At 69.4% G+C, this 48,344-nt stretch carries 44 protein-coding genes and 1 pseudogene (1 of these 45 cut by a window edge); 25 read left to right on the top strand and 20 right to left on the bottom strand.

What is annotated here, in order from left to right; genetic code table 11:
- The 5 genes and pseudogenes from AC069H_RS39410 to araD all read right to left on the bottom strand — a co-directional run.
- Positions 1-92: pseudogene (locus AC069H_RS39410) on the bottom strand (IS5/IS1182 family transposase); the annotation flags it as partial.
- Between the two features lie 108 nt (positions 93-200).
- Entirely contained in the window at positions 201-1,415 is a 1,215-nt protein-coding gene (locus AC069H_RS39405) for a GGDEF domain-containing protein (RefSeq protein WP_478235709.1), read from the bottom strand.
- A 140-nt stretch (positions 1,416-1,555) separates the two neighbouring features.
- Complete coding sequence (locus tag AC069H_RS39400; RefSeq protein ID WP_478235708.1) at positions 1,556-2,767, bottom strand: MFS transporter; 1,212 nt, start codon at positions 2,765-2,767, stop codon at positions 1,556-1,558.
- A gap of 134 nt (positions 2,768-2,901) precedes the next feature.
- Positions 2,902-4,704 (bottom strand): VanW family protein, encoded by a 1,803-nt coding sequence (locus tag AC069H_RS39395; RefSeq protein WP_478235707.1) that lies wholly within the window; start codon positions 4,702-4,704, stop codon positions 2,902-2,904.
- A 149-nt stretch (positions 4,705-4,853) separates the two neighbouring features.
- Entirely contained in the window at positions 4,854-6,572 is a 1,719-nt protein-coding gene (gene araD / locus AC069H_RS39390) for an L-arabinonate dehydratase (protein WP_478226492.1), read from the bottom strand.
- Between the two features lie 35 nt (positions 6,573-6,607).
- Between araD and AC069H_RS39385 the strand changes: the two genes are divergently transcribed.
- The 3 genes from AC069H_RS39385 to AC069H_RS39375 are packed head-to-tail and all read left to right on the top strand — an operon-like array spanning position 6,608 to position 8,781.
- Entirely contained in the window at positions 6,608-7,267 is a 660-nt protein-coding gene (locus AC069H_RS39385; RefSeq protein WP_478235706.1) for a GntR family transcriptional regulator, read from the top strand.
- A complete protein-coding gene (locus AC069H_RS39380) occupies positions 7,267-7,770 on the top strand; it encodes a metallophosphoesterase family protein (RefSeq protein WP_478235714.1) in 504 nt (167 codons plus the stop codon). Before AC069H_RS39385 ends, AC069H_RS39380 begins: the two co-directional genes overlap by 1 nt.
- An 18-nt stretch (positions 7,771-7,788) precedes the next feature.
- A complete protein-coding gene (locus AC069H_RS39375; RefSeq protein ID WP_478226490.1) occupies positions 7,789-8,781 on the top strand; it encodes a PHP domain-containing protein in 993 nt (330 codons plus the stop codon).
- A 187-nt stretch (positions 8,782-8,968) separates the two neighbouring features.
- Here AC069H_RS39375 and AC069H_RS39370 read toward each other — a convergent pair whose 3' ends face one another.
- Complete coding sequence (locus AC069H_RS39370; RefSeq protein WP_340684161.1) at positions 8,969-9,610, bottom strand: GOLPH3/VPS74 family protein; 642 nt, start codon at positions 9,608-9,610, stop codon at positions 8,969-8,971.
- 189 nt (positions 9,611-9,799) lie between these two features.
- Between AC069H_RS39370 and AC069H_RS39365 the strand changes: the two genes are divergently transcribed.
- From AC069H_RS39365 to hrpA, 6 genes are all read left to right on the top strand, one after another.
- A complete protein-coding gene (locus AC069H_RS39365; RefSeq protein ID WP_478235705.1) occupies positions 9,800-11,269 on the top strand; it encodes an APC family permease in 1,470 nt (489 codons plus the stop codon).
- A gap of 102 nt (positions 11,270-11,371) precedes the next feature.
- Positions 11,372-11,767, top strand: coding sequence for a GNAT family N-acetyltransferase (locus tag AC069H_RS39360; RefSeq protein WP_478235704.1), 396 nt, complete (start codon positions 11,372-11,374; stop codon positions 11,765-11,767).
- A gap of 49 nt (positions 11,768-11,816) precedes the next feature.
- Positions 11,817-12,128, top strand: a complete 312-nt coding sequence (locus tag AC069H_RS39355) for a hypothetical protein (RefSeq protein ID WP_478235703.1) — start codon at positions 11,817-11,819, stop codon at positions 12,126-12,128.
- Positions 12,129-12,170: 42 nt separating this feature from the next.
- On the top strand, positions 12,171-13,379 hold the full coding sequence (locus AC069H_RS39350) for a cation:proton antiporter (protein ID WP_340684157.1): 1,209 nt from the start codon (positions 12,171-12,173) through the stop codon (positions 13,377-13,379).
- A gap of 13 nt (positions 13,380-13,392) precedes the next feature.
- Positions 13,393-14,556: a lactate 2-monooxygenase gene (locus AC069H_RS39345; protein WP_478226485.1), complete on the top strand. Its 1,164-nt coding sequence runs from the start codon at positions 13,393-13,395 to the stop codon at positions 14,554-14,556.
- Positions 14,557-14,693: 137 nt separating this feature from the next.
- Entirely contained in the window at positions 14,694-18,578 is a 3,885-nt protein-coding gene (hrpA, locus tag AC069H_RS39340; RefSeq protein WP_478235702.1) for an ATP-dependent RNA helicase HrpA, read from the top strand.
- Positions 18,579-18,859: 281 nt separating this feature from the next.
- On the opposite strand, the gene AC069H_RS39335 is transcribed toward hrpA, so the two are convergent.
- Entirely contained in the window at positions 18,860-20,566 is a 1,707-nt protein-coding gene (locus AC069H_RS39335; protein ID WP_478235701.1) for a bifunctional 3'-5' exonuclease/DNA polymerase, read from the bottom strand.
- A 199-nt stretch (positions 20,567-20,765) separates the two neighbouring features.
- Between AC069H_RS39335 and AC069H_RS39330 the strand changes: the two genes are divergently transcribed.
- Positions 20,766-22,403 carry an acyl-CoA synthetase gene (locus AC069H_RS39330; RefSeq protein ID WP_478226482.1) on the top strand — a complete coding sequence of 546 codons (1,638 nt, stop codon included), beginning with the start codon at positions 20,766-20,768 and terminating at the stop codon, positions 22,401-22,403.
- Positions 22,404-22,408: 5 nt separating this feature from the next.
- On the opposite strand, the gene AC069H_RS39325 is transcribed toward AC069H_RS39330, so the two are convergent.
- Positions 22,409-23,359: a hypothetical protein gene (locus tag AC069H_RS39325; RefSeq protein WP_340684153.1), complete on the bottom strand. Its 951-nt coding sequence runs from the start codon at positions 23,357-23,359 to the stop codon at positions 22,409-22,411.
- A 261-nt stretch (positions 23,360-23,620) separates the two neighbouring features.
- Between AC069H_RS39325 and AC069H_RS39320 the strand changes: the two genes are divergently transcribed.
- The 5 genes from AC069H_RS39320 to AC069H_RS39300 all read left to right on the top strand — a co-directional run bounded on the left by AC069H_RS39320 (position 23,621) and on the right by AC069H_RS39300 (position 28,370).
- Positions 23,621-24,871, top strand: a complete 1,251-nt coding sequence (locus AC069H_RS39320) for a S8 family peptidase (protein ID WP_340684152.1) — start codon at positions 23,621-23,623, stop codon at positions 24,869-24,871.
- A 100-nt stretch (positions 24,872-24,971) separates the two neighbouring features.
- The gene (locus AC069H_RS39315) at positions 24,972-25,724 is read left to right on the top strand and encodes an SDR family oxidoreductase (protein WP_478235700.1); all 753 of its coding nucleotides are present in this window, start codon (positions 24,972-24,974) and stop codon (positions 25,722-25,724) included.
- Complete coding sequence (locus AC069H_RS39310; RefSeq protein ID WP_478235699.1) at positions 25,721-26,785, top strand: phosphotransferase family protein; 1,065 nt, start codon at positions 25,721-25,723, stop codon at positions 26,783-26,785. The genes AC069H_RS39315 and AC069H_RS39310 overlap by 4 nt, the downstream gene beginning before the upstream one ends.
- Positions 26,786-27,442 carry a histidine phosphatase family protein gene (locus tag AC069H_RS39305; RefSeq protein ID WP_478235698.1) on the top strand — a complete coding sequence of 219 codons (657 nt, stop codon included), beginning with the start codon at positions 26,786-26,788 and terminating at the stop codon, positions 27,440-27,442.
- A gap of 10 nt (positions 27,443-27,452) precedes the next feature.
- On the top strand, positions 27,453-28,370 hold the full coding sequence (locus AC069H_RS39300) for an SMP-30/gluconolactonase/LRE family protein (RefSeq protein ID WP_478226478.1): 918 nt from the start codon (positions 27,453-27,455) through the stop codon (positions 28,368-28,370).
- Between the two features lies 1 nt (position 28,371).
- Here AC069H_RS39300 and AC069H_RS39295 read toward each other — a convergent pair whose 3' ends face one another.
- On the bottom strand, positions 28,372-28,842 hold the full coding sequence (locus AC069H_RS39295; RefSeq protein ID WP_478226477.1) for a VOC family protein: 471 nt from the start codon (positions 28,840-28,842) through the stop codon (positions 28,372-28,374).
- Positions 28,843-28,904: 62 nt separating this feature from the next.
- Here AC069H_RS39295 and AC069H_RS39290 point away from each other — a divergent pair, with 62 nt between their 5' ends.
- Positions 28,905-29,867: a helix-turn-helix transcriptional regulator gene (locus tag AC069H_RS39290; protein ID WP_478226476.1), complete on the top strand. Its 963-nt coding sequence runs from the start codon at positions 28,905-28,907 to the stop codon at positions 29,865-29,867.
- A gap of 16 nt (positions 29,868-29,883) precedes the next feature.
- On the opposite strand, the gene AC069H_RS39285 is transcribed toward AC069H_RS39290, so the two are convergent.
- The 4 genes from AC069H_RS39285 to AC069H_RS39270 are packed head-to-tail and all read right to left on the bottom strand — an operon-like array spanning position 29,884 to position 33,621.
- Positions 29,884-30,711: an enoyl-CoA hydratase family protein gene (locus tag AC069H_RS39285; protein WP_478235697.1), complete on the bottom strand. Its 828-nt coding sequence runs from the start codon at positions 30,709-30,711 to the stop codon at positions 29,884-29,886.
- The gene (locus AC069H_RS39280) at positions 30,708-31,400 is read right to left on the bottom strand and encodes an SDR family NAD(P)-dependent oxidoreductase (protein ID WP_478235696.1); all 693 of its coding nucleotides are present in this window, start codon (positions 31,398-31,400) and stop codon (positions 30,708-30,710) included. Before AC069H_RS39280 ends, AC069H_RS39285 begins: the two co-directional genes overlap by 4 nt.
- Positions 31,397-32,899, bottom strand: a complete 1,503-nt coding sequence (locus tag AC069H_RS39275) for a benzoate-CoA ligase family protein (RefSeq protein ID WP_478235695.1) — start codon at positions 32,897-32,899, stop codon at positions 31,397-31,399. Before AC069H_RS39275 ends, AC069H_RS39280 begins: the two co-directional genes overlap by 4 nt.
- On the bottom strand, positions 32,896-33,621 hold the full coding sequence (locus AC069H_RS39270; RefSeq protein WP_478235694.1) for a creatininase family protein: 726 nt from the start codon (positions 33,619-33,621) through the stop codon (positions 32,896-32,898). The genes AC069H_RS39275 and AC069H_RS39270 overlap by 4 nt, the downstream gene beginning before the upstream one ends.
- Positions 33,622-33,669: 48 nt before the next feature.
- On the opposite strand from AC069H_RS39270, the gene AC069H_RS39265 reads away from it, so the two are divergent.
- The 4 genes from AC069H_RS39265 (at position 33,670) to AC069H_RS39250 (ending at position 37,782) form a co-directional block, all read left to right on the top strand.
- A complete protein-coding gene (locus AC069H_RS39265) occupies positions 33,670-34,491 on the top strand; it encodes a PaaX family transcriptional regulator (protein WP_478235693.1) in 822 nt (273 codons plus the stop codon).
- An 88-nt stretch (positions 34,492-34,579) separates the two neighbouring features.
- Positions 34,580-35,362: a tryptophan 2,3-dioxygenase gene (locus AC069H_RS39260; protein WP_478226470.1), complete on the top strand. Its 783-nt coding sequence runs from the start codon at positions 34,580-34,582 to the stop codon at positions 35,360-35,362.
- The gene (locus AC069H_RS39255; protein ID WP_478226469.1) at positions 35,359-36,552 is read left to right on the top strand and encodes a kynureninase; all 1,194 of its coding nucleotides are present in this window, start codon (positions 35,359-35,361) and stop codon (positions 36,550-36,552) included. Before AC069H_RS39260 ends, AC069H_RS39255 begins: the two co-directional genes overlap by 4 nt.
- A gap of 159 nt (positions 36,553-36,711) precedes the next feature.
- The gene (locus tag AC069H_RS39250) at positions 36,712-37,782 is read left to right on the top strand and encodes a Glu/Leu/Phe/Val family dehydrogenase (RefSeq protein WP_478235692.1); all 1,071 of its coding nucleotides are present in this window, start codon (positions 36,712-36,714) and stop codon (positions 37,780-37,782) included.
- An 81-nt stretch (positions 37,783-37,863) separates the two neighbouring features.
- Here AC069H_RS39250 and AC069H_RS39245 read toward each other — a convergent pair whose 3' ends face one another.
- Together AC069H_RS39245 and AC069H_RS39240 are read right to left on the bottom strand one after the other, a co-directional pair.
- Complete coding sequence (locus AC069H_RS39245) at positions 37,864-38,052, bottom strand: DUF5302 domain-containing protein (protein WP_005162443.1); 189 nt, start codon at positions 38,050-38,052, stop codon at positions 37,864-37,866.
- 74 nt (positions 38,053-38,126) lie between these two features.
- Positions 38,127-39,092, bottom strand: coding sequence for a winged helix-turn-helix transcriptional regulator (locus tag AC069H_RS39240; protein ID WP_478235691.1), 966 nt, complete (start codon positions 39,090-39,092; stop codon positions 38,127-38,129).
- A gap of 97 nt (positions 39,093-39,189) precedes the next feature.
- Between AC069H_RS39240 and AC069H_RS39235 the strand changes: the two genes are divergently transcribed.
- Positions 39,190-40,680, top strand: a complete 1,491-nt coding sequence (locus AC069H_RS39235) for a carotenoid oxygenase family protein (RefSeq protein ID WP_478235690.1) — start codon at positions 39,190-39,192, stop codon at positions 40,678-40,680.
- On the opposite strand, the gene AC069H_RS39230 is transcribed toward AC069H_RS39235, so the two are convergent.
- Together AC069H_RS39230 and AC069H_RS39225 are read right to left on the bottom strand one after the other, a co-directional pair.
- Positions 40,629-41,108 carry a hypothetical protein gene (locus AC069H_RS39230; RefSeq protein WP_478235689.1) on the bottom strand — a complete coding sequence of 160 codons (480 nt, stop codon included), beginning with the start codon at positions 41,106-41,108 and terminating at the stop codon, positions 40,629-40,631. The two genes, AC069H_RS39235 and AC069H_RS39230, sit on opposite strands and share 52 nt — an antisense overlap.
- Before the next feature lie 90 nt (positions 41,109-41,198).
- Positions 41,199-42,068 (bottom strand): alpha/beta fold hydrolase, encoded by an 870-nt coding sequence (locus AC069H_RS39225; RefSeq protein WP_478235688.1) that lies wholly within the window; start codon positions 42,066-42,068, stop codon positions 41,199-41,201.
- Between the two features lie 61 nt (positions 42,069-42,129).
- Here AC069H_RS39225 and AC069H_RS39220 point away from each other — a divergent pair, with 61 nt between their 5' ends.
- Positions 42,130-42,867: a TetR/AcrR family transcriptional regulator gene (locus AC069H_RS39220; RefSeq protein ID WP_478235687.1), complete on the top strand. Its 738-nt coding sequence runs from the start codon at positions 42,130-42,132 to the stop codon at positions 42,865-42,867.
- A 391-nt stretch (positions 42,868-43,258) separates the two neighbouring features.
- Here the strand turns inward: AC069H_RS39220 and AC069H_RS39215 are convergent, their stop codons facing one another.
- Entirely contained in the window at positions 43,259-43,879 is a 621-nt protein-coding gene (locus AC069H_RS39215; protein WP_478235686.1) for a TetR/AcrR family transcriptional regulator, read from the bottom strand.
- Positions 43,880-44,099: 220 nt separating this feature from the next.
- Entirely contained in the window at positions 44,100-45,464 is a 1,365-nt protein-coding gene (locus AC069H_RS39210; protein ID WP_478226461.1) for a sensor histidine kinase, read from the bottom strand.
- A gap of 77 nt (positions 45,465-45,541) precedes the next feature.
- On the opposite strand from AC069H_RS39210, the gene AC069H_RS39205 reads away from it, so the two are divergent.
- From AC069H_RS39205 to AC069H_RS39195, 3 genes are read left to right on the top strand one after another with little or no spacing between them, the layout of a single operon-like run.
- The gene (locus AC069H_RS39205) at positions 45,542-46,054 is read left to right on the top strand and encodes a P-loop NTPase family protein (protein ID WP_478235685.1); all 513 of its coding nucleotides are present in this window, start codon (positions 45,542-45,544) and stop codon (positions 46,052-46,054) included.
- Positions 46,051-46,710, top strand: coding sequence for an ATP-binding cassette domain-containing protein (locus AC069H_RS39200; protein ID WP_340686502.1), 660 nt, complete (start codon positions 46,051-46,053; stop codon positions 46,708-46,710). Before AC069H_RS39205 ends, AC069H_RS39200 begins: the two co-directional genes overlap by 4 nt.
- A complete protein-coding gene (locus tag AC069H_RS39195) occupies positions 46,707-47,822 on the top strand; it encodes an ABC transporter permease (RefSeq protein ID WP_478226458.1) in 1,116 nt (371 codons plus the stop codon). Before AC069H_RS39200 ends, AC069H_RS39195 begins: the two co-directional genes overlap by 4 nt.
- Positions 47,823-47,983: 161 nt before the next feature.
- On the opposite strand, the gene AC069H_RS39190 is transcribed toward AC069H_RS39195, so the two are convergent.
- Positions 47,984-48,344: the 3' portion of a response regulator transcription factor gene (locus AC069H_RS39190; protein WP_478226457.1), read on the bottom strand. Its footprint extends 341 nt past the window's final position; only the last 361 of its 702 coding nucleotides appear in the window; its start codon lies off the right edge, out of view; the stop codon is at positions 47,984-47,986.

Raw genomic sequence — 48,344 nt, 5'->3', positions numbered from 1 at the left:
GGATGTCGAAACCGACGCTCCACCCGCGGCAACAACGGCTCGATCCGTTCCCACAGACCGTCGTCGACCTCCCACGGACGCCGCTGCCCCACCCAACCCACCTCTCACCGAAGATCAACGAGACACGGCATCAAACCACACCCCAAGGTCATTCTGTTAGGACCCCTTAGGCATTCAGAGGACGAAACGCGCGGGGCGGGTCAGCCGGTCACCTGGTAGCCCGACGTCCGGTTCCGCCCGGTGTTCTTCGCCTCATAGAGTGCCCGGTCCGCGACGGCGAGCACCGCGTCGAGGTCGGTCACGCCCGGCCGGTCGGCGAGGCCGATCGACACGGTGACGTGCTCGGGCAGGTCACCGGCACGCGAAGCCACGCTCGACCGGATCCGTTCCGCGATCGCGTGGGCGTGGACGGCGGGGGTGCCGGGCAGCAGGACGACGAACTCCTCACCGCCGAACCGCCCGACCAGATCCGTGCCGCGCACCTCGGTGCGCAGCGTTTCCGCGATCGCCGCCAGATACCGGTCGCCGACCAGATGCCCGTGCCGGTCGTTGATCAGTTTGAACCGGTCGACGTCGACCATCAGCAGGCTGGTGTGCCGCCCCGCGCGCCGCGCGCGGTCGAGTTCGTCGGCCGCCGCTTCGCGCCACGCCTTGGCGTTGAGCAGTCCGGTCTTGGCGTCGCTGCGCGCCTGCCGTTTCAGTTGCCGCAGCAGGACGCCGCGGTGCAGCACCAGCGTGATCCCGACGACCAGCAGCAGCATCACCGGCCAGTCCCGCAAAGCCCACGCGACGATGACGCCGAGCGCGATCGTCGCCGCTTCGAGCGCGTATTCGAACGGCTTCGCCAGCGCGTCGCGCAGCCGCTCGTGCGGTGTGCCGTAGTGCACCGCGATGGTCATGAGCACGGTGTTGACCAGCAGGAAGACCCCGCCCGCCGCGACGATCGACCCGAATGCGGAGACGTCGCGGGGGAGCATGTCGAACGGGGCCGCGTACCGGGAGAGGAAGGCGGCGGCCGCGAACCCCGAGAGCACGGTCGCCGAGGTGGAGAACATCCGCCGGAACAACGGGTTCGGCTGCCCGCGGAACCAGCGGTAGAAGAACGACACGGCGATGACCAGCGCGGCGAGCGCCGGGTGCACCAGCAGCACGGCCGCGAACGTCCACACGCTGTCGAGCGAGATGTGCGGCGTTCCCGCGAACCGTTCCCGCACCCGCTCGACCGGACGCGACAACTCCGTGTACGCCACGGCACTGACGATCAGGATCGCGAAGGGGAGTGCGTCGCCCCGAGTGAACGGGATCCAGAGAAAAGACCAGGCGGATCCGGCGATCGCCGCGACGTCCACCAGGAGGACGAAGCCGATCAAGCCGCGGTTGGGTAGCCGCCACAGCGCCCAATTCGTTAGCGCCACGGAGACGAACGTAATCGGTTGGATACTAGGTGTCACTACGCTGTATGGGTAGGCGGGGGGTGCACCACGCGTGACCGGATCGGGGAAGTGGAGGGGGTGAGCTCCATGCGCGGGCAGAACTGGTGAATACCCCGTTCCGGTCAAAGGGGGTGAAGCGGGGCCACGTGGCGCCAAGCCCGGGTGGCCGGAACAGCCACTACGAGACCGGCGAGTGCGATGACCGAGACCGTCGTCGCGGGTGAACCGAGCACGCCGACGAGCAGGCCGCCGGCGATCAGCCCGATTCCCTGCACGGCGATGAGTCCCGACCCGGCGAGGCCGAACGCCTGGCCTCGTTCGGTGTCGGGGACCAGCCGCATGAACGTGGTGCTCGCGGTGACCTGGTAGGCCGCGCACATCCCGGACAGCATGAGCAGTCCGGCGGCGTAGGGGAGCGAGGGCCGGAACCAGAACGCCGCGAGCGGCACGATCGCGCCGAGCGCCAGCCCGCCGACCATGCGCAACCGGACTTCGGGCCGCACCAGACGGCCCAAGGCGAACACCCCGAGCACGATCCCCGCGGGATGCGCCGCGAGCAGCAGTCCCGCCGTCGCCGCGCCGCCGCCGATCTCCGCGGCGTAGGGCACGGCGAGCCCTTCCGGCACGATCACGAACCCTGCCAGCCACGCCAGCCCGACCAGCGCGCGCAGCCGTCGATCGTGCCAGATCGTCCTGGCACCGGCCGAAAGCCGCCGCAGGGTCGACGTCGCCGGTCCGCTCGCTCCCGAAGCCGCCCGGGCGCGGACGCCCAGCCGCAGGACGATCGCCGAGACACCGAACGTCACCGCGTCCAGTGCCAGCCCGCGGCCCGGCCCGATCGCGGCGATCATCGCGCCGCCCAAGGCGAATCCGGCGAGCTGGCCGACCTGGTTGGTGATCTTCATGAGGGACTGGCCGAGGACGTAGGAATCCCCGCTGAGCACCGACGGCAGGACCGCGGCCTGCGCGGCGGTGAACGGCGCGTTGGCCAGTTGCACCACCACGAGCACGGCGGCGAGCACGGGCAACGGGATGCCGGGGACGGCGAGCACCGCGACCAGGAGCGCGCGGACGACGTCGGAGCAGACCATCACCGCGCGGCGCGGGAACCGGTCGGCCAGACCGCCGAGCAGCGGCCCGCCGATCAGATCGGGCAGATAGGTGAGCGCGTAGGTCAGCGCGGGCCAGGTCGCCGAACCGGTTCGCTCGAACACCAGCACCGACAGGGCGACCCTGGTCACCTGGTCACCGAGGATCGACTGGAGTTCCGCGAACCAGATCGCCCGCAGTTCGCCGACCGCGAGGATCTGCCGGAAGGTCGCCTTGGACTCCACGAGGTGACCACCCCCGCCAGGTCGGGTGAGTCACCGAGCGTACCGCTCCGGACGCGCGTGGTGAAACCGCGAAGCGCGTGAAGGCCCCCTTCCCTCGGCTCAGCCGAGGGAAGGGGGCCTTCACGCGCTAGGAGCTACTCCGTGCCGCAGGTGATCTTCGGCTGCGGGTTGTAGTGCACGTTCCTGGTGTGACGACGGATCTCGCGGCCGGTCGCGGCATCCTTGATGACCCGGGTGTCCGACGTGGTGAAGCCGGGCGCGCCGTTGCTGGGCTTGCAGTTCTCGGCGGGGCCGGGCTTCGTCGGCGGCTCGGACGAGTTGGTGCGGCCGCCGGGGATCGACTCGACGGTGTACTTCTTGGTGCCCCACAGCCGGATCGTGATGTCCGACGGCGTCCAGATGGTCTGGATCGCGACACCGGTGTCCGTGTCGTTGGTGAACTTCAGGTCGATCACGCTGCCGCCGCTGTGGTTCTGGAACACGGTCGCCTCGCGCGCGGCGGGGTAACGGCTGATGTAGTAGCTGTGTTCCTTGTGCTCGGTGTCCTTCATACCGGCGAAGTACGAGGCGTTGTACAGCGTCGTCGCGAACTGCGAGATCCCGCCGCCGACCTCGCGGCCGGGCGCGCCGTCCTTGATGACACCGGCCTCGACGTAGCCCTGCGCCGTGCCGCGCGGCCCGGTGAACCCGTTGAGGCTGAACGTCTCTCCCGGCTTCACGATGGCGCCGTTGACCTTCTGCGCCACGACCCGGATGTTCGTCCCCGAGTCCGGCGCGAACCCGCCGGTCTTGAACTCGCTGACGACCTCCTTGATGCCGAGCTGGTTCGCCTGCTCGGTGGTCACCTTGGCCGGGGTCTTCTTGTAGGTCACGGGCAGCTCGCGGGGAGCGGCGCGCTTGAGCACGTCGAGCACCGGCTTGAGGCTCGGCTCCCAGTCGACGACGTTGGCGTCCTCGGAGGGCTGCACGGTCGGCTTGCCGCCTTCGAAGACGATCTGCGCGTCCTTGCCCTCCTTCTCGGTGGACTTCAGCTGCGGGCCCGCGGCCTCGATGATCTTGTTGTTGTCCACCTTCGGGTTCAGCACGCCGCCGTCGACGGGCTCGAAGGTCAGCGCGGCCGCGATCTGCTCGGGTTTGACGATCGCGTCCTTGCCCTCGCCCTTGACGACCATCGGCGACGCCACGGCGGGCTTCGCGATCTGCTCGAGAGCGGCGTGGACGGCCTCCGGTGAGACCTTGACCGGGGTCTGGGTGACGGCGAGCGTGAGCGGCTCGCCGCCGGCCCAGCGCTCCAGGATGGTCTTCTTGGCGGCTTCGACGTCGAGCTTCTGCCCGGTCTTCGGCTCGACGGCGACCGGTTTGGCCTCCTCGAAGCGCACGGTGCCCTCGACCGGGTCGCGATCGACCTTGTCGCGCAGGTTCTCCAGCGCGGAGGTGAGCTTGGCGTCGTCGGTCTGCGTGACGACACCGACCTCGGTGGTCGAGAAGAACGACGCGATCCGGGTGAACGGGTTCAGCGGCTGGTCACCGGCCTGGTCGAGGGTGGCGGGCCAGTCGAGGCGCAGCCCCGCGTTGTTCGGCGCCAGCGACTCCTCGGCGTCGCCCGCGACGACCTTCACCGGCCTGGTCAGCCGCGGCTCGATGCCGCCGCGGAGCTCCGTCTCGGCCGCCGCGCGGTCCATCCCGCCGACGTCGACCCCGGCGACGGTGACGCCGCGGGGGACGCTGCCCTGGGAGACCAGCACGTCGAGGGCGTACGCGACGACCAGCAGGCCGAACACGCCGCCGCCGATGAAGGCGGCCTTGCGGTAGCTGCGACGGCGCTTCGGTGGCGCGGGCTCCTCCGGCGTGGCAGACTCCGCGAACCCGGGCGTGACGACCGGGAGAATGTCCGTCTGCTCAGCGTGGGACTCGGGCCAGCGCGGTTCCTGCGGCAACTCTCCACCCTCCACGGTCCGGCGTAGCCGGGCGTCGTGATCCAACGTCCGGGCCTTCCACACGTTCCGGACGTAGGTTCAAGATACGGGGCGCGTTTTGTGGTCGTGCAACTCGCCCGGTTGGGTGAGCGGGTCACTCCGTCGGGTGGTCACTGGGCGTCAGGTTCGGGATTTTCACCCACTCTGGCGAGAAAGTCGAAGTCACAGCCCTCGTCGGCCTGCGTGATGTGTTCGGCGTACAACGCGCCGTAACCCCGTTCGTACCGCGGGGCGGGTGTGGTCCACTCCGCCCGGCGACGTTGCAATTCCGCATCATCGACGTCGAGGCTCAGCCGTCGCGAAGGGACGTCCAAAGTGATCCGATCACCGTCGCGGACCAGCGCGAGCGGCCCGCCGACGTGGGATTCCGGCGCGACGTGGAGCACGCACGCGCCGTAACCGGTGCCGCTCATCCTGGCGTCGGAAACGCGGACCATGTCCCGGACGCCCTTGGCCAGCAGGTGATCCGGCAGCGGCAGCATCCCGTATTCGGGCATCCCCGGGCCGCCGAGCGGGCCGGATCCGCGCAGGACGAGGACCGAATCCTCGGTGATGCCGAGCGAGGGGTCGTTGACGCGGTTCTTCAAGTCCTCGTAGTCGTCGAAGACCACCGCGGGTCCGGTGTGGACGAGCAGCCGGGGATCGGCGGCGATGTGCTTGATCACCGCGCCCGACGGCGCCAGATTGCCGCGAAGCACCGCGACCCCTCCCTCGGCGGCGACCGGGTTGTCACGCGTACGGATGACGTCGTCGTCGTGCACCCGCGCCGAAGCCAGGTTTTCGCCGAGAGTCCGGCCTGTGACGGTGACCCGATCGGTGTGCAGCAGGTCGGTCAGCCGGGAGAGCAGGCCGGGAAGCCCGCCGGCGTAGTAGAAGTCCTCCATCAGCCAGTCACCGCCGGGGCGGATGTTCGCCAGCACGGGGACCCGGCGCGCGATCGCGTCGAAATCGTCGACGGACAAGGGGATCCGCGCGCGCCCGGCCATCGCGATCAGATGGATGACGGCGTTGGTCGAGCCGCCGAGCGCCAGCACGGTGGTGATCGCGTCGGCGTACGCGCGCTCGTCGAGGATCTTCGTGACGGTGAGGTCCTCCCACACCATTTCGACGACGCGCGCGCCGCTCGCCGCGGCCATGCGGTGGTGCGCCGAGTCGACGGCGGGGATCGACGTGGCGCCGGGCAAGGTCAGGCCGAGCACCTCCGCGACCGACATCATGGTGGACGCGGTTCCCATCGTCATACAGGTTCCGGGAGAACGGGCCAGCCCACGCTCCAATTCGGACAGTTCCTCGTCGCCGATCAGCCCGGCCCGCTTGTCGTCCCAGTACTTCCACATGTCGGTGCCGCTGCCGAGCACTTCGTTCCGCCAATGCCCGCGCAACATCGGGCCGGCGGGGACGAAGATCGCGGGCAGTCCCGCGCTCGTCGCGCCCATCAGCAACGCCGGTGTCGTCTTGTCGCAGCCGCCCATGAGGACCGCTCCGTCGACGGGGTAGGACCGCAGGATCTCTTCGGTCTCCAGCGAAAGCAGGTTCCGGTAGAGCATGGGTGTCGGCTTCTGGAAGGTCTCCGACAGGGTCGCGACCGGGAACTCCAGCGGGAAGCCGCCCGCCTGCCACACCCCGCGTTTGACCTGTTCCGCCCGCTCTCGCAGATGCATGTGGCAGGGGTTGATGTCGCTCCAGGAGTTGAGGATCGCGATGACGGGTTTCCCGAGGTGCTCCTCCGGGTTGTAGCCGAGTTGCCTGCTCCGGGCCCGGTGGCTGAAACCGCGCAGTTCGTCGCCGCCGAACCAGCGGTGGCTTCGGAGTTCCTCAGGGTTCCTCATGACCGTGAGTATGGCATCTCATATATGATCGCCCCATGCCTTCGACCTTCAGCCTGCCCGCTTCACGGACCGAAGTGGTGCTCGAAGAGATCCGCCGCGGCATCCTCACCAGGGAGCTGAAGCCCGGCCAGCCACTGGTCGAAGCCGAACTCGCGGCCCGGCTCGGGGTGTCGAAGACGCCGGTCCGTGAGGCGCTCAAGGTGCTGTCGAACACGGGACTGGTGACCTTCAGCCCGTACAAGGGCGCTTCGGTGTGCGTGGTCGACGCGGAGCTGGCGAAGTCCGTCTACGACGTTCGCATGGTGCTGGAGCCCGAGGCCGTGCGCCGGTCGGTCGGACGCCGCTCGCCGGACCTGCTCGAAGACGCCGCGGAGGCGTTGAAGGAAGCGTCGGCGGCGATCTCGGCCAAGGATCAGGCGGCGCTCAGCCTGCTCAACCGCCGGTTCCATCGCGCGCTCTACAGCGGCTGCGGCAATCCGCTGATGGTCTCGATGCTGGACGACCTCAAGGACCGCGCGGCGCTGATCAGCGTGGTCGGCTGGGCGGCGAATCCCAGCTGGCGCAGGGAATGGGCCGAGCACAAGGCGGTGCTGGCGGCGGCGAAGAAAGGTGACGCCGACGGCGCGGCGGGGCTGCTGCGCGCCCACATCGGCGACTTCCTGGACCGGATCCTCGAGACCATCGGCGACGAATGATGCGCTTGTTGCTCATCGCCGACACGCATCTGCCTCAGCGCGCGAAGGTGCTGCCGGCCCAAGTCTGGCGCGAGGTCGAGGCGGCGGACGTCGTCATCCACGCCGGTGACTGGGTCGAGGTCACCCTGCTCGACGAACTCGAGGCCCGGAGCGAGCGGCTCATCGGGGTCTACGGCAACAACGACGGCGAGGACCTTCGGGTGCGGCTCCCCGAGATCGCGCGGGCGGACCTCGACGGCGTCCGCCTGGCGGTCATCCACGAAACCGGCGGTAAGCAGGGGCGTGAGCGCCGCTGTGACGAACAGTTCCCGGACACCGACGTCCTCGTGTTCGGGCACAGCCACATCCCCTGGGACACGGTCACACCGAAGGGGTTGCGCCTGCTGAACCCCGGCTCGCCGACCGACCGGCGGCGTCAGCCGTTCTGCACCTATCAGACCGCCGAGATCCGCGACGGCGAGCTGCACGACGTAGCTCTTCATGAGCTGCCGCCTCGCCGCTGACCGGGTAGACAGGTAGCCATGGAACCGGCGCAGGCGTTGAGGGAGATCGCGTTCCGGCTGGAGCGCGCGGGCGAGCCGACCTACCGGGTGCGGGCGTTCCGGCAGGCGGCTTCGGTGATCGCCAAGGTCAAGCCCGACGACCTGCGCAAACGCGCCGAGGCGGGCACGCTGACCGCGTTGCCGAATATCGGCAAGGCGACCGCGGCCGTCGTCGAAGACGTCCTCGCCGGACGCCGTCCCGCGTACTTCGAGAAGCTCGGCGAGCCGAAGCTGCCCGACGGCGGCCCGATGCGGGCGGCGTTGCGCGGCGACTGCCACACCCATTCGGACTGGTCCGACGGCGGAAGCCCGATCGAGGAGATGGCGGAGGCCGCCCGCGCGCTCGGCCACGAATGGATGGTGCTGACGGATCACTCACCGCGGCTGACCGTCGCCAACGGCCTTTCGCCGGAACGGCTGCGGCGGCAGATGGACGTCGTCGCGGAACTGAACGAGACGATGGCGCCGTTCCGGATCCTGCACGGTATCGAGGTCGACATCCTCCTCGACGGCACGCTGGACCAGGAGGAAGAACTGCTGGAACAGCTGGACTTCGTCGTCGCGAGCGTGCACTCGAAACTGCGGATGCCCGCGAAGGAGATGACGCCGAGGATGATCGCCGCGGTGCGGCATCCGCGGGTTCGCGTGCTCGGTCACTGCACTGGGCGGTTGGTGATGGGAGGCCGTGGAAAGCGGCCTGAGTCGGAGTTCGACGCGGAGGCGGTGTTCACCGCGTGCCGGGACAACGGGGTCGCCGTCGAGATCAACTCGCGTCCCGAGCGCCGTGACCCGCCGACGCGCTTGCTGAACCTGGCCGTGGACCTGGGTTGCGACTTCGCGATCGACAGCGACGCGCACGCGCCGGGGCAGCTGGACTGGCTGGTCTACGGTTGCGCGCGGGCCACCGAGCTGGGGATCGAGCCGGACCGGGTGATCAACACGCGGACCGCGGAGGACCTGCTGGCCTCGTGAGGCGGGCCGGTCCGTGAAGGCCTCCTTGCCTACCTTGAGGGTAGGGAAGGAGGCCTTCACTACCTCTGGGACCGCCACGCTCGCTTAGTAGGTTCTGCCGGTGCGCGGGTGGCGGTTTCGCGTGTTCGGGCGGACGACTCGTGGCGGAACCCGGCCGCGGTCGTGTCGTCCCTCCAGACACGAGGGGTCATCGCCTGTCGCCGGTGTAGACGACGGCGGCGCTCACCGCGTCCACCCCCGAGATCAGTTCGGCGAGCGCCTTCGGGAGTTCCCGGTGCGTGGACCCGGCCCAGGCCCGCAGGCCGGCGCGGTCGAGTTCCGGTTCGCAGAAATCGTCGAGACCGATGGTCCAGGCCAGCAGGGCCAGGCAGACCGAATGCGGATCCGGCTGTTCGGTGCCGAGGACGGCCGCCCGCACCTTGCTGCGCGCGGCCGTCGACATCAGCAGATCCCGTGGCGGATACCGGTGATTCTTCCGCAGGAGCATCCGGTCGGTTTCGCGGTCGATCACTCCCGCGGCGAGCAGGTTCACCGCGACCGTTCCCCCGAGATCGTGGCGGAGATGGCCGACCCATTCCCGGACGGTGTGCCGCTCGGGTTCGCGGAGGATTTCCGAGAACACCCGATCCAGCGGTGGATGGGCGAGGCCGCGGCGCGAAAGCGGCCGGATTCGTTTGCGTTCCACGGTGATCCGCTCGGCGAGGAGGAGATCACAGAGCGCGGAACCGGCAATTCCGATGCCGAGTCCCGTGCCGCGCAGCGCGGGTTTTCCGGTGAACTCGTCGTGGGCGAGAAAGAACAGGGAATCGACCAAGGTCAGCCGACGCATGAATGGCACGCCCTCCGGCGTTGTAGTGCGGGACGGCCAAAGTAGCGGTAGCGCGCGGACCACTGCGACCCGAGGCCCGTTTTTAGCCTGAACGGACGTACCTCGCCGAAGTGGCCGGCCCTAGGGTGGGATGGCTCTCGCAAGATCAAGAATCTTCAGCGCCAAACCGACGTCCGGGGGGACGGGTTCATGGGTACGCAAAGACCGCGGCGCGGTCTCGGCCATCGACGGCTCGGAGCCGCCCAGATCGTGTTCTTCGTGGTGGCCGCGGCGGGCCCGCTGTTCGCCATCGCGGGCGGGGTCCCGACCAACTACGCGGTCACCGGCAGCATCGGTGTGCCGCTGTCGTTCCTCCTGCTCGCCCCGATCCTGGGGCTGTTCGCGGTCGGATACGCCGCGATGAGCCGCTACATCACCAACGCGGGCGCGTTCTACCCCTACGTCGCCAACGGGGTCGGCAAATCCACCGGCGCCGGGATCGCGTTCGTCACGCTGATCTCCTACAACGCCATCCAGATCAGCATCTACGGTCTGTTCGGCTGGTCGGTGTCGACCTGGCTGGGCACGCTCACCGGATCCCCGCCGCCGTGGTGGCTGTGCGCGCTGGTGATGGTGCTGATCATCGGCGCGCTCGGCGTCCTGCGGGTCGATCTCAACGCCAAGGTGCTCGGCGTGGCGCTGTGCCTCGAAGTCGCCGTCGTCGCGATCGTCGACATCGCGTTGTTCGCGAATCCGGCCGGCGGCACCGTTTCTTGGGCCCCGCTGGAGCCGTCGAGCCTGTTCACCACCGGTGTGGGCGCGGTGTTCGCGTTCTCCGCCGCCGCGTTCATCGGCTTCGAGGGCGCGGCGACCTACGGCGAGGAGACCCGGGAACCCAGCCGCACGGTCGGGCGCGCGACGTACGCGGCGATCGGGCTCACCGCGGTGCTCTACGTCGTCTCGTCGCTCGCGCTGGCGGTGGCGACCGGGCCGGACGTCATCGTCACCACCGCGGCCGCGCAGGGCCCGGACGTGCTGTTCAACCTCGCGGGCGAGCACCTCGGCGAGACGTTCTCCGATGTCGCGTACACGCTGTTCGTGACCGGCCAGTGCGCGGCGCTGCTGAGCTTCCACAACGCCGTCGCGCGGTATTTCTTCGCGCTGGGCAGGGAAGGGCTGCTGCCGCGCTCACTGGCCAAGACCAGCAAACGCACCGGCGCGCCGGTGGCCGGTTCGCTCACGCAGACCGCGCTCGCGCTGGTGGTCGTGGCGCTGTTCGCCATCGCGGGCCGCGATCCGGTGACCGAACTGTTCACCTGGCTCGGCACGACGGCGTCCACCGGTGTCGTGGTGATCATGATCGCCGTCTCCCTTTCGGTGATCGGCTTCTTCAAACGGCGCCGCGACGCCGAAAACGCCTGGCGCCGCTGGATCGCGCCGGGGGCGGCGATGCTCGCGCTGTCGGCCGTCCTCGCGCTGATCCTGCTCAACTTCGATCTGCTGCTCGGCCCGGCCGGGACGTTCCTGTTGCGCTGGGGGCTGCCCGGTCTCGTGCTCGTCGCGGCACTGGCCGGCTTCCTGCGCGCGGAAGTGTTGCGGACAAAGGATCCCGAGACGTACGCCGCCATCGGCGGTCCGCTCGAAGAGGACGAACCCGTCGCGCTGAGAGCGGGACGATGATCGTCCGGGCCGCCGAACCGTCCGAAATGGACACCGTGGTCGACGTGCTTGCCGAGGCGTTCCACGACGACCCGGTCAGCGCGTGGGTCTTCCCAGGGACGAGTGCCGCGCGGTGGCGACGTCACCGGCGACCTGTCCGGCGCCGTCCTCTGGACGCCGGCCGGAGAGGAGGACCTGGACGACGACGCGTTCGCCGGGCTCACCGGGGAAGAAATCGGCAGGCTGACGGCGTTGTTCGAGCTGATGACGGAGCACGCTCCCAGCGGCGAGTACCACCACGCGCAGTTCATCGGCGTCCGCGAGACCGCGCGGCGGCAAGGGATCGGCGCACGGTTGCTGAAGCACGGGCTCGACCGCTACGGTGCGGTGCCCGCGTACCTGGAGGCGAGCAGCGCGGAGAGCGCGAAACTGTACCGGCGGCTGGGTTTCCGCGATCACGGACCGGCTTTCGCGGTCGAGGGCGGGCCGCCGATGCGGCCGATGTGGCGCGAGCCGTGACAGATCTCTCGTCGATATGTCTATAAAGGACTGGTAAAGTGGCGGGCAGATGACGACGAACCGTGCCCCCACCACGCGGCACCGTTCCGTCTTCTTCCTGCTGATCTTGCTCGTCTTCGCCTTCGTCACGCCGACCGTTCCCCACGGGCACGGGCGGACCGCGATGGAAGATCCCGTCGCCGTCTTCGCGACCCATCCGCTGCCCGCCTTCCACGGCGGGCAAGCCGTTCCCCTCGCCGACGCTCCCGCCGAAGCGGAGACCGTCGACCTCCCGGACGCCGGCCACGCCCCTGAGCAGGGCGAACCCGTCGTCATCACCCGAGCGGTGCCCCAGGCGCCCGCACGGGCTCCTCCGCGCTGACCGGTTCTCACATCGCCGCATCAGCCACCATCGGAGGTCTCCATGAGTTCCGGTCATGCCTTGCTGGCCGTCGGCGGGGCGTTCCTCGCCGCCGGTGTCATCGCCAGAGCGGGCGCCCGTATCGGGCTGCCGACCATCCCCTTGTTCATGCTGGCCGGTTTCGTCTTCGGCCCCAACACTCCCGGACTGTCCCTTGTAGACGATCCGGCCGAACTCGGTGTGCTCGCCGGGCTCGGTCTCGTCTTCCTGCTGTTCTACCTCGGCCTCGAATTCTCCCTCGACGACCTGGCCAAGGGCGGGCGCAAGCTCGTCTGGTCCGGGCTGATCTACCTGATCCTCAACATCGGCGGCGGCCTCGCGTTCGGCTTCCTGCTGGGCTGGGGGACCAGGGAAGCGCTGGTCATCGCCGGTGCCATCGGTATCTCGTCGTCCGCGATCGTCACCAAGCTCCTGCTCGAATCACGCCGGATGAACAATCCCGAATCCCGGCTGATCATGGGCATCATCGTGATCGAGGACCTGTTCCTCGCGCTGTACCTGGCGTTGCTGCAGCCGGTGCTGTCCGGCGCCGGGAGCTTCGGTTCGGCGCTCGCCGACTTCGGCAAGGCCTTCGCGTTCCTGATCGTGATGGCCGCGCTCGCCCGGTGGGGTGGCCGGGTGGTGTCGAAGCTGTTCGGTTCGGCCGACGACGAGCTGCTCACCGTCTGCTTCGTCGGTGTCGCGGTGATGGGTGCCGCTGTCGCCGAAGAGGTCGGCGTGTCCGACGCCATCGGCGCGTTCATGGTCGGCATGATGCTCGGCGGTTCGAAGGTCGCGCCGCGTATCCACAAGCTGGTGCTCCCGCTGCGGGACGCGTTCGGCGCGCTGTTCTTCTTCATCTTCGGGCTCAGCATCGATCCGAACGCGGTCGGCTCGGTGGTCGTGCCGGTGCTGATCGCGGTGGCGCTGACGATCGTGCTGAACCTCGGAGCCGGCGCGCTGGCCGCGCGGCTGCACGGGTTCGGCCGCCAGGCCGGCGTGAACATCGGGCTCACCGTGCTCACCCGCGGCGAGTTCTCACTCGTGCTCGCGGCGATGGCGACCGCGGCCGGGCTGGACTCTCGGGTCGCGCCGTTCGTCGCGGGCTACGTCCTCCTGCTGGCCGTGATCGGTCCAGTCGCGGTCATCCGCTCCGAGAAACTCACCTGGTTGCTACCGGCGAGTATTGTCCGAGGCTCGACCCGCCGCGACGAGCCGGCCAGGGCGACGTGACGAGGAGGCCTGGGTGACCGAACGGTTCGGCGGCTACCAGAACGAGATCTACCTGCGGGGGCTCGGCGGGACCTTCCCGCCGTGCTCCACCGACGCCACGAAACTGGAGGAGTCGGCGCGGGAGATCCTCGAGCCGGGGCCGTTCTGGTACGTCGCGGGCTCGGCCGGATCGGGCGCCACCGCGCGTGCCAACCGGGAGGCGTTCGACCGCTGGCGCCTCGTGCCCAGGATGCTCACCGGCGCCACCGAACGCGATCTGTCGACGACGGTGCTGGGGACGCCGGTGCCGGCGCCGGTGCTGCTGGCGCCGGTCGGCGTCCAGTCGATCGTGCACGAGGGCGCCGAACCGGCGGCCGCGCGGGCCGCGGCGTCGGTCGGCCTGCCGTACGTCATGTCGACGGCGTCCTCCACGAGCATCGAGGACGTCGCCGAGGCCAGTGGAGACGGGCCGCGCTGGTTCCAGCTGTACTGGCCGACGGACAACGAGGTCTGCGCGAGCATCCTGGCGCGGGCGAAGGCCGCGGGCTTCACGACGCTCGTGGTCACGCTCGACACCTGGACCCTCGCGTGGCGCCCGAACGACCTCGACCACGCGTACCTGCCGTTCATCAAGGGCATCGGGCTCGGTGTCCCGCTCAGCGACCCGGTGTTCCGCGGCCTGCTGGAGAAGACGCCGGAAGAGGACCCGCCCACCGCGATCCTGCGCTGGATCTCGATGATCACCGGCACTGACAGCACCTGGGACCGGCTGCCGTTCCTGCGCGAGCACTGGGACGGGCCGATCGTGCTCAAGGGCATCCAGCACCCCGACGACGCGCGCCGCGCCGTCGAGGCCGGGATGGACGGGATCGTCGTGTCCAACCACGGCGGCCGTCAGGTCGACGGCGCGATCGCCTCGCTCGACGCGCTCCCGGAGATCGTGGCCGCCGTCGGCGACCGGCTGGAGATCCTGTTCGACTCCGGCATCCGCACCGGCGCCGACATCGCCAAGGCACTCGCGCTCGGGGCCAAGGCCGTGCTGGTGGGGCGGCCGTGGGTGTACGGCCTGGCGCACGCGGGGGAGGACGGCGTCCGGCACGTGCTGCGGGGCCTGCTCGCCGACCTCGACCTGACCATGGGCCTGTCCGGGCACCGGACCCTGGCCGACCTCACCCCCGCCTCCCTCACGCGCTCCTGACCCCCCGCATTTCGTCCTCTGAATGCGGTAGTTGGTATCACGAACTACCGCATTCAGAGGACGAAATGCCCAGGTGATGTCGCCTCCGGCATATTCGGAGGCCCGGATCGTCACGCACGGCTATCCTGGTGCCGGTCATGGCTTCTCAACCTTCCCCGCTCGGCGCCCTGCGCGCTCGCCTGCCCGAACTCATGTCGCGCGACGAGCATCGCCTCCGGCGCCGGCTCGACGGTGCCCGGAAAGCGCGTAACGCCGAGTCGATCGCCGCCCAGATCGAGGCCGACATCGAGGCCGCCGAACTCCGGATCACCCGGCGGCGGGACAGCGTCCCGAAGATCTCGTTCCCCGAAGAGCTGCCCGTCAGCCAGCGCAAGGACGAGATCGCCGAGGCCATCCGCGACCACCAGGTGGTGATCGTCGCGGGCGAGACCGGGTCCGGGAAGACGACCCAGCTGCCGAAGATCTGTCTCGGACTCGGTCGCGGCATCCGTGGCCAGATCGGGCACACGCAGCCGAGGCGGCTGGCCGCGCGCACGGTCGCCGACCGGATCGCCTCCGAGCTGAACACCGAGCTCGGCGAGGCCGTCGGCTACAAGGTCCGGTTCACCGACCACTCCGGCCAGGACACGCTGGTCAAGCTGATGACCGACGGCATCCTGCTCGCCGAGATCCAGACCGACCGGATGCTGCGGCAGTACGACACGCTGATCATCGATGAGGCACACGAGCGCAGCCTCAACATCGACTTCATCCTCGGCTACCTCAAGCAGCTCCTGCCGCGCCGCCCCGATCTCAAGGTGATCATCACCTCGGCGACCATCGACCCGGAGCGGTTCTCCAAGCATTTCGACGACGCGCCGATCGTGGAGGTCTCCGGCCGGACGTATCCGGTCGAGGTCCGTTACCGGCCGATCATCGATCCGGACGACCCGGACGCCGATCAGGACCGCGACCAGACGCAGGCCATCTGCGACGCCGTCGACGAACTCCACCATGAGGGACCGGGCGACATCCTGGTGTTCCTCTCCGGCGAGCGGGAGATCCGCGACGCCGCCGAAGCACTGTCCAAACAGGACCTCAGGAACACCGAGATCCTCCCGCTGTACGCCCGGCTTTCGTCGTCGGACCAGCATCGGGTGTTCCAGCGCCACACCGGGCGCCGCGTCGTGCTCGCGACGAACGTCGCCGAGACGTCGCTGACCGTGCCCGGCATCAAGTACGTCATCGACCCCGGCACCGCGCGGATCTCGCGCTACAGCCACCGCACCAAGGTGCAGCGGCTGCCGATCGAGCCGGTGTCGCAGGCGTCGGCGAACCAGCGCAAGGGCCGCTGCGGCCGGACGTCCGACGGTATCTGCATCCGCCTGTACTCCGAAGACGACTTCGACGCCCGGCCCGAGTTCACCGATCCGGAGATCCTGCGGACCAACCTCGCGTCGGTCATCCTGCAGATGACCTCGCTCGGCCTCGGCGACATCGCGGCGTTCCCCTTCGTGGAGCCGCCGGATCGCCGTCAGGTCACCGACGGTGTCCAGCTGCTGCAGGAGCTCGGGGCGTTCGAGATGTCCGACGGCAAGAAGCTCACCGAGACCGGCCGCAAGCTCGCGCAGCTCCCGGTCGACCCGCGGATGGCGCGGATGGTGCTGGAGGCCTCGCGCAACGGCTGCGTCCGCGAAGTGATGATCATCGCCGCCGCACTGTCCATTCAGGACCCGCGCGAGCGGCCGGCGGAGAAGCAGCAGGCGGCGGACGAGCAGCACGCGCGGTTCGCGGACAAGACGTCCGACTTCCTCGCGTACCTGAACCTGTGGGAGTACGTCACCGAGCAGCAGAAGACGTTGTCCACCAACCAGTTCCGCCGGATGTGCCGCAACGAGTACCTGAACTACCTGCGCATCCGCGAATGGCAGGACATCTTCAGCCAGCTGCGTCAGCTGGCCAAACCGCTCGGCATCACCCTCGACACCTCCGGCCCGGTCGATCCGCAACGCGTGCACACGTCGCTGATCGCCGGGCTGCTGTCGCATGTCGGCCTCAAGGATCCGGCCAAGGGCGACTATCTCGGCGCGCGCGGGGCACGGTTCTCGGTGTTCCCGGGTTCGGCGCTGTTCAAGAAGCAGCCGCGGTTCGTGATGTCGGCCGAACTCGTCGAAACCTCCCGTCTGTGGGGCCGGGTCAACGCGAGGATCGAGCCGGAGTGGGTCGAGCCGCTCGCCGGGCACGTGGTGAAGCGGAACTACTCCGAGCCGCACTGGGAGCGCAAGCAGGGCGCGGTGATGGCGCTCGAGAAGGTGACCCTGTACGGCGTTCCGCTCGTCGCCGACCGCCGGGTCAACTACGGCCGCATCGACCCGGAGACGAGCCGCGAGCTGTTCATCCGGCACGCGCTCGTGGAAGGCGACTGGGAAACCCGGCACCACTTCTTCCGCGAGAACCGCGCGTTGCTCGACGAGGTCGAGGACCTGGAGAACCGCGCCCGCCGCCGCGACATCCTGGTCGACGACGAGACGCTGTTCGAGTTCTACGACCAGCGCGTCCCGGCCGACGTCGTCTCCGCGCGGCATTTCGACAGCTGGTGGAAGAAGGCGCGCCACACCGAGCCCGACCTGTTGAGCTTCGAGAAGACGATGCTCATCAACGAGACCGCCGGCGGCGTGCGCGAGGCCGACTACCCCGACTTCTGGACCCAAGACAGCCAGACCTTCAAGCTCACGTACCAGTTCGAGCCGGGGGCCGACGCGGACGGCGTCACCGTGCATATCCCGCTGCCGGTGTTGAACCAGGTCACCGCGGACGGCTTCGACTGGCAGGTCCCCGGCCTGCGGGAAGAACTGGTGACGCAGCTGATCAAGTCGCTGCCCAAGGCGATCCGGCGCAACTTCGTGCCGGCGCCCGACCACGCGAAACTGGTGCTGTCGCGGGTCGGCCCGGCCGAGGGGCCGCTGCTGCACGTCGTCGCCGACGAGCTGGAAGCGTTGCGCGGGGTGGTGATCCCCGACGACGCCTGGCAACTGTCGGCGGTTCCCGAACATCTGAAGATGACCTTCCGCGTGGTCGACGTCCGCGGCAAGAAGGTGTCCGAGGGCAAGGACATCGAGGCTCTCAAACGAGATCTGAGCGGCCAGGTGCGCGCGACGATCTCCAAGGCCGCCGACAGTATCGAGCGTGAGGGCCTGACGACGCCCGCGTTCGGCGAGCTGCCCAAGGTGTTCGCGAGCAAGCAGCGCGGGCACGACGTCAAGGCGTATCCGGCGCTGGTCGACGAAGGCGGTTCCGTGGCGGTGCGGCTGCTGGACACGCCGGGCCAGCAGGAACAGTCGATGTGGGCGGGCACTCGGCGGATGCTGCGGCTGAACATCCCGTCGCCGATGAAGTTCATCACCCGCAACCTCGGCAACTCGTCGAAACTCGTGCTGAACCGGAATCCGCACGGCTCCGTGGCGGCACTGCTCGAAGACTGTGTGGATTGCGCGGTCGACAAGCTCGTGGCCGACAACGGCGGCCCGCGCTGGGACGAGGCCGGATTCGCCGTCCTGCTGGAAAAGGTGCGCGCCGGGCTGAACCCCGGGGTGCTCGACGTGCTGACCAACGTCGAGAAGATCCTGCGCGCGGCCAACGACGTCGAAACCCGGCTGGCCGACACGCGCGGCCCGAAGGACTCGCTCGCGGATATCCGCGCGCAGCTGGACGGCTTGGTGCACAAGGGTTTCGTCACCGAAACCGGGCAGGACAGGCTGAAGCACGTCATCCGGTACCTGCGGGGGATCGAACGGCGGCTGGAGAAACTCCCGACCGAGCCGACGCGGGACATCCAGCGCACCGGCGACATCGCGTGGCTCCGCAACGAGTACCAGGCGGCGCTGGACGCGTTGCCGCCAGGCACCTCGTCGCCCGCGCTGCGGGAGATCCGGTGGATGATCGAGGAGCTGCGGGTCAGCTTCTTCGCCCAGACGCTCGGTACCGCCCACCCCGTCTCGCTGAAGCGCGTCATCAAGGCACTGGACGACGCCGCCTCTTCCTGACCCCGCGAGTTCCGCCTTCAATCACGCGAATCCCGCCCTCAAGCACGCGAATCCCGCCTTCAGTCACGCGACGCGTCCCCGTGATCACGCGAGTCGCCCCGTGATCATGCGTGTTCGCCGCCTGATCACGTGTGTTCCGTGGAGTGGAAACGGGCCGCACGTGCTTGGGGGCGGAACTCGCGTGCTTGGGGGCGGAACTCGCGTGCTTGGGGGCGGAACTCGCGTGCTTGGGGGCGGGATTCGCGTGCTTGGGGGCGGGTCTCGCGTGATGGAGGGCGGGGTCACTTCGCGTCGGCGTAGGTGTCCACGGCGGCGATGTGCAGCGGGAACCGGACCGGGCAAGCGGGACCGAAGAGCATCCGCGCCGCCTCGGTCATGCTGTCCACAATGGACTGCGAGACCTCGTCGGCGAACTCGGCCGGGGTGTGCACCAGGACCTCGTCGTGCTGGAAGAACACCAGATGCGCGGGGGAGGGGAGCCTGCTCCGCAGGGTCGCGAGCAGGACCGCGGTCATGTCCGCCGCGCTCGCCTGCACGACGAAGTTGCGGGTGAAGCGGCCCCAGTTGCGGGACGCCTGGCGTGCTTTCAGCTCGGCGGCCTCGTCCTCCGCGACCCCGCCGGTCAGCGCTCGCCAGGCTTCGGACGGCGCGGGCGAAGTGCGGCCGAGCCGGGACCGGACGCGCTCACCGCGTTCCCCGGCCTGCGCGGCACGCTCCACATAGGACACCGCGTCGGGGAACCTGGTGCGCAGCAACGCCAGCAACGGTCCCGCCTCACCGGACGTGCCGCCGTACATCGCCGACAGCATCGCGATCTTCGCGCGGTCTCGGTCGTCCCTGTCGTCCCACGCGGGCACCGGAACGCGGCGCACTCCGGAGAACATCGCCTCGGCGAGGCTCGCGTACAGATCCGTGGCCGCGGCGACCTCGGCCAGTTTCCGGTCTCCGGACAACGCGGTGAGCACCCGCGGCTCCAGTTGGGCGGCGTCGGCGACCACGAGTTTCCAGCCCGGATCGGCCCGGACGCAGGTCCGCAGGATCTTCGGGATCTGCAGCGCGCCCCCGCCCCGGCTCGCCCAGCGGCCGGAAACGACCCCGCCGACGACGTAATGCGGGCGGAACCGGCCGTCGTGCACCCACTCGTCGAGCCACGTCCAGCCGTTGGCCGAATGCAGCCGCGCGAGCTCCTTGTACTCCAGCAGCGGCGGGACGGCGGGGTGGTCGATGTCGCGCAGCAGGTACTTCCTGGCCGACGAGACCTCGATGCCCTCCCTGCCGAGCGCGCGGACGACGCTGGCCGGAGCGTCGGGGTTGACCGGACGCCCACCGAACGCGGCACTGATCTCGGCCGCCAGCTCGACCAGCCGGCTCGGCCGGTGCCCGGCCGGAACGCGGGGCCCGAGCTGGTCGGCGAGCAACGCCAAATGCAGGTCCGCCCGCCACGGCAGCCCGTCGGCCGACATCTCGGCGGCCGCCAGCGCGCTCGCCGACTCCGCCGCGAAGAGCAGCCGTAACCGCTCCGGGCGCTCGGTGGCGGCGACCCGCTTCTCTTGCTCGGCCAGCACCCGGCGCGCCGCGTCGATCACCGTGACACCGGAGGGGAGCCGCGGCCCCCGCGTCTCGAACAGCGTCGGCTGGTCGTCCTCGGCCCAGAGCGGCGGCTCGTCGGCGGGCGCCTCTTGGCCGTTCGCCCTGGCCAGCGCGGCACGGAGGCTCCGCGACTCCTGCGGACGGCCTTCGTGGGCCAGGAGCAATCCCTCGGTCAGCGCCAGGTCATGACAGCGCCGCACCCGGACGCCCGCCTTGATCAGCGCCGGATACGTCCCGTCGACCGACGGGAACACCCAACGGGGTGAGTGCTCGGCCTCCAACCGCCGTACTTCGCCGACGAACTCCGGGAGTTTCATGCCCTGCCGCGGCGGCTGCCCGGAAAAAGCGATCGCGAAGTCGCCATCCTCCTCTTGACCTGCGATCGCCTGCACACTCACATTGTGGTGGTTCCCCCCGACATTTCTGTCACTTGGGTGTGGAGGTCAGCGCAGCTGTCCGTTGAGGGTGGTGGTGGGGCGGGGAGGGCTAGTGCGCCTGCGCTATCGGTCGGCTACTGTCGAGTAGCAACCCCATACCGCCGGTACGCGAACCCGCCGGGGCATGGTGTCTCGCCGCAGCAGCAACGGAGGTGCCCGGATGAGAAACCCCACCGGCCTAGCCACCCTGGTGGCGGGCAAGGTGACCGAGACCGTGCGCAGCATCGACGTGATGCGCCAAGCGGGCCTGCTCCCCATCCCGCGGGTCGACGAGGGCCTGCGTTCGCTGGTCATGGTGCGCAAATGGGGCCCGTTCGCCGGCGCGAACATGATCGCCGCCCGCCGGGACCCGACCGCGACCGGCATCATCGACGAGCTCGGCCCGCTGACCTTCAAACAGCTCGACACCCAGTCGAACGCGCTGGCCAGGGCGTGGTCGGAACGCGGCCTCGGCCCGGGCTCGGTGATCGCCGCGTTGTGCCGCGACCACCGCGGTCTCGTGCTGACGATGCTCGCCTCGGGCAAGCTCGGCGCCAAGCTGCTGCTGATGAACACCGGGTTCGCAAAACCACAGCTCGCGGACGTCGCGAAGCGTGAAGGCGTCACCGCGCTCGTGTACGACCAGGAGTTCACCGACCTGCTGGACGCGGTCGAGGGCGACGTCGACCACTACCTCGCGTGGGTCGATTCGGACGCCGAGCTCTCCGGGCACGAGATCCCGATCGTCACCGAACTGGTCGCCAGCACCGACGACCGCCCGTGGCCCGCACCCGCCAAACCGGGCGGGTTCATCCTGCTGACCAGCGGCACCACCGGGACGCCGAAGGGCGCGCCGCGGCCGCACACCTCCGCGCTGGCCTCCGCGCAGTTCCTCGACCGCATCCCGTTGAGGACCGGGGAGGCGACCTACATGGGCGCGCCGCTGTTCCACGGCACCGGGTTGTCGCAGTTCATCCTGTCCTTCGCGCTCGGCTCGAAGGTCGTCATGCGGCGCAAGTTCGTGCCGGAGGAGACGTTGCGCGGGGTCGCGGAGAACCGCTGCACCACGCTGGTCCTCGTGCCGACGATGCTGCAGCGGATCGTCGACCTGCCCGAGGAGGTCCGCGCGAAGTACGACACGTCGTGCCTGCGGATCATCTTCGTCGCGGGCTCCGCGCTGTCACCGGATCTGGGGAACCGCGCGACCGCCGCGTTCGGCGACGTCGTGCACAACCTCTACGGGTCCACCGAGGTCGCGGTCGCGACGGTCGCGACGCCCGAGGACTGGCGCAAGGCGCCGGGCACGGTCGGCCGCGCTCCGGTGGGCTGCAAGGTCGCGCTGTACGACGAAAAGGGCACGAAGATCACCGAGCCGCACGTCACGGGCCGGGTGTTCGTCGGCAGCGGGCTGAGCTTCCAGGGCTACACGGACGGGCGTAACAAGGAGATCATCGACGGGCTGCTCTCCAGCGGTGACGTCGGCCATTTCGACGAGGACGGCCTGCTGTTCATCGACGGCCGCGACGACGAAATGATCGTCTCCGGCGGCGAGAACGTCTTCCCGATCGAGGTCGAGAACCTCCTTGTCGAACGCGAGGACGTGATCGAAGCCGCCGTGGTCGGGGTCGACGATCCCGAGTTCGGACAGCGGCTGAAGGCTTTCGTGGTGCGGGCCGAGAAATCGGAGCTGGACGTCGACGGCGTGCGCGAGTACGTCAAGGCCAACCTGGCCCGGTACAAGGTGCCGCGCGACGTGGAGTTCCTCGACGAGCTGCCGCGCAACGCGACCGGGAAGGTGCTGCGCAACAAGCTGCACTGAGGCGATCAGTACTCCCAGTCGATGCCGAAGACGCCGGGGCCGAAGTCGAGCGCGACGGCGTGGACACCGTTGCCCTGGTCCGGTTTGAGCTCTTTCCGGTCCATCGGCGAGGTGCCTTGGCGCGAATATTGCCAGCACTTGGCCGGGACGGTGCCCGGGGCGAACCGGACCTCCAGCAGGTATTCGCGCACGGGACGCCGGAACTCGCGGTAATGCGTGTTCCGGCATTCCGGGTACGGCGGTCCGGGATTGGTCAGCGAGTACTCGATCAGATGCGTCTCGCCGCGGTCGATGGGCCGATCGAAGAGCAACTCGGCGACGGTGAGCCCGTGCTCATCGTCGACCTCGGCGCGGCCGACGTGACAGTTGCGCAGTGTGTTCAGTACCGGCGGCCCGGCCTCCGGATCGCCCTGGGCGTAGACGAGCAACCAGCGGTCCTGCCCGTCCGCGCCCGCCTGGAACACCGCCCGCGCGGTCACCGCGCGTTGCCCGCCGTCCTCGGCGATCTCGCACAGGTCGTGCAGGCCGACGAGTTTCAGCTGATGGTGTTGTTCGAGCGCGTTGGGTGCACCGACCTTCTCCAGCAGCGCCTGGAGCGCTTCGAGCGGGAAGGTCAGCGGCTGCTCGGTGGTCGCCCGGCTGCGGCGTGACGACGCCCCGCGCGGCCGCGGCGGCGGCAGCAGGCTGAGCAGCGAACCGGCGGGGATCGCCAGGACCTCCTCGAGAACCCGGACCGCGGACAGCGAACTCTGCCGTTCCGGCTGACGTTTGCCCGATTGCCAGTAACTCAGCGCGGTCACGCTCACCGACGCGCCGCGCGCGAGGAGCCGGGCTTGGATACGGTCGAGACTCAGGCCGCTGGTGGCGATGGCCGATCGCAACGCGGTGGCGAACGCGGTACGCGGCTGGTCTTCATCGTCCGTGGTCACTCGGTCCGCCGCGCTCCCCGCCACCATATGCTGCCCGACCGCCCCCGTCTGCCGTTCCCTGACACCGCCCGGTTGATAACAACACGAATAACTTTAACAGTCTGAGGTAACGCTTCAGGGGCGCCTTCTGCCAGGCGAAAACGACTTTCCGGACGAGCGTTGTTACGCCGTATGGCCTAGTACTGGTAACTGTGAATCATTGCCCGGCCACCAGCGCACCGGCTTGCATGGCTCTCAACAACGATCATCCTCCCGGGTGATCCGCACGGCGCGGCAGGAAGGGAACCAGTGAGCAAGTCCCGGAAGAACCTGAAGTCCCGAAAGACCCGTAGCGGCCTCGTGGCGGGAGTCGCCCTCGCCGGTGTGACCGCGGCGGTCGCCACGTTCGGCGCGGGTGCGGCCAACGCCGAGCAGCAGGGCGAGATCCGCGGCGCGGGTGCGGCCAACGCGGTCGGCGGCAGCTACATCGTCGTCCTCAAGCCCACCGCGGTCGGCCAGGGCGTGGCCGCGGCGAACGAGATCACCGCGAACGTGGCCGCCAAGGCGCAGGGCCTCACCGGTCAGTACGGCACCACGCTGTCCCGCACGTTCGGCTCGGCGCTGAACGGCTTTTCGATCAAGGCCGACGAGGCCGCCGCGAAGCGTCTCGCCGCCGACCCGCAGGTCGCGTACGTCGTCCAGAACAAGACGTTCAAGATCAGCGAGACTCAGGACAACCCGCCGTCGTGGGGCCTCGACCGCGTCGACCAGGCCGACCTGCCGCTCGACAACAAGTACACCTACCCGACGAAGGCCGACAACGTCACCGCCTACGTCATCGACACCGGTGTCCGCGGCTCGCACGCCACCTTCGGTGACCGTGCGACCGGCGGCAAGGACTTCGTCGACAACGACGACACCCCCAACGACGAGCACGGCCACGGCACGCACGTCGCCGGCACCATCGGCGGCACCGAGTACGGCCTGGCCAAGGGTGTCAAGATCGTCGGCGTCCGCGTGCTGGACGCCAACGGCAGCGGCACCACCGAAGGCGTCGTCGCCGGTGTCGACTGGGTCGCGGCGAACGCCAAGGGCCCGTCGGTCGCCAACATGAGCCTGGGCGGCGGCGCGGACGACGCCCTGGACGCGGCGGTCAAGGGAGCCATCGACAAGGGCGTGACCTTCGCGCTCGCGGCGGGCAACGAGTCCTCCGACGCCGGCACCACTTCGCCCGCCCGGGTGAAGGAGGCCATCACGGTGGCGGCCAGCGACAAGACCGACAAGCAGGCCAGCTTCTCGAACTACGGTTCGGTCGTGGACCTGTACGCGCCGGGTGTCGACATCACCTCGTCCTGGGCGACCGGTGACGACGCCAAGAACACCATCAGCGGTACCTCGATGGCCGCGCCGCACGTCGCCGGTGCCGCCGCGCTGTACCTCTCGGCGCACCCTGACGCCACCCCGGCCCAGGTCGCCGAAGGCCTGGTCGGTGCCGCCGCGGACGGCAAGATCAGCAACCCGACCGGCGGAACGGCGAACAAGCTGCTCCAGGTCAAGTAAGACCCTTTCGGACAGGCTGCCCCCGGCGTACTCCAGGCGCCGGGGGCAGCCCCTGTCCGAGGGGCTCCCAGACTTGTTACCAACGGGTAAGCTCCAGTCCATGGTCCTGCGGAAGAACATCCTGATCACCGGGGCGAGCTCCGGACTCGGCGAGGGAATGGCCAGGCAGTACGCCGCCAGAGGCCGCAACCTGGCGCTGGCCGCCCGCCGGGTCGACCGGCTCGAAGCGCTCGCCGCGGAACTCAAGAAGGCGTACCCCGGCATCACCGTGGTCACCCGGAAGCTGGACGTGAACGACCACGACCAGGTCTTCGCCGTCTTCGAGGAGTTCCGCGAGGAGCTCGGCTCCCTAGACCGCGTGATCGTGAACGCGGGGCTCGGCAAGGGGCAGCGGATCGGCACCGGCCGGTTCGACGCCAACCGCGAAACCCTCCAGACGAACTTCCTCGCCGCGGCCGCCCAGATCGAGGCCGCCGTCGGCATTTTCCGCAAGCAGAAGAACGGCCACCTGGTGGTCGTGTCCTCCTTCCTCGCGCTTCGCGGTGTGCCCGGCAACGCCACCGCGTACGCCGCCTCGAAGGCGGGTATCTCGGCCTTCGCCGAGGGCACCCGGATCGAGCTGCTGAAGACGCCGATCAAGGTCACCACGCTGCATCCCGGGTTCATCGAATCGGAGATGAACGAAGACATCTCGAAGCTCCCGGGCGCCGTGAGGGCGGAGTCCGGCGCGCAGGCGCTGGTGAAGGCGATCGAATCCGAGACGGCGAAGGCGTTCGTGCCGACGTGGCCGTGGAGCGTGCTCTCGAAGCTCTTCCCGCTCGTCCCGGCGCCTTTGCTGAAGAAGTTCGGATGACGGTGGCCCCGGACAAGACCGTCGAGGTACGCGGTGAGGACTCGTTCGACCCGGCGGCGGTGCACACCTGGCTGGCCGGACGGGTGCCCGGGCTCGGCGACTCGCCGCCCGAGGTCCGCCAGTTCCCCGGCGGCGCCTCGAATCTGACGTACCTGCTGGCCTATCCGGATCGCGAGCTGATCCTGCGGCGGCCACCCCTCGGGCACAAGGCCGCGTCCGCGCACGACATGCGCCGTGAATTCCGGGTCCAGCAGGGGTTGCGGCCCGTCTTCCCGTACGTGCCCGAGGTGCTCGCCTTCTGCGACGACGAATCCGTGCTCGGCGGCGACTTCTACGTGATGGAACGCCTCGAAGGCCTGATCCTGCGCGGAGATCTGCCCGCCGGTCTCGAGCTGCCGCCGGACGGTGCGCGCGAGCTGTGCGGCAAGGTCGTCGACCGGCTGGTCGAGCTGCACGCTGTCGACGTCGAGGCCGCCGGCCTGGCCGATCTCGGCAAGGGCGCCGGATATGTCGAGCGCCAGGTGCGCGGCTGGTCGGAGCGTTTCCTCAAGGCGCGCAAGGAGAACGTCCCGGACTGCGCCGAGGTGATGGCGTGGCTGAAGGACAATCAGCCGTCCGAGGTCAAGATCTGCTTGATCCACAACGACTACCGGCTCGACAACCTGGTGCTCGACGACGATCTCGACATCGTCGGCGTACTCGACTGGGAGATGGCCACCCTCGGCGATCCGCTGATGGAACTGGGCAGCACCCTGGCGTACTGGGTGCAGGACGACGATGACGACGTCATGAAGCTCAGCCGCCGTCAGCCGACGCACGTGCCGGGGATGTACACGCGCGAGGAGTTCGTGCGGCGGTACGCGGAGCGCTCCGGCCTCGCAATCGGCGACTGGACGTTTTACGAGGTGTACGGCCTGTTCCGGCTCGCGGCGGTGATCCAGCAGATCTACTACCGGTTCCACGAAGGGCAGACGACCAACCCGGCGCTGAAGGATCTCTGGCAGTTCGTCGGGTACCTCGACGGGCGCTGCCGCCGGATCATCGGAGGAGGGCACGCGTAGATGGGTGCGATCTACCTGGTCCGGCACGGGCAGGCGTCGTTCGGCGCGGAGAACTACGACCAGCTCTCGCCGCGCGGCTTCGAACAGTCCACTGTGGTCGGTGAGGAGCTGTTGCGGCGGGGCGTCGAATTCACTCAGGCGCGAGCGGGTTCCCTCGCCCGTCAACGGGACACGGCCGCGACGGCGTTGAAGGTGCTCGGTTCCGGGATCGCCGTCATCGAGGACGAACGCTGGAACGAGTACGACCACGTCGACATCGCGAAGCACCACGCCGCTGGAGTTCAGCAGACCGACTCGCGGGTGTATCAGGCCGCTTTGGACGGTGCGCTGAACGCCTGGGTCTCAGCGGGAGCTTCCGGTCCGTGTGCCGAAACCTGGCCCCGGTTCCTGGAACGGGTCAAGGGCGCGCTCGCCGATGTCGTGGCGTCGCTGGGCAAGGGCGAACACGCCGTGGTCTTCAGCTCCGGCGGCGTGATCGCGACGGTCTGCGGCGTGCTCATGGGCACGCCGGAAGCGGGACTGCTGAAGCTGAACCGGGTCACCGTGAACGCGGGCATCACCAAACTGGTGTCCGGCCGCGGCGGGGTGACCTTGTTGTCGTTCAACGAACATCCGCATTTCGAGGCGGAAGCCGCGGAACTACTCACTTATCGCTAGGAGAAACGCGATGGCGTTCGGCGAGGTCACGGTCATCCCGGTCAACGGGCACGGTCCCGAGGACGTCGTGGTCGACGACCAGGGGCGGATCTACACCGGCGTCGACGACGGGCGGATCCTGCGCGTCACGCCGGACGGCAGGCGGATCGACGTCCTCGGCGACACCGGCGGGCGTCCGCTGGGGCTGGAGTTCTACGGCGAAGACCTCCTGATCTGCGACGCCAAGGCCGGTCTGCTCACCATGCCGCTCGCGGGCGGCCCCGTCACCACCTTGGCGACTTCGGCGGTGGGGCTCGACTTCGTGTTCTGCAACAACGCCGCCGTCGCCTCCGACGGCACGGTGTACTTCACCGATTCGTCGCGCCGCTTCGGCATCGAGAAATGGCGGGACGACCTGATCGAGCAGACCGGCGGCGGACGGCTCCTGCGGCGCACGCCGGACGGGAAGATCGAGCAGCTCGCCGACGGTTTCCAGTTCGCCAACGGTGTCGCGCTGCCGCCCGACGAGTCCTATGTGGCCGTTGCCGAGACCGGCGCCTGCCGGGTCGCGCGCGTGTGGCTCACCGGCGACAAGGCGGGCACGCGGGACTACCTCGTCGACGACCTGTGGGGATACCCCGACAACATCTCGACCGGCAGCGACGGGCTGATCTGGATCACCGTGGCGAGCCCGAAGGTTCCGGCGCTTTCCCTGGTGCAGAAGCTCCCCGCACCGTTGCGGGCCGGAGTCCGGGCGCTGCCGACGGCCCTGCAACCCGCACCCGCGCGGGAATGCGGGGTGCGCGGCGTGACTCCGGACGGGAAGCAGGTCCACGAACTACGCGGGGAGATCGACGGGTTCCATGTGCTCGTCGGCGTCCGCGAGCGGGCCGGGACGCTTTACTTCGGCTCGCTGGAGGACAACGCGATCGCCGTGACGACGGTCTGACTCAGTCGAGACAGAACTCGTTGCCCTCCGGATCGTTCATCACGATGAAGCCGAGGCTCAACGGCTGCTCGGGCTCGAAGCGCTGAATCCGCTTCGCCCCCAATGCGACAAGCCTGTCGCACTCGGCTTCGAGCGCCGCCATGCGCTCGTCTCCCACGAGCCCGGGTGCGGCGCGGATGTCGAGGTGGACGCGGTTCTTCGCGATCTTGTCCTCCGGGACCTGCTGGAAGAAGATCCGCGGCCCTTCACCGTCGGGGTCTTCGAGGGCCGACCTGGTGTTGCGCTGATCCTCGGGCACGCCGACCCGCTCGAGGAACTCGGCCCACGCGTCCAGCGGGTCGGTGCCTTCGGGCACCTCCACCCCGGGAGGGCCGGGGTGGACGTAGCCCAGGGCGTCACGCCAGAAGGTCGACAGGGCTTGGGGGTCGAGGGCGTCGAAGCTGACCTGGAATTCGCGGCTCTTGCGGTTCATGGGACCACTCTGACATGCCTAGCGGACAGGATCGGTCCGCTATCTCTGGCACAGTGGGTGACATGGAGGACGAGCGCGGGACGACCGAACGGGTGCTCACCCTGCTCGGCCTCCTGCAGCAGCGCGCGGTGTGGACCGGCCCGGAACTGGGCGAACGGCTCGGCGTCACGCCGCGAACGATCCGGCGCGACGTCGAACGCCTGCGCGCGCTCGGGTATCCGGTGCAGGCCGGCAACGGCGTCGGCGGTGGATACCAGCTCGGGCCCGGCCACGACATGCCGCCGCTGCTGCTGGACGACGAAGAGGCGATCGCCACCGCGGTCTCACTGCTCGCCGGCGCGGGCAGCGGTGAGGCCACGCTCCGGGCGCTGACGAAACTCGACCGGGTGCTGCCGACCAGGCTGCGCCACGAGGTGAGCGCGCTGTCCGGTTCGGTGGTCGCCTTCGACGGAAGCCGCGCGCCGATCGACCCCGACGTACTGATGACCCTGGCCCGCGCTTGCCGCGACGAGGTCGAGGCGGGCTTCGCGTACTCGTCCTCCTCGGGTTCCGCGGTGCGGCGGGTCGAGCCGTATCGGCTGGTGGCTTCCGGGCGGCGCTGGTACCTGCTCGCCTACGACCTCGACCGGGACGACTGGCGCACCTTCCGCGTCGACCGGATGACCGAGGTTTCCGCGCGATCGTGGCGTTTTCGCCCGCGCCCGTCTCCCGACGCGGCGGCCTACGTGCAGGAGAACATCGCCAGCCGCGTCTACCGGCACCAGGCGCGATTCCTGGTGCACGCCCCCGCTCCGGTCGTGCGGGCGCAGATCCCGGCTTCGGCGGCCGTGGTACGGGAACGGGGCCGTTCGCGGTGCGAGGTGGTGAGCGGGGCCGGGGATCTCGACTTCCTGCTGATGCACGTGGTGGTGCTGGGGCACGCGTTCGAGGTGATCGAGCCGGTGGAGCTGGGGGAGCGGTGCCGGGTGCTGGCCGAACGGCTCTTGGGCGCGGCTGGTTCGGAGACCCCGCAATCAGCCGACTAATTGCGGGGGAAAGACTTCATCGCCCGGTCCACCGGGGCGAACGCCCGGCCGTCCACGCCGCGTAGAACTCCCCGTGGTCCTTCGCCGTCATCAGCAAAGCCTGCGTGATCGCCTCCAGCTCGATGGAACTCCCCAGGTCCATATCCAGCTCCCGCGTCAACAGGACCTTCGTCGTCCCATACGCCAGAGCAGGTCCATCGGCCAAACGCCGAGCCAGCGCGGAAGCTTCGGAAGCAAGCTCAGCGTCGGGCACCACCTTCGAGGCCAGGCCGATCGCCTCCGCGCGGGTCGCGTCGATCTTGTCGCCCAGCATCAGCAATTCGGTCGCCCGGCCCAGGCCCACCAGCCGCGGCAGCAGGTACGCCGAGCCCATGTCCGCGCCGGCCAGGCCGACCTTCGTGAACAGGAAGGCGAACTTCGCCGAGGACGCCAGCAGCCGGAAGTCGCTCGCCAGCGCGATCACCGAACCCGCGCCCGCCGCGATGCCGTTCACCGCGGCGATCACCGGGAGGGGGCACTCCCGCAGCGCCTTCACCACCGCGCCGGTCATCCGCGTGAACTCCAGCAGCTCCGCGGACTCCATTTTCTGCAGCTCGCCGATGATCTCTTCGACGTCGCCGCCGGAGCAGAAGCCGCGGCCCCGGCCGGTGACGACCAGCACCCGGACGTCGCCGCGGTGCGGCAACTCGGCCAGCAGGTCGCGCAGGTCCGCGTAGACCTCGAAGGTGAGCGCGTTCAGTTTTTCGGGGCGGTCCAAGGTGACCGTGGCGACGCCATCGTCCACGGTGAACTCGAAGTGCTCCCAGTCCGCCGTGATCGGCGGCGTGGCGCGGAACGGGCTCATGACTGGATCCCACCTCCATCGAGGACGAGTGTCTGTCCGTTGATCGCGGCGGCTTCGGGCGCCGCGAAGAAGGTCACCGCGTGGGCGACCTCGTCGGGTTCGAGCAGGCGGCCAAGGGGCGACGCGGCGGCCAGGGCGGCTTCCGCGCCGGCTTCGTCGCGGCCGGTCCGTTCCTGGATCCGGGCGACCGACGCGGCCGTCATGTCCGTGCGCACGAAGGCCGGGCAGACGGCGTTCGCGGTGACGCCGGTGCCCGCCAGTTCCGCGGCGGTGGCCCGCATCAGGCCGACGGCGGCGTGCTTCGACGCGGTGTACCCGGCCGTGTAGCGGTAGCCGATATGCGACGCCGTCGAGGCGACGGTGACGATCCGGCCGGTGTCGCGCGACCGCATACCGGGCAGAACCGCGCGTGTGCACAGGAAAGCACCGGTCGCGTTGACCTCGATCTGGGTGCGCCACTGCTCCAGCGACGTCTTCGCCAGCGGGGCGCTCGCCGAGATCCCGGCGTTGTTCACCAGCACGTCCACCGGGCCGAGGCCGTCGAAGTACCGCGCGACGACGTCTTCGTCGGTGACGTCGCACTCGGCCCGGCCGGGGGCGTGCACCTTGTCCCCGGCGGCCCGGAACCGGGCGGCGATGGCCGCGCCGATCCCGCGGGTCCCGCCGGTGACGACGACGATCCTGCTCACTCTGCCTCCACCCGGCGCAACGCGCGCCGATCGAGTTTTCCGTTGGCGGTGCGGGGGAGTTCGGTCACGAACACCACCTCGCGCGGGTACTTGTGCTTCGCCAGGTGTGCCCGAGCGTGGTCTTTCAGTTCCTCGGCCGTGGCGGAAGCGCCCTCCGCCAGGACGACGCACGCCCGCGGGACGACCAGGCCGTCGACCGTGACACCCAGTACCGCGCAGTCGACGACCGCGGGATGACCGATGAGACAGTCTTCGATCTCGCTCGGCGCGACGAACACACCCGACACCTTCAGCAGGTCGTCGGCGCGGCCGTGGTGGTGGAAGTACCCGTCGCCGTCGCGGCTGAACAGGTCGCCCGTGCGCAGGGTGTCGCCGCGGAACGTCCGCGCGGTCTTCTCCGCGTCGCCGTGGTACTCGCGCGCGATGGTCGGGCCGGTCACCTCCAAGGTGCCGATCTCCCCATCCGGTAAGGGATCGCCGCTCTCGTCGAGAACGCGAGCGGTGTAACCGGGTACCTCGCGGCCGAGGCTGCCGACCCGCTGAGCGCCGGGCACGTTGGAGAGATAGATGTGGTACGCCTCCGACGAACCGATCCCGTCGATCACCGGGACACCGAACAGGTTGTCCCACTTGCGATGCAGCTCCGAAGGCAGTGCCTCGCCCGCCGACGTCGCGAGCCGCAGCGAGCTCATGTCCACAGTGGACGCCGCAGGGTGGGCGATCATCGCGCTCATCATGGTCGGCACGTTGACCAGGATCGTCGGCCGGTAGCGTTCGATCAGGGAGAACAGCAGGTCGGCGGTACTGCGCTGCGGGAACACGATCCCGGAGGCGCCGACGCCGAACGGGAACAGCGCGGTCAGGTCGCGCGCGTAGCCGAAGAACAGCTTCGGCACGGCCAGCACGCGGTCGTCCTCGCGGAGGCCGAGCACGCCGAGCGCGTACCGGTCGAAGCTCTCCAGCGCGCTGCGCGCCGGGTGCACGCACGCCTTGGGGGAGCCGGTGCTCCCGGTGGTGAACTTCCAGATCGCGACGTCGTCCAGCGTGGTCGGCGCGGCCTCCAGTTCGGCCGACGCGGATGCGGCCAGCGCGTCGAACGAGTGCTCGCCGGGCTCCAGTGCGACATCGCCGACGACCAGCAGGTTCCGCGCCCCGGCTTCACGCAGCGCGGGCAACGTCGAGCCGTCCGCGATGACGACGGCGGCCTCGGTGTAGTCCAGGTAGTACGCGTAATCCTTGGGCTGGAGGAAGGAATAGACCTCGGCGGTGACCGCGCCGATCTTCTGCGCCGCGTACCAGACGGCCACGAACTCCACGCCGTCGTTCAGCGCCAGCAGAACCCGCTGTCCACTTCGGACACCCAGGTCCCGCAGCACGTTCCCGGCCCGGTTCACCCGCGCCGCCAGATCCGCGTAGGTGACTTCCTCGTCGCCGCACAGCAACGCCGTCCGCTCGCCGGGAAGGCGGTCGACGAAATGGGTCGCCAGATTGAAGGTCATACCAGTTCCCGGATCGCTTCGACCAGGATGTCGGTGAGCATCGAGAAGGTCTTCTCGCCCTCTTCGGCGGACGCCTGGGCGGGAGTGCCGCAGTAGGCCTCGGTCATCCCGGCCGAGACGAAGTCCGTGACGCCGGTGCGTGCCAGGTCGACGTGGACCGGGGGCAGGTCGCGCTGGACGGCGGCGTCGACGAGGTCCGGCCGGTCGGCGAGCACCAGCGACGTCTCGTACTGCCCGGCGTGACATTCGCCGGAACGGAACTCGTCGGTGAGCCGTTCGGCGTACCGGCGGCGGACCAGGTCGACGAAGCCGACGCCCGCCGTCTCGGCCACGCGCCGCAGCACCGCCAGATGCGCCGGTTCGAAATGGTTGTTGACCAGCAGGATCCGGGTGAGCCCCTGCTCGGTGAGCGCGCCGCAGATCTCGGTCAGCAGCGCGTACAGGGTCTCCTCGCCGATCGAGATGCCACCCGCGAACCCGGCGGCGAATCGCGTCACCCCGTACGGCATCTCGGGCAGGATCAGCACCCGGACCCCGGGATCACCCGCCAGCCGCGCGGCGGCGCGCTCGCACATCCCGCGTGAGATCAGGGGATCCGTGCCCAGCGGCGCGTGTGGTCCATGCGGCTCGACGGCGCCCACCGGCAGCAGTAGCACGGGAACGCGCTCGTCGGACGCGAGCGCGGCGACCTGAGGTGAGCTCAACTCCGCGAAGTACGTCACCCGAGTCAAGCTACACCGCAGCAGTCTGAGGTGTATAGAGTTGCTCGTATGCCCGAATCGGCCGCACCCCACGGCGACCCAGGTCCCCAGGAACTGGTGATGACGCTGCTCGGCACCTACGTGTCGCCGCGCGAGAGCCGCCGTGTCTGGTCCGGCGGCCTGGTCGGCGTGCTCGCCGGGCTCGGCTTCTCCGACGGCGCCGCGCGGATCGCCCTGGCCAGGCTCGCCCGCCGTGATCTGCTCGCGAGACACAAGGCGGGCAGGCTCGTCCACTACTCGCTGACCCGCCGCACGATCGCGCTCCTGGAGGACGGCGACCGCCGGATCTTCTCGCTCGGCAGGCGCGAACGCGAGGTCGGGGAGTGGACCGTGCTGTGGCAGAGCATCCCGGAGAGCCGCCGCCAGGCCAGGGAACGTTTGGTGCGCCGCCTGCGCTTCCTCGGATTCGGGCCGGTCCAGGACGGCACCTGGATCGCCCCGCACGACCGTGAGGCCGAGGTGCTCGCCCTGCTGGCCGAGCTGGACGTCTCCGAACACGCCGGGCTGATGCTCGGGAAACCGTCGGCGAGCCTCGACGTCCGGCGCTTCGCCGCGAGGGCCTGGAACCTCGACGGCCTCGCCGCGCGGTACGACGCGTTCGTCCGGGATTTCGGCGGATACTCGGGCGACCTGCCTGACGCCGAGGCGTTCCGGGTCCGAACCTGGCTGACGCACACGTTCCGCGCCTTCCCGTCACTCGATCCGGAGCTCCCGGTCGGGCTGGTGCCCGCTCCGCCGAGCCGGGCGGCCGCGGTCGACCTGTTCCACGATCTCTATCACGCGCTGGCTCCGGCGGCGCAACGCCATTTCGACGAGGTGACGGAAGAGTGACAGGTGACCGGGAGAGGCTCTTGATCTTTTCGGGATCGCGCCGGCGGCGCGGTCAAGGTCGGCGCGATATCGATGGAGTGACAGAAAAATGAACGACACTCAGGCCGCATTGAGTTACACATCCTACCTTTCGCTGGACGAATTGCTGGACGCACAGCGTCCGCGGTCCGACGAACACGACGAATTGCTCTTCATCGTGATCCACCAAGTGTATGAACTTTGGTTCAAACAAGTTCTCCACGAGGCGCTTTACCTGCAGGAGCAACTCGAAGGGGGTAACACCGCTCACGCCGTCCGCACACTGAGGCGAATCCTGACTATCTTCAAGGTGGTGGTCGCGCAGATCGATGTGCTCGAGACGATGACTCCGAGCCAGTTCACCAGTTTCCGTGCGCGACTCGACGCTTCGAGCGGGTTCCAGTCGGCCCAGTTCCGCGTTCTGGAGGCCGTCCTCGGCCGCCGGGACGAGCGGGTGTTCGCGCACTACCCCGAAGGAGGTGACCAGCGTGCCCAGATCGCGGACGCGATGTCACGGCCGTCGCTCTTCGACTCCTTCGTCACCTACCTCGCGGTGAAGGGGTACGACGTCCCGACCGGGCGCGATGTCACCAAGCCACTCGAACCCTCTCCGGCGCTCCAAGAAATTCTGTTGCGGGTCTACCGCGACGACACCGGGCCGTCCGTCGTGGCGGAGCACCTGGTCGATCTGGACGAAGGGATGCAGGAGTGGCGGTATCGGCACGTGAAGATGGTCGAGCGGACCATTGGAGACAAGACCGGGACGGGGGGTTCGTCGGGAGCGCACTATCTGCGTACGACGCTTTTCTCCCCGATGTTCCCGGATCTCTGGGCTGTGCGGAGCAGGCTTTGACGAACCTCGACGAACTCCGCCGCGACCCCAACGCGCTCGCGGCGCACTACACGGAATTCGGTGTGGCGGACCGGATGCTGTTGACCGGGCACTCGCACCAGGCCTGGCCGGACGTCGCGCGCGAAGGCCTTCTCGAAGCCTTCGCCGACGCCGCCGAAGAGGTCGACACCAAGTGGGCGCGGGCCTTCGCCAAGGCGGACGAGATGCGGGCCGGGTTCCGGGCGCTGCTCGGTGACCCGCACGGCGACATCGCGCTCGGCGCCAGCACCCACGATCTGGTGATCCGGTTCCTCTCGGCGATGGACCTGCCGCGCCGTCCGCGGCTGGTCACCACCGACGGCGAGTTCCACACGCTTCGCCGTCAGCTGGGCAGGCTGGCCGAGGAAGGGGTCGAGGTGGTCCGCGTCCCGGCGGCGCCGGTCGGCACGCTGGCCGAACGCGTCGCGGCCGAGGTCACCGAAGACACCGCCGCCGTGCTCGTCTCGGCGGTGCTGTTCGAGACCTCCCGCCTCGTGCCGGGTCTCGCGCATCTCGCCGACGTCTGCCTTTCGAAGTCGGTGAACCTCGTCGTCGACGCCTACCACGCGCTCGGCGTCGTCCCGTTCTCGCTGCACGACCTCGGGCTCACCAACGCCTGGGTCCTCGGCGGCGGCTACAAGTACCTCCAGCTCGGCGAGGGCAACTGCTTCCTGCGGATGCCCGCGCACGCGCAGGAACTGCGGCCGGTCGTCACCGGCTGGTACGCCGAATTCGGCGCGCTCGCGGACGAGCGCCGGCCCGGCCAGACCGCCTACGCCTCCGGATCGGACAGGTTCGCCGGAGCGACCTACGACCCGACGAGCCACTACCGGGGCGCCCGCGTCTTCCGGTTCTTCGCCGAGCACGGGCTCACACCCGAGTTCCTGCGGGAGGTGTCGCGGCACCAGGTGGGCTACCTCGCCGAGGGCTTCGACAAGCTGGGGCTGCCCGAGGACGTCATCACCCGTGACCGGGAGACGCCGCTGGACCGGATCGGCGGATTCCTTTCGCTGAAATGCGCCGACGCCGGCGCGCTGCGGGCCGCCCTCGGCGAACGCGGCGTCCGGACCGACAGCCGCGGCGCGTACCTGAGGTTCGGGCCGGCACCGTATCTGTCCGACCGGCAGCTCGACTCCGCGCTCCACGTCCTGAAAGAGGTCGTCGACGGCTGAGACAGTTCGCCCCCGGCTTGGCGAACGGACCGGGGCGATCTAGGTTTGCGATGTGGCACCGTCGCCGCCGGACGACCTTCGTCGGGGACTGTGCCTTGTTGCAGGAACTTCGCACGTGAGCCACAAGCAGCGTGCACTCCAGGACAAGGAGTCACCACAGTGACCGAAGTGTTCGGCCAGGGAACGGGCCATGAACAGGTCGTCTTCTGCCAGGACCAGGCCACCGGCCTGAAGGCCATCATCGGGATCTACTCGACGGCGCTCGGGCCGTCACTGGGCGGGACCCGCTTCTACCCCTACGAATCCGAAGACGCCGCCCTCGCGGACGTCCTCGCGCTGTCGAAGGGGATGGCCTACAAGAACGCGCTCGCCGGGCTCGACCTCGGCGGCGGCAAAGCCGTCATCATCGGCGACCCCCAGAAGCACAAGACCGAAGCGCTGCTTCGCGCCTTCGGCCGGTTCGTCCAGTCGCTGGGCGGCCGCTACATCACCGCCTGCGACGTGGGCACCTACGTGCAGGACATGGACATCGTCGCCCGCGAATCGGAGTTCGTCACGGGCCGCTCGCCGGAGAACGGCGGCGCCGGCGACTCCTCGGTGCTCACCGCTTTCGGTACCTACCAGGGAATGCGTGCCTCCGCGGACGCCGTCTGGGGCGTTCCGGACCTCGCGGGCCGCAAGGTCGGCGTCGCCGGGGTCGGCAAGGTCGGGCACATCCTCGTCGGGCACCTGATCGAGGCAGGCGCGCAGGTGGTCATCACCGACGTCTCGCCCGCGGCGATCGAGCGCACCCGCGCGGCGTACCCCGGCGTCGAGGTCGTCGCCGACATCGACACGCTGATCCGCACCGAGCTCGACGTCTTCGCGCCGTGCGCGCTGGGCGGGGTGCTCACCGACGAGACCGTCGGCGTGCTGCGGTCCAAGATCGTCTGCGGCGCGGCCAACAACCAGCTCGCACACCCGGGCGTCGGCAAGCAGCTCGACGACCGCGGCATCCTCTTCGCGCCGGACTACCTGGTCAACGCGGGTGGCGTGATCCAGGTCGACGACGAGCGGCACGGTTTCGACTTCGCGCGCGCCAAGCGCAAGACGACGGCCATCTTCGACACCACCAAGGCGGTGTTCGCGTTGGCCAAGGCCGACGGTGTGCCGCCGGCGACGGCGGCCGACCGGCTGGCCGAGCGCCGGATGGCCGAGGTCGGTGGACTGCGGTCGATCCTGACGGTGTAGCTCTCAAGCGCAATGAAGGGGCCTTTCATCGCAAAATTTGCGATGAAAGGCCCCTTCATTGCATCGGCAGGGTGCGAGAACTCAGCCGCTCTTGCGACGGAAGGTGCGCTTGTTCGCGGCCGGACCGTGCGCGTGCAGGTTCTTCCCGCCGCCGTTCTCGTGCGCCGAGCCCGAGCGGGCCTGGGCCTGCTTGCGCTCCAGGGCCTCGCGGAACTTGCGCTTGGTGTCGTCCTCTTCGCCATCCGCTGGGGACGGTGCCGGTTCAGTCATTGCTACCTCCGAGGTGACGACATGTGACGTCCTCACCCTGTCAGGAACCGACCGGCTTGGCGAGTCGATTTACGTCACCTGGGCGGCGTGGGCAGCTGGACCGGGCCGCCGAAACGGACCCGATCGCGCAGCAGCGGCCGCCAGCAGTGGTCGCACAGCAGGATCGGCTTCAGCCGGTTACCGCAGTCCACGTGGTCGAGCGTGATGTCCGGCTCCTGACCCGGGACCTCGAAACCCCGCGACCACTCGGCGATGAAGGCCAGCGCGGGGAAGAACGCGAGCCCTTTCGCCGTCAGCCGGTAGTCGTGCGCGTCGGTGCGGGTCTTCGCGGTCCCGGTCCGGAGTACGCCGACGTCCACGAGCTTCGACAGCCGTCCCGAAAGCACGCTCGGTCCGATGCCGAGTTCGCGTTCGAACTCCGAGAAGTGCCGTGCCCCGAGCAGCGCGCTCACCACGAGCCCGGTCGACCACCGGTCTCCGAGGAGCTCCATGGTGTCGGGGAAGAACATCAGCGGATCGCCCGCGAGGGATTCGGCGTCCTTGCGGCGAAAGCGTTTCGACGCCGTCGCTTCGACGACGCCGGTGTCGTCGAGCCGTCGCGCGCGGACGTCGCGGGCGTCGACCCGCCGTTCGCAGGAGGCGCAGCCGAGCGGCGCCGAAGTGGCCAGCTCGCAGTCGAGGTGGATCAGCGTCGGCAGCACGGCGCGCCGTCCCTCGACCCATTCCCGTTCCCAGGCCCAGATCGAGATCAGCAGCGGCCACAGGCCGAGGCCGCGTTCGGTGAGCCGGTACTCGTGCCGCGTGCGGCGCGCGTCCCGGTACGGCGTGCGGACGAGCACGCCCGCCTCGACCATCGCGCGCAGCCGCCCGGACAACGCGGTGGGGGAGATACCGAGCCGCAGCCGGAGTTCCTCGTAGCGGCGGAACCGCAGGAAGAGGCTCTGCAGGATCAGCAGGGTCCACTGGTCCCCGAGCAGTTCGAGCGCGTGGCGCAGTGGATCGCCCGCCGGCCGGACGCGCTGCGCCGTCGCCTCTGTCACGTGGTTCCTTCCGAGGGGGTGTCGCTGTCAGCGTACTACTGACTACAGCAGTAGAAGCCTATTGACACCTGACTACAGCAATCGTAGTGTCTCGGCCATGGCCAGTACCTCCGAACAGCCGGTGCTGCTGGCAGCCGCCGCCGGCGAAGTCGAGGTCAACCCGTATCTGATGGGCGTCTACGCCCCGGTCGGGGAAGAGATCGACGCGAGCGATCTCGAGGTCATCGGCGAGATCCCCGCGGATCTGAACGGCGTGTACTTGCGCAACGGGCCCAACCCCCGGTTCAAGCCGGAAGGGCGCTACCACTGGTTCGACGGCGACGGCATGATCCACGCCGTCCACCTGGAGAACGGCAAGGCCCGCTACCGCAACCGCTGGATCCGCACCAAGGCCTTCGAGGCCGAATCCGCGGCGGGCAGGGCGCTCTGGAAGGGCGTCATGGAGTCGCCCAAGGGCAACCCGTTCGGCAACACGCACGGCCTGAACGTCAAGGACAGCGCCAATACCGACCTGATCTTCCATCGCGGCAAGGTGCTCTCCACCTGGTACCTGTGCGGCACGCCGTACGCGGTCGACCCGCTGTCGCTGGAGACGCTGGGCGCGGAGGACTTCCTCGGCACACTGGCCGGCGACATGATGGCGCATCCGAAGGTCGACGAGCGCACCGGCGAGGTGTTCTGGTTCGACTACGGGCCGCGGCCGCCGTACCTGCGTTACGGCGTGATCAGCGCGGACGGCAAGGTCGCGAGCACGACCGAGATCGAACTCCCCGGCCCGCGCCTGCCGCATGACATGGCGATCACCGAGAACTACGCGATCCTGATGGACTTGCCGCTGGTCCAGGACATGGAGGCGGCTCGTAACGGACGGCACAAGCTGCTCTTCGACCGTTCACTGCCGAGCCGGTTCGGGGTGCTTCCTCGCTACGGTAACGGTAGCCAGATCCGCTGGTTCGAAGCCAGCCCCTGCTACATCTACCACGTCGTCAATTCCTGGGAGCAAGGCGAGGAAATCGTCCTCGACGTCTGCCGCGTGCAGCGGCCGCATGATCAATTGGCCGCCCCGGCAGCCGACGCGCACACCCCGCTCGCCAAGATGCTGTCGTACCTGCGGCTGGACGCTTCGCTGCACCGCTACCGGTTCAACCTGCGGACCGGGCAGTGCCTGGAGAACCAGCTCGACGACGACAACACCGAATTTCCGTCCGTCGACTCGAGGGTGGTCGGCGGACGGAATCGCTTCTCCTACGCGGTGCACATCTCGCCGGATTCGACGCTCAAGTTCGACGGCCTGGTGTGCTACGACAATCGTGCCGGCGTCAAGACGGAACACCGTTTCGGTCCTGGCCGGTGGGGCAGTGAGGCGCCGTTCGCACCTCGCGACGGAGCGGCCGCCGATTCCGACGACGGCTATCTGGTGACCTTCGTCCAGGACGAGCGTGAGGGGCGCTCGGAGCTGGACGTCTTCGACGCCGCCGATCTCGCTGCCGGACCCGTGGCCAGGGTCCTGTTGCCCCAGCGTGTCCCGCTCGGTTTTCACGCGACCTGGGTCCGGGCGGACCAGCTGGAACCTTCCCGTACCCGATGATCCCCTTCGTGCCCGCCCACCGGAGGGGTGTGGGCAGGCGCAGGGCCGGAAAGCCGCGTCCGAGTCGCCCCTTCCAGGGGGTGGGGCGACTCGGGCATGGTGGCCGCCAGGCGACGCCGTACCACTCCGGCGAGTGAGCCGATCGCGGTCGCGGCGGCGAAGACGACCGCGGCGACGCCGGTCTCGGCGGTGAACTGGAGCGCGCCCAGCGTTCCGACGGTGAATCCCGAATGGACACCCCAAGCGATCACCGCCGTCCCGGCGGTCGCGGTCGCGCTCGTCGCGATACCGGTGACGAGTACGACCAAACTCAAAGCCAGCAAGGAAAAGACGTGATGTCGCGGCGAACCGAGGAGCCCGGCCGCCGACGCCGCGGCGACGACGGCGACACATCCGAACGGGAAGCCGAAACACTCGGTTTTCCTCATCCGTCCAGGGAACACCGCGTCACCGGACGGGTCGCGGGCGTGAACGGCTTCCCTACGTCTCCGCCGGGATTCTTGACGGGATCCTGACCCTCAGGCCTTGCGCGCGTGCGCGACGATCGCGTCGGCGATCGCGGGCCACAGCTGCCGCGGCAGTTCGTGCCCCATCCCGGGGAACAGCAGCAGTTCGGTGTCCGGGATCGCTTCCGCGGTCGCCTTCCCGCCGCTGACGTTGATCAGCGGATCGCTCTCGCCGTGGACGACCAGCGTCGGGACCCGGACCTCGCGCAGTTTCGCCGTGCGGTCACCCGAAGCGACGATGGCGGCGGCCTGCCGCAACGCGCCCGCGGGGTGATTCGCCCGGTCGTAGTTCCGGGTGGCCTTCATCCGCAGGAATTCCTCGTCGGACGGGTGACCGGGCGAACCGACGAGCTTGAACCACTCGACACCGTCTTCGATCGCCCGCTCCCGGGTGGCCGCCGGCGGCCGCGTCAGCCCGGCGAGCGCGGCGGGCTCGGGATGCCCGACCGAGGGATCCCCGGTGGTCGACATGATCGACGTGAGGCTGAGCAGTCGCTCCGGCGAGTCGATCGCGAGCTGCTGCACGATCATCCCGCCCATCGACGCGCCGACGACGTGCGCGCGGCCGAACCCGAGCGCGTCGAACAGCCCGGTGACGTCGGCGGCGAGATCCGACAGCAGGTACGGCGCGGAGGTCTGGTCGCCCGCGGCGAGCGCGGCCAGATCCGGCGCGGGGAGATCGTCCAGATAGGACGAAAGGCCGACGTCGCGGTTGTCGAACCGGACGACGTGGAACCCGTCGTCGGCGAGCAGCTCGCAGAAGCCGACCTCCCACGTCACCATCTGGGCCCCGAGTCCCATCACCAGTACCAGCGGCGGATCCGCGGGGGAGCCGAAGGTGTCGTACTCGAGTTCGAGGCCGTTCACACGCGCGCGGGGCATGGCACGATCCTGCCGGAAGCCCCCGCCGTACGACCAGACGAATGCGGATACGGTAGCCCGCATGCCGACTTTCCCCGAAGACGCGGGTTCGCGCCCCAGGTCCCGCGCGGCTTCCGGACGGCCGGCCGTCACCAGGGACCGGATCGTCGACGCCGCGCTGGAGCTGTCGGCCGAGTCGGGCCTGGAGAACTGGACGCTGCGGCAGCTCGCGGCCGCCGTCGACGCCTACCCCGCGGTCGTCTACCACCACGTGGGCGACCGGGACACCGTCGTCGTCGCGGTGCTGGACCGGGTGGTCGGCGAGCTGACCCTGCCCGACGAGACTCTGCCGTGGCGGGAATGGTTCGACGAGTTCCTGCCGACGGTGCGGAGGGTGCTGCGCCGCTATCCCGGTTCGGCGCGGCGGCTGGCCCTGTTCGGGCCGTCGGTCGCCGCCGCCGTGCCGACCATGAACGCCGGCATCGGCCGTCTCCTCGCGGCGGGCTTCGGCACCGAGTCGCCGTTCGCGTACAACCTGCTGCTCGCCACCGCGTGCCAGTTCGTCGCGATGGAGGACGACCGCGAGAGCGCGATGGCGCTCCAGCTCGACCGCTGCGAGGGCTACGCGTCGTACCGCACGCGCGAGGACCTGCCGGGGATGGCGGCGCTGGGCGAGTCGGTTTCGGCGCTGGTCGCGGACCCTGACCTCGCCGCCGGTTACTACGAGCGTCTTTACGACTACGCCGTGCGGCGCTGTCTCGACGGATTGGAACTCAGGCTCACCCAGTTGAACGCTCTCAGAAGTTTGACAGAGCCGTGACAGGGAATCGGCGTAGTGTGGAGGAATACCGGTGCTCGTCACCGGTCCCGAAGCCCCTGGCACCCACCTCCCCCTCGAGGTGCCGGGGGCTTCTCCCTGAGCGATGGCACCGATGGCGTATCGGTCGGAGTGGTGTCTTAGGTACCTGCCGCAGCATGTAGCGGGAGTTGGTTGCAGGTCCGTGAAGGCCTCCTTCCCTACCCTCAGGGTAGGCAAGGAGGCCTTCACGGACTGTGCGATCGCCATCCGCGGCCCCAGCGACACCATCAGCCCCAGCAGTCACAGCGTCGGCGCGTGAAGGAACCCCTTCCCTCAAGTAGCTGGAGGGGCCTTCATGTACGCACGGCTCCAGTCGCGGGGATAGCCACTCACGATTACCCCAGCCGGCGCCTCAGCCTCGCTGGATCTCTGGGAAGACCTCGCCGACCAGCGTGACCAGTGACTTGCTGAGCAACGTGTGCACCTGCGTGCGATCGAGCGAACCGCGTACGAGCCATTCGCGGCCCGCCGCCTTGACCATCCCGCCGAACGCGCGGACCAGCGCGTTCAGCTCCTGCCCGTGTTCGCTCTCGCGGGAGAGCCCGACCGCTTCGAGCACCCGGTCCGCCGATTCGCGATCGGCCTCCTCCAGGATCCGTTCGACTTCGAGGTCGCGGCCGATGCCCTCCGGCGCGATCGCGGCCAGCCACATCTTCTCCTGGCTGGTGACCATGTCCAGGAACCAGTCGATCGCGACGTCGGCCCGCAGTTCGAGCGGTCCTTCCGGCAGGATCTCGACGGCGAGCCGCGGCACGGTCAGTGCCCGCCGGATGATCTCCAGATAGAGCTCGCGTTTGGTACCGAAGTAGTGGTTGAGCAGACCCCTGGCGACCCCGGCCTCCGCCGCGATGTCCGAAGTGGACACTTCCGAGTACGGGCGGTCGGAGAAAAGGCGGGCCGCGCAGGCGAAGATCTGCTCCTTGCGTTCGTCCGGTTCCAGTCTCCGCCATCTCGGCGCCGGCTCGGTGGTCATGTGGTCAATCTTCCCACGATCGATTCAGCGGGGCCGGGCAGCGGCCGAATCCCTTTCGCCGCCGAAAGGCGCTGTGACATCCAAAAGCAAAGTGTCAGTTAATCCGGCGTGTACCGTCTGTTGGCCCGCTGGTCTTTACCGTCTTCATTCAGGTGGCATGCCGTGCGCGCTGTCGGGGCGCGTTTGCCTCCTACCGGCCCGGCCTGGCGAGTAACCCCCCCTAGCTCGCCAGGCCCGGGCCTTCTTCTTGCGGTGAGGGACGTTCGGCGGGCAGAAGCAGCGTGAACGTCGTCGGCGACGGGCTGGTCAGCCGCAACCGCCCGCCCTCCGCCTCGGCCAGGCTCCGCGCCAGCCGCAGCCCGATCCCGTTGCCTTCGTGTTCCTCGGTCCGGTCGGCGGTCGCGAACGGATCGCGACCGTCCGGGATGGCGCCCTCGTCGCTCACGTCGATGGCCAGCGCGTCCCCGGCGTCGCGCGCGAGGACGGAGACCGTGCCGCGCCCGTGGGTCGCCGCGTTGTCCAGAAGCACGGCGAGCACCTGCCGCACCGCCGCGTCCGCCGCCCGCGCCGGGAGGGCCTCTCGTCCGCTGATGCGCAGCGCCCTGCCACGTCCGGCGAGCAGGCCGTGCCAGGTCTGCCGGACCTCTTCGAAGAGTTTGCCCAGGTCGAGCCGCGCTCGCGGGGCCCTGGTCTGCTTGGCCAGCGCCAGCAGGTCGTCGATGGTGCGTTCCAGGCGGTCGGCCGAGGCGATGCCGTCGCGGATCGTCGCGTAGGGGTCGCGATCGGGGCTCTCCAAGGCCGCCTCGAGCTGCAGACGCAGGCCGGTCAGCGGCGTCCGCAGCTGGTGGGAGGCGTCGGAGGAGAAGGTCCGCTCGCGTTCCAGCGTCTCGCCGATCCGCTCGGACGTGACGTCGAGCGCTTCGGCGACCTGATCGATCTCGCGGACCCCCGTCCGGCGGGCGCGGACGGTGAAGTCGCCCTCGCCGAGGCGTTCGGCGGTGGCGGCCAGTTCCTCCAGCGGGCGCGCCAGCCGGGTGGCGATCCGACGCCCGATCAGCCAGCTGGCCCCGATCGCGAGCCCGGCGAGCACGATCATCTTGAGCCAGGTCAGCCGGATCTGGGCGTCCAGTTCGGACCGGGGGTGGGCGGCGCGGACCACGCCGACCAGCGACTGTCCGCTGAGCACCGGGACGGCCAGGACGACCTCGTCTTCGCGGGTCCCGGTCGCCATGTCGGTGTAGTGCGCTTCGCGGACGTATCGGTCTTCGCTGGCCGGGCCGTTGCCTGCCAGGAGCCTGCCGGTCGGGGTGTAGACCGCGACCCTGATCCCGCGGATGCGGTCCTTGTCCGGTTTGACCGGCCGGAGTTCCGGGACCCGGCCGTTGGCGAGATCGCCGGTCACGTCGAGCACGACCGTGTCGGCGACCCGTTCGAGGTCGTGGGTCGAGTTGCCCTCGTGGAACCTGGCGACCGCGACGGCCAGCGGTGCCCCGAACAGGGTGATCGCCAGCACCGCGGCCAGCACGGTGAGAGTGACGATCCGGCGGCGCACGGACAGAGTGTGGCCGACGAGCGTGAGGATCACCCACCCGACGCGATATTTTGCCGTCCGTTGACCTGAGATCAAGGCGATGTTGACCCCGTTCGCCTTACCTTGGGGCCATGCGCCGACGTGCCGCCGTCATGGCAGGCCCGGGGCCCGGATCCGTCCCCCTCGTCCGGTTCGCCGTCCCGGGCGAGTGTGTGGCCGTGCTGCCCGCCGGAAGCGGTGACGCCCCCGGCGGAACTTCTGGTGTCGGCATGCTGCTCAGACGCGGCAACCTCTTCGATCACCTCACCGTCGCACGGAACGTCGTGCTGGCGGGACAGCTGGCCGGCCGCTCTCTCCGCGCTGCGGACGACCTGCTCGACCTGGTCGGCCTGGCCGGACGCGGTGACGACTACCCTGGCACGCTGTCGGCGCTGGAAAGCGCGCGTGCCGGAGTCGCCGTCGTGCTGGCCGGAGCCCCTGAGACGGTCCTCGCCGACGAGCCGGCCGGTGAACTCGACGGGCTCGCCGCACTCGAACTGATGGATCTGCTGTGCGCCGTCGCGGCCCGCGGGACGGCCGTCGTCGTGGCGACCCGCGACCCCGAGATCGCGGCGGCCGCGCACCGGATCGTGAGAGTGGCGTGACGGCACCACTGGTCCGCACCGACGAGCTGGCGCACACCTATGGTTCCGGGCTGACCGCCGTGGTCGCCGTGCACGGCGTCACCTGCGAGATCTGCGCGGAGACTCGCGCGGTGGTGACCGGCAGGGCCGGTGCCGGGAAGACCACGCTGCTGCATCTGCTCGCCGGGATGAAGAAACCGACGGCGGGCACCGTCGACTGGCCCGCCTTCGAGCCGTCGCCGCCGGGCCCAGACCTGGTCGGGCTGATGCTGCAGGACGGCGGGCTGCTGCGCGATCTCGACGTCCGGCTCAACGTCGCCCTGCCGCTGGTGCTCGCCGGCCGGACCGGCACCGCGGTCCGCGACGCCGTCGACGGCGCGCTGGAGCTGGTGGGCCTGGCGGGCTTCGCCAAGAAGGCGCCCCGCGACCTGACCGGTGAGCAGATCCGGCTGGCCGTCCTGGCCAGGGCGCTCGCGCCCGCGCCGAAACTGATCCTCGCCGACGACCCGGCGGGCTGGCTCGACCAGCGCGAGGGGGAGCGGCTCCTCGGCAGGCTCCTGGGGGCCGCGGACCAGCTGGGCGCCGGACTGCTGGTGGCCACCGCCGAAGAGGCCCCGGCCGGGCTGTTCGGCGAGCGCTGGGGGATGGTCGACGGGAAGCTGGTGCGGGACCGGTGATCGCGGCGATGGCGTTGTGGGTCGGCGGGATCGCGCGCGTGCGCCCCGCCAGGCTCGGTGTCCCCGCGGCCGGGGTCGCGATCGTGACCACACTGCTCGCGGTGCACGACTGGGCCTGGACCCCGGCACCGCGCTGGATACCCGCGATGGTGCTCGTGGTACTGCTGGCCACCCCCTCGGCGCGGGTGCTGCGGGCGGATCAGGACCTGCTGCGCGCCCGCGGCGCCACCGGCGGGCAGGTATTCGGACTGGCCGCCGCCGAAGCCGCGGCGGCGGGGCTCGCCGGCGGCGTGACCGGGGTGACCCTGTCCCTGGCCTGTGGCTTCTCGGCCGGCACCGGCATAGCGGTCGTCCGGGAAATCGTTCTCTTGCTGGTCGCCGGGCTGCTCGTCGCGGCACTCGCCATCCTGCCCCCGGTGCTGCGCGAGTGGTACTTCGTCCCGGCCGACGGCGGGCCGCCCTGGTGGTCGCCCTACGGCATCGACCTCATCCTGCTCGCGCTCGCCTTCGTCTGGCCGCTGTTCGGCTGGGCGGGCGGCACGATGCTGTTGTGGCGGTTGGTGGAGCTGGGTCTGCGCAAGGGGAAGCGGGCGATCGGCGGGATACTCCGGCCGCTCGTTTCGGGGCTCGCGGGCGTGATCGCGCTGTCCATTTCGTGGCGGAGCGCGCTCCTGGCGCGATCGGTGGTGCTGGTCGCGCTGGCGGTGGCGTTCGCCATCTCGACCGCCCTCACCAAGGACGGCTGCGGCGAGGCCGAGGTGGATCTGATCGCGTCCCTGATCCTCGCGGCCGCCGCGGCGGGCCCCTCGTTCGGGGCGGCGCTCAACGAACGTCGCCGCGATCTGCTGATCGTGAGCACGCTCGGCGGGAAACGCCGCCAGGTGGCGGCGTTCATCGCGGGCGACGCGCTGGTGGTCGGCGGCGGTGGCCTGATCGCCGGGCACCTGCTGGGCGTGCTGTTCGTGTTCCTCGCGCAGGTGGAGAGATCACCTTCGCCGCACGGGTACTTCGGGTTGCTGGCGGTGGTGGTGATCGTGTCGTGTGTGGCGGCGTCGGCGCGGATCGCGCAGCTGGCCGCCCGGGACGAGGTCTCCGACCTGCGCGACTACTAGCCGCACTCGCGTGCTCCAACTCCGCACACACGTGTTTGAAGACCGCACTCGCGTGTTTGGAGACCGCACTCATGAGTGCGGTCTCCAAACACGCGAGATCCGGGTTCAAGCACGCGAGATCCGGGCTTGAGCACGCGAGTGCGGTGTTCGCGCTCGGATCCCTAGCCCTCGAAGGGCTGTTCGAGACGGTAGCCGTGGCCGCGCAGCGTCGAAATCCTCGGCGCCTGCTCGGGGGTGGGCGCCGACTCGGTCAGCTTCCGGCGCAGCGCGGCGATGTGGACGTCGAGGGTCTTCGTCGAGCCGTACCAGTGCGCGTCCCACACCTCCGACATCAGCGTGTCCCGGCTGACCGCGACGCCCGGCTGCTCGGCCAACCGGGCGAGCAGGTCGAACTCCTTGGCCCGCAACGAGATCTCCCGTCCGCCGACGCTGACCCGCCGTCCGGCGGTGTCCACCCGCAGATGGCCGATGGCGATCGCGGGCCTGCTCTCCGGCGGAGCCGTCCCGCGCCGCAGATGGGCC

The organism is Amycolatopsis sp. NPDC043887 (assembly GCF_056435665.1).
The sequence above is the reverse complement of the archived record's forward strand: the minus strand, read 5'-3'. Positions and strand labels throughout refer to the sequence as shown.

What these genes read in the sequence shown, in the direction of transcription:
- araD (WP_478226492.1), bottom strand. Translation starts at nt 6,572, where the DNA reads ATGAGGAACCCTGAGGAACTCCGAAGCCACCGCTGGTTCGGCGGCGAC.
- AC069H_RS39385 (WP_478235706.1), top strand. Translation starts at nt 6,608, where the DNA reads ATGCCTTCGACCTTCAGCCTGCCCGCTTCACGGACCGAAGTGGTGCTC.
- AC069H_RS39380 (WP_478235714.1), top strand. Translation starts at nt 7,267, where the DNA reads ATGCGCTTGTTGCTCATCGCCGACACGCATCTGCCTCAGCGCGCGAAG.
- AC069H_RS39375 (WP_478226490.1), top strand. Translation starts at nt 7,789, where the DNA reads ATGGAACCGGCGCAGGCGTTGAGGGAGATCGCGTTCCGGCTGGAGCGC.
- AC069H_RS39370 (WP_340684161.1), bottom strand. Translation starts at nt 9,610, where the DNA reads ATGCGTCGGCTGACCTTGGTCGATTCCCTGTTCTTTCTCGCCCACGAC.
- AC069H_RS39365 (WP_478235705.1), top strand. Translation starts at nt 9,800, where the DNA reads ATGGGTACGCAAAGACCGCGGCGCGGTCTCGGCCATCGACGGCTCGGA.
- AC069H_RS39355 (WP_478235703.1), top strand. Translation starts at nt 11,817, where the DNA reads ATGACGACGAACCGTGCCCCCACCACGCGGCACCGTTCCGTCTTCTTC.
- AC069H_RS39350 (WP_340684157.1), top strand. Translation starts at nt 12,171, where the DNA reads ATGAGTTCCGGTCATGCCTTGCTGGCCGTCGGCGGGGCGTTCCTCGCC.
- hrpA (WP_478235702.1), top strand. Translation starts at nt 14,694, where the DNA reads ATGGCTTCTCAACCTTCCCCGCTCGGCGCCCTGCGCGCTCGCCTGCCC.
- AC069H_RS39330 (WP_478226482.1), top strand. Translation starts at nt 20,766, where the DNA reads ATGAGAAACCCCACCGGCCTAGCCACCCTGGTGGCGGGCAAGGTGACC.
- AC069H_RS39325 (WP_340684153.1), bottom strand. Translation starts at nt 23,359, where the DNA reads ATGGTGGCGGGGAGCGCGGCGGACCGAGTGACCACGGACGATGAAGAC.
- AC069H_RS39315 (WP_478235700.1), top strand. Translation starts at nt 24,972, where the DNA reads ATGGTCCTGCGGAAGAACATCCTGATCACCGGGGCGAGCTCCGGACTC.
- AC069H_RS39310 (WP_478235699.1), top strand. Translation starts at nt 25,721, where the DNA reads ATGACGGTGGCCCCGGACAAGACCGTCGAGGTACGCGGTGAGGACTCG.
- AC069H_RS39305 (WP_478235698.1), top strand. Translation starts at nt 26,786, where the DNA reads ATGGGTGCGATCTACCTGGTCCGGCACGGGCAGGCGTCGTTCGGCGCG.
- AC069H_RS39300 (WP_478226478.1), top strand. Translation starts at nt 27,453, where the DNA reads ATGGCGTTCGGCGAGGTCACGGTCATCCCGGTCAACGGGCACGGTCCC.
- AC069H_RS39295 (WP_478226477.1), bottom strand. Translation starts at nt 28,842, where the DNA reads ATGAACCGCAAGAGCCGCGAATTCCAGGTCAGCTTCGACGCCCTCGAC.
- AC069H_RS39290 (WP_478226476.1), top strand. Translation starts at nt 28,905, where the DNA reads ATGGAGGACGAGCGCGGGACGACCGAACGGGTGCTCACCCTGCTCGGC.
- AC069H_RS39285 (WP_478235697.1), bottom strand. Translation starts at nt 30,711, where the DNA reads ATGAGCCCGTTCCGCGCCACGCCGCCGATCACGGCGGACTGGGAGCAC.
- AC069H_RS39275 (WP_478235695.1), bottom strand. Translation starts at nt 32,899, where the DNA reads ATGACCTTCAATCTGGCGACCCATTTCGTCGACCGCCTTCCCGGCGAG.
- AC069H_RS39265 (WP_478235693.1), top strand. Translation starts at nt 33,670, where the DNA reads ATGCCCGAATCGGCCGCACCCCACGGCGACCCAGGTCCCCAGGAACTG.
- AC069H_RS39260 (WP_478226470.1), top strand. Translation starts at nt 34,580, where the DNA reads ATGAACGACACTCAGGCCGCATTGAGTTACACATCCTACCTTTCGCTG.
- AC069H_RS39245 (WP_005162443.1), bottom strand. Translation starts at nt 38,052, where the DNA reads ATGACTGAACCGGCACCGTCCCCAGCGGATGGCGAAGAGGACGACACC.
- AC069H_RS39235 (WP_478235690.1), top strand. Translation starts at nt 39,190, where the DNA reads ATGGCCAGTACCTCCGAACAGCCGGTGCTGCTGGCAGCCGCCGCCGGC.
- AC069H_RS39230 (WP_478235689.1), bottom strand. Translation starts at nt 41,108, where the DNA reads ATGAGGAAAACCGAGTGTTTCGGCTTCCCGTTCGGATGTGTCGCCGTC.
- AC069H_RS39225 (WP_478235688.1), bottom strand. Translation starts at nt 42,068, where the DNA reads ATGCCCCGCGCGCGTGTGAACGGCCTCGAACTCGAGTACGACACCTTC.
- AC069H_RS39220 (WP_478235687.1), top strand. Translation starts at nt 42,130, where the DNA reads ATGCCGACTTTCCCCGAAGACGCGGGTTCGCGCCCCAGGTCCCGCGCG.
- AC069H_RS39215 (WP_478235686.1), bottom strand. Translation starts at nt 43,879, where the DNA reads ATGACCACCGAGCCGGCGCCGAGATGGCGGAGACTGGAACCGGACGAA.
- AC069H_RS39205 (WP_478235685.1), top strand. Translation starts at nt 45,542, where the DNA reads ATGCGCCGACGTGCCGCCGTCATGGCAGGCCCGGGGCCCGGATCCGTC.